At 72.2% G+C, this 56416-nt stretch carries 51 protein-coding genes and 3 pseudogenes (1 of these 54 cut by a window edge); 29 read left to right on the forward strand and 25 right to left on the reverse strand.

Going from position 1 to position 56416, the window contains the following annotated elements; genetic code table 11:
• Nucleotides 1–228: 228 nt before the first annotated feature.
• The 7 genes from OO52_RS26300 (at nt 229) to OO52_RS26325 (ending at nt 8097) form a co-directional block, all read left to right on the forward strand.
• Nucleotides 229–1701, forward strand: coding sequence for a dihydrolipoyl dehydrogenase family protein (locus OO52_RS26300; RefSeq protein ID WP_030646515.1), 1473 nt, complete (start codon nt 229–231; stop codon nt 1699–1701).
• Between the two features lie 56 nt (nt 1702–1757).
• Complete coding sequence (locus tag OO52_RS26305; protein WP_030646517.1) at nt 1758–2345, forward strand: TetR/AcrR family transcriptional regulator; 588 nt, start codon at nt 1758–1760, stop codon at nt 2343–2345.
• Between the two features lie 219 nt (nt 2346–2564).
• Complete coding sequence (locus OO52_RS26310) at nt 2565–3314, forward strand: SDR family oxidoreductase (RefSeq protein ID WP_030646519.1); 750 nt, start codon at nt 2565–2567, stop codon at nt 3312–3314.
• A 122-nt stretch (nt 3315–3436) separates the two neighbouring features.
• On the forward strand, nt 3437–3613 hold the full coding sequence (locus OO52_RS51020; RefSeq protein ID WP_158712568.1) for a hypothetical protein: 177 nt from the start codon (nt 3437–3439) through the stop codon (nt 3611–3613).
• Nucleotides 3614–4121: 508 nt separating this feature from the next.
• Nucleotides 4122–5159 (forward strand): hypothetical protein, encoded by a 1038-nt coding sequence (locus OO52_RS26315; RefSeq protein WP_051818559.1) that lies wholly within the window; start codon nt 4122–4124, stop codon nt 5157–5159.
• Between the two features lie 147 nt (nt 5160–5306).
• Nucleotides 5307–6245 (forward strand): pyridoxamine 5'-phosphate oxidase family protein, encoded by a 939-nt coding sequence (locus OO52_RS26320; RefSeq protein ID WP_030646523.1) that lies wholly within the window; start codon nt 5307–5309, stop codon nt 6243–6245.
• Nucleotides 6246–6333: 88 nt separating this feature from the next.
• A complete protein-coding gene (locus OO52_RS26325; protein WP_030646525.1) occupies nt 6334–8097 on the forward strand; it encodes an MOSC and FAD-binding oxidoreductase domain-containing protein in 1764 nt (587 codons plus the stop codon).
• Nucleotides 8098–8275: 178 nt separating this feature from the next.
• On the opposite strand, the pseudogene OO52_RS26330 reads toward OO52_RS26325, so the two are convergent.
• From OO52_RS26330 to OO52_RS26350, 5 genes and pseudogenes are all read right to left on the reverse strand, one after another.
• Nucleotides 8276–8725: pseudogene (locus OO52_RS26330) on the reverse strand (NAD(P)/FAD-dependent oxidoreductase); the annotation flags it as partial.
• A gap of 419 nt (nt 8726–9144) precedes the next feature.
• Nucleotides 9145–11394: a protein translocase subunit SecD gene (gene secD, locus OO52_RS26340; RefSeq protein WP_030646532.1), complete on the reverse strand. Its 2250-nt coding sequence runs from the start codon at nt 11392–11394 to the stop codon at nt 9145–9147.
• A gap of 94 nt (nt 11395–11488) precedes the next feature.
• Nucleotides 11489–11899 carry a hypothetical protein gene (locus OO52_RS51025; RefSeq protein WP_158712569.1) on the reverse strand — a complete coding sequence of 137 codons (411 nt, stop codon included), beginning with the start codon at nt 11897–11899 and terminating at the stop codon, nt 11489–11491.
• Between the two features lie 83 nt (nt 11900–11982).
• Nucleotides 11983–12684 carry a response regulator gene (locus OO52_RS26345; protein WP_030646534.1) on the reverse strand — a complete coding sequence of 234 codons (702 nt, stop codon included), beginning with the start codon at nt 12682–12684 and terminating at the stop codon, nt 11983–11985.
• A 2-nt stretch (nt 12685–12686) separates the two neighbouring features.
• Nucleotides 12687–13640 carry a sensor histidine kinase gene (locus OO52_RS26350; protein ID WP_030646536.1) on the reverse strand — a complete coding sequence of 318 codons (954 nt, stop codon included), beginning with the start codon at nt 13638–13640 and terminating at the stop codon, nt 12687–12689.
• Nucleotides 13641–13976: 336 nt separating this feature from the next.
• Here OO52_RS26350 and OO52_RS26355 point away from each other — a divergent pair, with 336 nt between their 5' ends.
• From OO52_RS26355 to OO52_RS26380, 6 genes are all read left to right on the forward strand, one after another.
• Complete coding sequence (locus tag OO52_RS26355; protein WP_030646538.1) at nt 13977–14288, forward strand: TraR/DksA C4-type zinc finger protein; 312 nt, start codon at nt 13977–13979, stop codon at nt 14286–14288.
• Between the two features lie 53 nt (nt 14289–14341).
• Nucleotides 14342–14713: a TraR/DksA family transcriptional regulator gene (locus tag OO52_RS26360; RefSeq protein WP_030646540.1), complete on the forward strand. Its 372-nt coding sequence runs from the start codon at nt 14342–14344 to the stop codon at nt 14711–14713.
• Entirely contained in the window at nt 14710–15534 is an 825-nt protein-coding gene (locus tag OO52_RS26365; protein WP_030646541.1) for a rod shape-determining protein, read from the forward strand. The genes OO52_RS26360 and OO52_RS26365 overlap by 4 nt, the downstream gene beginning before the upstream one ends.
• Before the next feature lie 140 nt (nt 15535–15674).
• Nucleotides 15675–16289 carry an Rv1733c family protein gene (locus OO52_RS26370; RefSeq protein WP_051818561.1) on the forward strand — a complete coding sequence of 205 codons (615 nt, stop codon included), beginning with the start codon at nt 15675–15677 and terminating at the stop codon, nt 16287–16289.
• 212 nt (nt 16290–16501) lie between these two features.
• Nucleotides 16502–17074, forward strand: a complete 573-nt coding sequence (locus OO52_RS26375; protein ID WP_234339771.1) for a hypothetical protein — start codon at nt 16502–16504, stop codon at nt 17072–17074.
• A gap of 129 nt (nt 17075–17203) precedes the next feature.
• Complete coding sequence (locus OO52_RS26380) at nt 17204–17416, forward strand: helix-turn-helix domain-containing protein (protein ID WP_078629823.1); 213 nt, start codon at nt 17204–17206, stop codon at nt 17414–17416.
• Nucleotides 17417–18143: 727 nt separating this feature from the next.
• Here the strand turns inward: OO52_RS26380 and OO52_RS26390 are convergent.
• The 5 genes from OO52_RS26390 to OO52_RS26410 form a co-directional block, all read right to left on the reverse strand.
• A complete protein-coding gene (locus OO52_RS26390) occupies nt 18144–18620 on the reverse strand; it encodes an MSMEG_6728 family protein (protein ID WP_030646549.1) in 477 nt (158 codons plus the stop codon).
• Between the two features lie 123 nt (nt 18621–18743).
• The gene (locus OO52_RS26395) at nt 18744–19196 is read right to left on the reverse strand and encodes a hypothetical protein (RefSeq protein WP_030646551.1); all 453 of its coding nucleotides are present in this window, start codon (nt 19194–19196) and stop codon (nt 18744–18746) included.
• 147 nt (nt 19197–19343) lie between these two features.
• Entirely contained in the window at nt 19344–20915 is a 1572-nt protein-coding gene (locus tag OO52_RS26400) for an FAD-dependent oxidoreductase (protein ID WP_199819968.1), read from the reverse strand.
• Complete coding sequence (locus OO52_RS26405; RefSeq protein WP_030646555.1) at nt 20912–21631, reverse strand: class I SAM-dependent methyltransferase; 720 nt, start codon at nt 21629–21631, stop codon at nt 20912–20914. The genes OO52_RS26400 and OO52_RS26405 overlap by 4 nt, the downstream gene beginning before the upstream one ends.
• A 31-nt stretch (nt 21632–21662) precedes the next feature.
• Nucleotides 21663–22850 (reverse strand): lycopene cyclase family protein, encoded by a 1188-nt coding sequence (locus tag OO52_RS26410; RefSeq protein WP_030646557.1) that lies wholly within the window; start codon nt 22848–22850, stop codon nt 21663–21665.
• A gap of 473 nt (nt 22851–23323) precedes the next feature.
• Between OO52_RS26410 and OO52_RS54675 the strand changes: the two genes are divergently transcribed.
• Genes OO52_RS54675 through OO52_RS26430 form a run of 4 tightly spaced genes read left to right on the forward strand, consistent with a single transcriptional unit; the run spans nt 23324 to nt 27292 of the window.
• Nucleotides 23324–23722: a polyprenyl synthetase family protein gene (locus OO52_RS54675; protein ID WP_420711428.1), complete on the forward strand. Its 399-nt coding sequence runs from the start codon at nt 23324–23326 to the stop codon at nt 23720–23722.
• Nucleotides 23719–25260 (forward strand): phytoene desaturase family protein, encoded by a 1542-nt coding sequence (gene crtI, locus OO52_RS26420; protein WP_030646561.1) that lies wholly within the window; start codon nt 23719–23721, stop codon nt 25258–25260. The genes OO52_RS54675 and crtI overlap by 4 nt, the downstream gene beginning before the upstream one ends.
• Nucleotides 25257–26279, forward strand: a complete 1023-nt coding sequence (locus OO52_RS26425; RefSeq protein WP_030646563.1) for a phytoene/squalene synthase family protein — start codon at nt 25257–25259, stop codon at nt 26277–26279. Before crtI ends, OO52_RS26425 begins: the two co-directional genes overlap by 4 nt.
• Nucleotides 26276–27292: a DUF5914 domain-containing protein gene (locus OO52_RS26430; protein ID WP_030646565.1), complete on the forward strand. Its 1017-nt coding sequence runs from the start codon at nt 26276–26278 to the stop codon at nt 27290–27292. Before OO52_RS26425 ends, OO52_RS26430 begins: the two co-directional genes overlap by 4 nt.
• A gap of 77 nt (nt 27293–27369) precedes the next feature.
• On the opposite strand, the gene OO52_RS52190 is transcribed toward OO52_RS26430, so the two are convergent.
• On the reverse strand, nt 27370–27609 hold the full coding sequence (locus OO52_RS52190) for a hypothetical protein (protein WP_158965127.1): 240 nt from the start codon (nt 27607–27609) through the stop codon (nt 27370–27372).
• A 117-nt stretch (nt 27610–27726) separates the two neighbouring features.
• Here OO52_RS52190 and OO52_RS26435 point away from each other — a divergent pair, with 117 nt between their 5' ends.
• Nucleotides 27727–28422, forward strand: coding sequence for a DNA alkylation repair protein (locus OO52_RS26435; protein WP_030646567.1), 696 nt, complete (start codon nt 27727–27729; stop codon nt 28420–28422).
• A gap of 223 nt (nt 28423–28645) precedes the next feature.
• Nucleotides 28646–29527 carry a TIGR03619 family F420-dependent LLM class oxidoreductase gene (locus OO52_RS26440; RefSeq protein WP_234339779.1) on the forward strand — a complete coding sequence of 294 codons (882 nt, stop codon included), beginning with the start codon at nt 28646–28648 and terminating at the stop codon, nt 29525–29527.
• 67 nt (nt 29528–29594) lie between these two features.
• Here OO52_RS26440 and OO52_RS26445 read toward each other — a convergent pair whose 3' ends face one another.
• Nucleotides 29595–29951 carry a hypothetical protein gene (locus OO52_RS26445; RefSeq protein ID WP_030646570.1) on the reverse strand — a complete coding sequence of 119 codons (357 nt, stop codon included), beginning with the start codon at nt 29949–29951 and terminating at the stop codon, nt 29595–29597.
• A 55-nt stretch (nt 29952–30006) separates the two neighbouring features.
• Here OO52_RS26445 and OO52_RS26450 point away from each other — a divergent pair, with 55 nt between their 5' ends.
• Complete coding sequence (locus OO52_RS26450; protein ID WP_030646572.1) at nt 30007–30639, forward strand: AAA family ATPase; 633 nt, start codon at nt 30007–30009, stop codon at nt 30637–30639.
• A gap of 443 nt (nt 30640–31082) precedes the next feature.
• On the forward strand, nt 31083–32267 hold the full coding sequence (locus OO52_RS26455; RefSeq protein ID WP_030646574.1) for a polyketide synthase: 1185 nt from the start codon (nt 31083–31085) through the stop codon (nt 32265–32267).
• 191 nt (nt 32268–32458) lie between these two features.
• Here OO52_RS26455 and OO52_RS26460 read toward each other — a convergent pair whose 3' ends face one another.
• The 3 genes from OO52_RS26460 to OO52_RS26470 form a co-directional block, all read right to left on the reverse strand.
• The gene (locus tag OO52_RS26460) at nt 32459–34621 is read right to left on the reverse strand and encodes an ATP-binding SpoIIE family protein phosphatase (RefSeq protein WP_030646576.1); all 2163 of its coding nucleotides are present in this window, start codon (nt 34619–34621) and stop codon (nt 32459–32461) included.
• Between the two features lie 255 nt (nt 34622–34876).
• Nucleotides 34877–35602, reverse strand: coding sequence for an SDR family NAD(P)-dependent oxidoreductase (locus tag OO52_RS26465; RefSeq protein WP_030646578.1), 726 nt, complete (start codon nt 35600–35602; stop codon nt 34877–34879).
• Nucleotides 35603–35776: 174 nt separating this feature from the next.
• The gene (locus OO52_RS26470) at nt 35777–36475 is read right to left on the reverse strand and encodes a VOC family protein (protein ID WP_030646580.1); all 699 of its coding nucleotides are present in this window, start codon (nt 36473–36475) and stop codon (nt 35777–35779) included.
• Between the two features lie 213 nt (nt 36476–36688).
• Here OO52_RS26470 and OO52_RS26475 point away from each other — a divergent pair, with 213 nt between their 5' ends.
• Nucleotides 36689–39163, forward strand: coding sequence for a SpoIIE family protein phosphatase (locus tag OO52_RS26475; protein WP_037629408.1), 2475 nt, complete (start codon nt 36689–36691; stop codon nt 39161–39163).
• 96 nt (nt 39164–39259) lie between these two features.
• Here the strand turns inward: OO52_RS26475 and OO52_RS26480 are convergent, their stop codons facing one another.
• The 3 genes from OO52_RS26480 to OO52_RS26490 form a co-directional block, all read right to left on the reverse strand.
• Entirely contained in the window at nt 39260–39997 is a 738-nt protein-coding gene (locus tag OO52_RS26480) for a flavodoxin family protein (RefSeq protein WP_030646583.1), read from the reverse strand.
• A gap of 211 nt (nt 39998–40208) precedes the next feature.
• On the reverse strand, nt 40209–40841 hold the full coding sequence (locus OO52_RS26485; RefSeq protein ID WP_030646584.1) for a response regulator: 633 nt from the start codon (nt 40839–40841) through the stop codon (nt 40209–40211).
• Nucleotides 40841–42112: a sensor histidine kinase gene (locus OO52_RS26490; protein WP_030646587.1), complete on the reverse strand. Its 1272-nt coding sequence runs from the start codon at nt 42110–42112 to the stop codon at nt 40841–40843. Before OO52_RS26490 ends, OO52_RS26485 begins: the two co-directional genes overlap by 1 nt.
• A gap of 206 nt (nt 42113–42318) precedes the next feature.
• Here OO52_RS26490 and OO52_RS26495 point away from each other — a divergent pair, with 206 nt between their 5' ends.
• Together OO52_RS26495 and OO52_RS26500 are read left to right on the forward strand one after the other, a co-directional pair.
• Nucleotides 42319–43038 carry an ABC transporter ATP-binding protein gene (locus OO52_RS26495; RefSeq protein ID WP_030646588.1) on the forward strand — a complete coding sequence of 240 codons (720 nt, stop codon included), beginning with the start codon at nt 42319–42321 and terminating at the stop codon, nt 43036–43038.
• Nucleotides 43032–45487 (forward strand): annotated as a pseudogene (locus OO52_RS26500) (FtsX-like permease family protein). Before OO52_RS26495 ends, OO52_RS26500 begins: the two are co-directional and overlap by 7 nt.
• Before the next feature lie 52 nt (nt 45488–45539).
• On the opposite strand, the gene OO52_RS26505 reads toward OO52_RS26500, so the two are convergent.
• Nucleotides 45540–46091: a YciI family protein gene (locus OO52_RS26505; protein WP_030646590.1), complete on the reverse strand. Its 552-nt coding sequence runs from the start codon at nt 46089–46091 to the stop codon at nt 45540–45542.
• A 292-nt stretch (nt 46092–46383) separates the two neighbouring features.
• A complete protein-coding gene (locus OO52_RS26510; protein WP_030646593.1) occupies nt 46384–47604 on the reverse strand; it encodes a membrane protein in 1221 nt (406 codons plus the stop codon).
• Between the two features lie 68 nt (nt 47605–47672).
• On the opposite strand from OO52_RS26510, the gene OO52_RS26515 reads away from it, so the two are divergent.
• From OO52_RS26515 to OO52_RS26530, 4 genes are all read left to right on the forward strand, one after another.
• Nucleotides 47673–48692 carry an ArsR/SmtB family transcription factor gene (locus OO52_RS26515; protein ID WP_030646595.1) on the forward strand — a complete coding sequence of 340 codons (1020 nt, stop codon included), beginning with the start codon at nt 47673–47675 and terminating at the stop codon, nt 48690–48692.
• A 52-nt stretch (nt 48693–48744) separates the two neighbouring features.
• Nucleotides 48745–49470 (forward strand): hypothetical protein, encoded by a 726-nt coding sequence (locus tag OO52_RS26520; protein WP_158712571.1) that lies wholly within the window; start codon nt 48745–48747, stop codon nt 49468–49470.
• Nucleotides 49471–50018: 548 nt separating this feature from the next.
• Nucleotides 50019–50786 carry a GNAT family N-acetyltransferase gene (locus tag OO52_RS26525; protein ID WP_030646598.1) on the forward strand — a complete coding sequence of 256 codons (768 nt, stop codon included), beginning with the start codon at nt 50019–50021 and terminating at the stop codon, nt 50784–50786.
• A gap of 145 nt (nt 50787–50931) precedes the next feature.
• Entirely contained in the window at nt 50932–51639 is a 708-nt protein-coding gene (locus OO52_RS26530; protein WP_037629410.1) for a hypothetical protein, read from the forward strand.
• A gap of 8 nt (nt 51640–51647) precedes the next feature.
• Here OO52_RS26530 and OO52_RS26535 read toward each other — a convergent pair whose 3' ends face one another.
• The 3 genes from OO52_RS26535 to OO52_RS26550 are packed head-to-tail and all read right to left on the reverse strand — an operon-like array spanning nt 51648 to nt 54314.
• The gene (locus tag OO52_RS26535; protein ID WP_234339781.1) at nt 51648–52814 is read right to left on the reverse strand and encodes an epoxide hydrolase family protein; all 1167 of its coding nucleotides are present in this window, start codon (nt 52812–52814) and stop codon (nt 51648–51650) included.
• Nucleotides 52780–53709 carry an MFS transporter gene (locus OO52_RS46165; RefSeq protein WP_051818563.1) on the reverse strand — a complete coding sequence of 310 codons (930 nt, stop codon included), beginning with the start codon at nt 53707–53709 and terminating at the stop codon, nt 52780–52782. The genes OO52_RS26535 and OO52_RS46165 overlap by 35 nt, the downstream gene beginning before the upstream one ends.
• The gene (locus tag OO52_RS26550; RefSeq protein ID WP_030646606.1) at nt 53706–54314 is read right to left on the reverse strand and encodes a TetR/AcrR family transcriptional regulator; all 609 of its coding nucleotides are present in this window, start codon (nt 54312–54314) and stop codon (nt 53706–53708) included. The genes OO52_RS46165 and OO52_RS26550 overlap by 4 nt, the downstream gene beginning before the upstream one ends.
• Nucleotides 54315–54591: 277 nt before the next feature.
• Between OO52_RS26550 and OO52_RS26555 the strand changes: the two genes are divergently transcribed.
• On the forward strand, nt 54592–55017 hold the full coding sequence (locus OO52_RS26555; protein ID WP_030646608.1) for a VOC family protein: 426 nt from the start codon (nt 54592–54594) through the stop codon (nt 55015–55017).
• A 362-nt stretch (nt 55018–55379) separates the two neighbouring features.
• Here OO52_RS26555 and OO52_RS26560 read toward each other — a convergent pair.
• Nucleotides 55380–55797 (reverse strand): annotated as a pseudogene (locus tag OO52_RS26560) (lipid II flippase MurJ); the annotation flags it as partial.
• 106 nt (nt 55798–55903) lie between these two features.
• A protein-coding gene (locus OO52_RS26565; RefSeq protein WP_030646612.1) for a LysE family translocator crosses the window boundary here: on the reverse strand, nt 55904–56416 show its 3' portion. Its footprint extends 108 nt past the window's final position; the window shows 513 of its 621 coding nt (coding positions 109–621); the start codon falls outside the window, past its right edge; it ends in the stop codon at nt 55904–55906.

Genomic DNA, 56416 nt, shown 5'->3' on the forward strand with positions numbered 1-56416 from the left:
GCGCTGGTCATGGTGGAGACGGCTCAGTCAGACCCGCGCTCGCATCAGCCACTACAAACGGCGAGGCCAAACCCCATAACTGTGATTGCAGTACTAGGCTGATTCCATGCTGCACGGCTCGCAGGAGCTGCCGACGCCTCACCGTCACGCGCCGCAGTCCCTACGGCAGCTGCTTCCACGGCAGAGCGTGTAGCGCCTTCTCAGTGGAAGGGCGATCGGATGGTACCCATGACGGCAGCGGTGGACCCGGATCGGTCGGAGTGGGATGTCATCGTCCTCGGCGGTGCCGCAGCCGGTGAGAACGCCGCGCAGTACGCGAGCCAGTTCTCCGGCCTGTCCTCGGTGCTCGTCGAGAACCACCTGGTCGGCGGCGAGTGCTCGTACTGGGCGTGCATGCCCAGCAAGGCCCTGCTCCGGCCGGTGGAGGTGGTCGACGCCGCCGCACATCTGCCCGGGGTGTCGGCGCGACTGGATCCCGCCGGCGTATTCGCCCGGCGCGACCGCGTGATCAACGGGCTGGACGACACGTCCCAGGTGACATGGGCCCTGAACACCGGGATCGACGTGGTGCGCGGCTATGGACGACTGGCTGGTGAGCGCACGGTCGTGGTGAGCCGGCCCGACGGTTCCGCCAGGACGCTGACGGCCAGGCACGCGGTGGTCGTCGACACCGGTTCCTGTCCGGCAGTGCCCGATGTTCCGGGCTTGCGTGCCGCGCTCCCCTGGACCTCACGCGATGTGACCACGATGAGTGAGGTGCCGCGCCGGGTGGTCATCCTCGGTGGCGGTGTGGTCGCGTGCGAGGCGGCCACCTGGCTGCACGGCCTGGGAGCCGAGGTGACGGTCGTCCATCGGGGTGAACGGCTGCTGGCCCGCAACGAGCCCTTCGCGGGGACGCTCGTAGGCGAGGAACTGCACAACGCGGGCGTCCGCCTGCGTCTCGGCCAGAGCATGTCCCAGGTGAAGCGGTCCGAGGCTCGTGACACCGGCGAAGGCCGCGTGCACGGCGGTGAGGTGAGCGTGACCCTGGACGACGGCACGACCATCGTGGCCGACGAGGTCGTCGTCGCCGCCGGCCGCACCCCGAACACCGACGACATCGGCCTGGAAACCGTCGGCCTGTCCGCGGGCGGGTTCCTCGACGTCGACGAACAGCAGGCCGTACGGGAAGCGGACGGCACCTGGCTCTACGCCATCGGCGATGTGTGCGGCCGTGCGCTCCTCACGCACATGGGCAAGTACCAGGCCCGTATCGCCGGTGAGGCCATCGCGGCACGGGCCACCGGCTCCGCCGACCTGCCGTCCGCGACCGCCGGCCACACCGGGTCACCCCAGGTCATCTTCACCACCCCGGAGGTCGGCAGCGCCGGCGTCACCGAGCAGCAGGCACGGGAGGCGGGCATCGACGTGGAGACCGTCGAGTACGACCTCGCCGCGCTGGCCGGGACGTACGTCATGCGCGCGGACTATCGCGGGCGGGCCAAGCTCGTGATCGACCGCGCCGACGACGTGGTGGTGGGAGCGACGTTCGTCGGCGCCGGCATCGCCGAGCTCGTGCACTCGGCGACCACGGCCATCGTGGGACGCGTTCCCGTGTCCACCCTGTGGCACGTGGTGCCCAGTTACCCCACGGCGAGTGAGATCTGGCTGCGTCTCCTGGAGACGCTGCGCGGGAACCGCCATGCGGCCCTCGGGGAATGAGACGCCCTGCGCACGCATTTTCGGACCGTTGAGTCAAGAAGCGGTACCATATCGTCATGGGTCGCCCTCGAAACTTCGACGAGAACCGGGTCCTGGAGTCCGTACGCGAGCAGTTCTGGAACAGCGGCTATGCCGCCACATCGGTGCAGGACCTGATGGGCGTCACGGGGCTGGGCAAGGGCAGCCTGTACGGCGCGTTCGGCGACAAGCGCCAGCTCTTCCTTCAGGTACTGGACAGCTACCGCGACGAGCAACTGGCCGGCGTCCGGTCGATCCTCACCGGTCCGGGCACGGCCATGGAGCGCCTGGCCCGCCTGCTGGAGGGCGCCGCCGAAGGGTTTGCGGAAGACCCGCAGCGGCGTGGCTGCTTCCTCGTCAACAGCACATCGGAACTGCACAGCCAGGACCCCGACGTCGCATCGCGGGCCAGGACGACGTACCAGGCCGTCGAAGATCTTCTGGTCGCCTGCGTGAGGGAAGCGCAGAACGAAGGGGCCGTGGACCCCGACGCCGACCCCCAGGAGCTCGGACGTCTGCTGCTTGCGGTCATGCAGGGCATCGAGTTCCTGGCCAAGACCCACATGGACGGCTCGGCCCTGCTGCAGATCGGCCGCGCCGCTCTCTCGCGACTGCCTCGCCCTTAGCGACGGCGACGCCGATCACATCAGACGCCTCACCGCTGATCCCACCTCACCCTGGTTTTTGACCGGTCGGTCCGTAACGGCTATATTGGACCGAGCGGACCATAACGTGGTCACCGCTCCCTCACCGGCCCTGGGCGAGACGGAAAGCCCGAGCGGCAGTCCGGTGACGAATCACCGGGCCTCCCGTTTCACCCTCGAACGAGTCACCAGGAGAGAACCATGGGACAGCTTGACGGCAAGACCGCGCTGGTCACCGGCGCGACCACCGGAATCGGCCTCGCCACGGCACGGCGCTTCGCGGCAGAGGGCGCTCACGTGTTCATCACGGGCCGCCGCCAGGAAGTGCTCGACGCCGCAGTGGCCGAGATCGGCGCGAACGCCACCGGCGTCCGCAGCGACGTCTCCGACCTCGCGGACCTCGACCGGCTCTACGCGGCCGTCGCCGCGCAGGGCCGCGGCATCGATGTGCTGTTCGCGAACGCCGGCGGCGGCGAGTTCGCCACTCTGGAACAGGTCACCGAGCAGCATTTCGACTCCACCTTCGACACCAACGTCAGGGGCACGCTGTTCACCGTTCAGAAGGCGCTCCCGCTGCTCAACGACGGTGCCTCGGTGATCCTCACCGGCTCGACCGCCGCCACCACGGGGACCGAGGCCTTCGGCGTGTACGCCGCCTCGAAAGCCGCCATCCGGTCCTTCGCCCGCACGTGGGCCAACGAGCTGAAGGGCCGTGCGATCAGGGTGAACACACTGGTGCCCGGCCCCATCGACACGCCTGGCATCACCGGCCTGGCTCCCGACACGGAGCAGGCGGGGCACCTCCGGAACTCCCTCGCGAGTCAGGTACCGCTCGGCCGCATGGGGCGCCCCGACGAGGCCGCCTCGGCGGCGCTCTTCCTGGCCTCCGACCAGAGCAGCTTCGTCACCGGCGCCGAACTGTTCGTCGACGGCGGCCTCAACCAGGTCTGAGTCGTCGGGTCATCGGCCGCCGGGCACCCGCGTCGAAGGCCCGACCGCGATCCGTGAACCGATCACAGGCCTGGCGAACATCCCCACAGGCGAAGCGTCCACGACAGGAGTAGAAACGGAGGATGAGGAAAAACAGCGAGACCCCGCAACGGATGGACGAGTGGGTCGACAGTGTTCAACGCCTCTCCGAAGAATCGGACGCCAAGAGCGCCAAGAACGTGGTCGCCGACATCTACAGGGCAGCGCAGGACGAGCTCGACGCGCAGCGGGCCCAGGCCGAGTTCGAACGCGAGGAGTGACCGCTGACGGCACTTGCCCGTCCGCTCGGACCTCGTAGGACCGCATGGGTTCCAGACGGTCGTACGTGACGTTGACACCCGGACCGTTCTCCCCGAGCAGGCCGCCGACCACGGCCATGCCGGTGGGATGGATGGCGGCGTCGTGCACGGCGACGGCACGCTCCGGGGACACCTTCCGCAGCCAGTCGATCAGTTCGGTGCGCCGACGGGGTCGATCACCAGCGTTCCGTCGCGGGTTCGCAACCGAACGCACGCGTGGCACTCAGCAACCGCCGGGGGCCGCCCCCGACCGTTCGGGAGCGGCCCCACCGGTCTTCAGTGGTCTGGCCGGCATGGCATCGGCCGAACGACCACCCGGCGCGGCCCCCCCGTCGTCCCCGGTCCGCGCGGCCACCGCGCGCTTCCGCGTCAGGGTCAAATGACCGATGTGGGCGTCTACGGCCCCGTGAAGGATCGGGAGCGTCGGACCTCGCAGCCGTCACGGCCCACCTCAGGGAGGAGTCAGCAGATGCACGCGGTACGACCACCTCAGCGTCTGGCGCCCAACATGTTCGGCATCCCTTTCGGCGTCTGCGGAGTGGCCCAGTGCTGGTCGACGGCCCATGCCTCGATCGCCGCACCGTCCTGGCCCGGCGACGCGCTGTGGGTGCTGGCCGCGCTCTCGTGGCTCGTCTGCCTGGTGGCCTACCTGATCAGCAACTTCCGCGCCGGTCGTCTGCGGACCGAACTGAAGGACCCCACGTACGCGCCGTTCACCTCGCTGATCGTGATCGTGCCGATGCTGCTGGGCGTCACGCTGGCCCAGCACCAACGAGGCGCCGGAGAATCCGTGTTCGTCGTGGCGCTGGTCCTCACGCTCGCCCTGGGCGGGTGGCTGACGGCCGAGTGGATCACCGCCGACCTGCGACTGTCGCAGTGGCACCCCGGCTACTTCCTGCCCACCGTGGCCGGTGGCCTGATCGCGGCGGCAGGCAGTGCGGCCCTGGGGTACGAGAGTCTGGCGCGGCTCATGCTCGGGTACGGCGTGACGTGCTGGCTCGTGCTCGGTTCCATCCTGTTGCTACGGCTGTTCACGCAGCCGGCGCTTCCGGCGCCGCTGGTTCCCACCATCGCCATCGAAGTGGCGCCGCCGGTCGTCGCCGGAGACGCCTGGTTCGAAATCAACGGGGAACGCCTCGACCCCGTCGCCCTGTTCCTCGCCGGCTACGCCGTTCTCATGGTCCTGGTGCAACTGCGGCTCGTCCCGGTCTACCGGCGTGTGCCGTTCGGCCCGGGATGGTGGTCGTTCTCCTTCTCCTACGCGGCCGCCTTCGCCCTCGCCATCCGCTGGCTGGACGTGGAACATGTCGTACACCAGCGCTTCTGGACGTATGCCCTGCTCACCATCGTCAGCGCCGGAGTGGCGGCACTGGCCGTACCCACCGTCCGGCGCCTCGCCGGGCGAACGTATTTCGCCCCCTCCCCCGGTCACCAGGACGCGCCCGCGTCCGGGCCGAAGGACACCGCCGGTTCCTTGCAGGACGCCGGTCGCCCGGCCGATGGGTAGGCCCCGCTCCCTCCCGGATCCAGGATCCTCCATGAAGACCAGGTCCAGCACCGAAGACGCCCCGGGCCGTTCGGGTCGCACGTACGAGGACGCCGCCCTCGGCGACGAGAACCAGGGGCGTGCCGCGAAGGCCGGTCGGCGGCTGCCATGACGGACGACCGGCGTACGCCGGCGAGCTATCACGAAGGAGAGCTCGCGGCTCAGAGCCGTGCCGGATTCCGAGCGCACGCTCAGCGGCTGCTCCCCATCGTCGGAGACGCTCTACCGCGCGGAGTCGGCGCCTTCCTGGCCGCTCAGCGCGTCCTGTTCGTCGGCGCGGCCGACCCGGAAGGCCGTGTGTGGGCCACCGCCTTGTACGGGGAGCCGGGATTCCTCCGTGCCCGCGACCCGGCCACGCTGGACATCGCGTCCCTGCCGGCCGCAGTCGACCCCCTCGCCGGCACCCTGTCCGCGCACGCCCGTGTGGGAACGCTCGTCATCGACTTCCCCCACCGACGCCGCCTGCGTGTCAACGGCCGGTCATCGCCTACGGAGCACGGCCTGGCGCTCGCCGTGGACCAGGCATACGGCAACTGCCCGCAGTACATCCAGAGCAGAACACCGCGGCAAGGCCGGCACGGCGCGACGACGGGGCGTCTCGTGTCCAGCGGGGAAGGCCTCGACGAGGGGCAGCGGCGAGTGGTCTGCGCAGCGGACACCTTCCTCGTCGCCTCCGTCTCCGCGTCCGGGGACGCCGACGTGTCGCACCGCGGCGGTGACCCGGGTTTCGTTCACGTCGCATCACCCACCCGTCTGAGCTGGCCGGACTACGCGGGCAACACCATGCTGATGACACTCGGCAATCTCACCGTGAACCCCGGGGCGGGTCTCCTCTTCGTCGACTGGACGTCCGGCACCTCGATGCACCTGACGGGCACGGCGACGATCGACTGGGATCCCGCGGTCGCCGCGAGGGTGCCGGGGGCGCAGCGGATCGTGGTCTTCGACATCTCCCGGACCGTCGTGATCGAGCACGCGGAGGCTCCGTCGTGGTCGGCACCGGAGTACTCCCGCTTCAATCCACCCGCGGCCGGGGGCGGCTCATGACGCGGGCGCGCCCCACGGTCGGCCACCGAGCGCCGGCCGAGCGTCGCAACGGCGGTGACGGCACACCGCAGGGAAGAGGAGACGACCCATGGCCACTTTGATCGCCGTGAACGTCGGAATGCCCCGAGAGGTCCCCTGGCACGGGGAAACCGTCCGCACCGGGGTGTGGAAGAAACCCGTGACCGGCCCCAGGATGGTGCGCCGGCTCAACGTGGAGGGCGACGGCCAAGGCGACCTGAACGGGCACGGCGGCGAGCAGCGGGCCGTGCTCGTCTACCAGCTGGACTCCTACCGCTACTGGCAGCAGCAACTGCGTCGCGACGACTTCGTCTACGGGCAGTTCGGGGAGAACTTCACGGTCGAGGGGATGTCCGACCAGGAGGTGTGCATCGGTGACCGCTACCGGATCGGTGGCGCGGTCTTCGAGGTGACCCAGCCCCGGGTGACGTGCTACCGGGTGGGGTTGCGGATGGACGAGCCCCGGATGGCCGCATTGCTCGTCTCCCATTCCCGGCCTGGCTTCTACATGCGCGTGATCACGGAGGGGGAAGTGGAGGCCGGCGACGACATCGTCAAGATCTCCACCGGCCCGGAGGCGATGACGGTCGCGGAGATGGACGCCCTGCTCTACCTGCCCGGCCATCCCCCCGGACAACTGCGGCGCGGGCTGCGCATCCCCGCGCTGAGTCCGGGCTGGAAAGACTCCCTCCAGGCCCTGCTGGACGGCGCCGCCGACGGTGCCGCAGGGAACAAGGGGCTGACCGCGGCCGCGGCGAATCCGCCACCGGCCTGGCCGGGGTTCCGTCCGCTGGAGATCACACGGATCGACGTGGAGAGCAGCAGCATCTTCTCCCTCACCCTCGCCCCCACCGACGGGCGCCCCCTTCCGACGCCCTTGCCCGGACAGTTCCTCACCGTGCGCCTGCGGCCGGAACCCGAGGGGCCGCCGATCATCCGCAGCTATTCGCTGTCGGGCCGTCCAGGCGCCCCGGCGTACCGGATCAGCGTGAAGGCGGAACCGCATGGGGCCGCCAGTTCCCACCTGCGTCGCGCACGCGTGGGAGACCGGCTCGACATCGCCGCGCCGCGCGGCACGTTCACCCTCGCCGACGGTGAGGCCCCCGTCCTGCTGTTGTCCGCCGGTGTGGGCGCCACCCCCGTACTGTCCATGCTGCACGCGCTGGCGCACGCGCGATCGGCCCGCCAGGTGTGGTGGCTGCACGGGGCTCGGAACGGGGACGACCACGCCTTCGCGCAGGAGGTGCGCACCCTGCTCAGGAGCCTGCCGGCCGGCCGCTGCCACGTGTCCTACAGCCGTCCACGCGAGGACGACCGGCTCGGGACCGACTACACGGCCACGGGTCGGCTCTCCGCCGAACAGCTCCGCGAACTCGACCTGCCCTCGGACGCCGAGGCCTACATCTGCGGGCCGGCCGCCTTCATGGACGACATGTCCCGGGCACTCGCCGACCTGGGGATCGGGCCCGCCCGTGTGCACACCGAGATCTTCGGGGCGCTGGCTGCCATCCGGCCCGGAGTGCTCCAGGCACCGGCCCGGGCGCCGCACCTTCCGCTCCGTTCCCAGGGCGACGGCACCGGCCCGACGGTCTCGTTCGCGCGGAGCGGGATCACCGTGCCGTGGGATCCGGGGTACGGCACGTTGCTGGAACTCGCCGAGGCCTGCGACGTCCCCGTGCAGTGGTCCTGCCGCACCGGCGTCTGCCACACCTGCGAGACCGCCCTGCTCCAGGGCCGTGTCGACTACGCGCCGGAACCCATAGACCGGCCCGCGGAGGGCAACGCACTCATCTGCTGTTCCCGGCCCCCCGTGGATCTCGTGCTGGACCTGTGAGACGTCACCGCGGCATCGGACGCGCTCGGTGTCACGGACTCACTCGGTGTCACGGACTCGCTCAGGCTCAGTGCACCAGTTCCGCCACGGCCGTGGCCTCCACGCGGGCCTCCTCGGGACTGACGCAGTCGTCCAAGGCAGCGAGGTAGCGTTCGGCGTCCAGGGCCGCGGCGCAACCGATGTCCTGGTCCCGGAAGAAGAAGCCGTCGCAGGTGGCACACCAGCTCACGCCGCGGCCGGACAGCCGCTTCTCGTTCCGCAACCCCAGTTCGCGGTAGCGGGAACCCATGGCCAGGATGACCGCCCTGGCGCGATGAAGGTTTCCGCCGGCGTCGACCACCTCTTTCGTGTCGCCCTCCAGGCGGACTTCCGCGACGTCGTCGGTGACGAACTCGGCGCCGAAGCGTTCGCCCTGGGCTCGCATCCTCTCCATGAGGTCCGGGCCCATGACCCCCTCATGGAAACCTGGGAAGTTCTCCACATCCGTCGTGTTCATCAACGCGCCCCCGGCCGAGACCGCCCCCTCGAACACGAGGGGCCTCAGCGAGGCCCTGGCCGTATAGACGGCGGCGGTACAGCCGGCTGGACCGGATCCGATGATGACGACGTCACGGGCGGTGTCCTTCACCTTGATCGCCTGCCTGAGCTCGGAGGATCAGGAAGCCTGCCGCACACAGGCGGGGTGCCGGCGGCGACCGGCTTCAGGCCTTGCCGGAAGGAAGATCGCCTGTGCGCGGCGAAGCGTACTCGTCATCATTCCCGGCCGGGCGCTTCATGGCATCGGTCGTTCGACGGAACTGCGAGCGCTACTGGTTGGGCATCGTCAACGCCGCGCCGGCCGGGACTGCCGCGCCGACCAGGATGCACTCGGCTCTCGGAAGGGAGCGACCCTGTTCATCGAGGATCCGGCGTCGAGAGGCCTGGCCGAAGGGCTCGTGGGCCGTTCGCAGGAGTTGGAACTGCTCCTCCCCCACGTCGACGAGGCGGCCGGCCAAGGGGGCGCGCTACTGGTGTCCGGAGAACCCGGGATCGGGAAGTCGGTGCTCCTCATCGGCGTGGGCGGGTCCGGCCGGCGCGCCGGTGGAGTTCCACGGCCATCGGAGCAGCGGTGAAGACGGACGAGTACGTGCCGATCGTGAGGCCGATGAGCAGGGCCAGGGCGAAGTCGGTGAGCGAGGACCCGCCGAGCACGGTGAGGGCGGCGAGGATGAAGGCGGCGCCCATGCCGGTGTTCACGGTGCGGGGCAGGGTCTGCAGGATCGCCTGGTTCGCGATGCCCGGCAGCGGTGCTCCGGAGGCCTTGCGGGCCAGTTCCCGCACGCGGTCGAACAGGACCACGGAGTCGTTCACCGAGTAGCCGATGACGGTGAGCAGTGCTGCCAGGAACACCCCGTCGACAGGCTTGCCGAGCCAGGCGAAGACGCCGACGAGTATCACCACGTCGTGGGCGAGGGCCGCGACCGCGGCGGTGCCGAACAGCAGGCGGAAGCGCGCCGCCAGATAGACGAGCTGCGCGCCCAGGGCGACGGCGAGCGCGATCAGGGCGCCGCGGCGCAGCTCCTGGCCGAGGCTGGGGCCGATCAGTTCGTCGCGGACCTTGTCCGCCCCGCCGGCGAGGTCGCGCAGGGTGCCGGTGACCTCGGCCTCCTCGGCGTCGGTCAGCCGCTCGGTGCGCACGGTCAGGCCGCTGTCGCCGGACGACTGCACCACGGCCCGGGGGAATCCGGCCTCCGCGAGCGCGGTGCGGGCACGGTCGGCATCGACGGGGGCGCTGGTGGCGTACTCGATGAGGCGGCCACCGGTGAACTCCACGCCGAGGTCGAGGCCCCGCACCGCGATGCCCGACGCGGCCAGGACGAGCACGGCGGCGGACGTGGCCAGCCAGCGGCGCGGGTGGCGCATGAGTTGTGGGTCGCGTCGGGTGAGACGGTCGCGGACGGCGCCCGTGGTCGCGATGCCGGTGAGGTGGGGGCGGCGGCGCAGGGCGGGGCGGCCGGCGGCGGACTCGGCGAGCACCCGGGTGATCACCAGCGCGCTGAACATGGAGGCGAGCACGCCGATGCCGAGGGTGACGCCGAAGCCCCGCACGGGCCCGGACGCGAGGAAGAACAGCAGGGCGGCGGCGATCAGTGTGGTGATGTTGGAGTCGGCGATCGCGCTCAGGGCGTTGCGGAACCCGGCCGCCAGCGCCGAGCGGGCACTGGGGCGGCGGTGGGCCGCGTACTCCTCGCGGGCCCGTTCGAAGACCAGCACATTGGCGTCCACGGCCATGCCGATCGCCAGGACGAAACCGGCCAGGCCCGGCAGGGTCAAGGTGGCGCCGAGCACGGCCAGAGCGGCGTAGGAGACCAAGCCGTAGCAGACCAGTGCGAGGGCGGCCAGCATCCCCATCAGCCGGTAGACGACGATGATGAACAGCGAGGTCAGCGCCGTGCCGATGGCCGCGGCCCAAGCGCTGGCCGTGATGGCCTGCGCGCCGAGGGTCGGGCCGACGGTGCGCTGCTCGACGGTCTCGACCGGCACGGGCAGGGCTCCGCCGTTGATGAGCAGGGACAGCTCGCGGGCTTCCTCGGGGCCGAAGGAGCCCGTGATCCGTGTGGCGCCGTCGCCGATGCCGGTCCGGCACGCGACGGACGGGTCGACCTGCGGTGAGGAGATGACCTTGCCGTCGAGGACGATGGCGACCCGCCGCGCCGGGTCGCCCGGCGGGTGGCAGGCGGCCTCGCCGGTCAGCCGGGCCCAGCCGTCCCGGCCGGCGCCCTCGAAGCCGACGGTGACGTGCCATCCGGCGCCGCCCTGCTCGTCGAAGCGGGCGGCGGCTTCTTGGACGTGCTCGCCGGTCAGGGCCGCGGCCCCGAGGCGCAAGGGCGTACCTGACTCATCGGGCAGGACGGACTCCCGGGGCCGCTTCGGCAGGGGCCGGGAGCCGTCGTCCGGGCTGTCAGCGGTGCCGAGCACCGGGTGGAAGGTGAGTTGCGCGGTACGGCCCAGGACGTCCGCGGCCTTCTTCGGGTCCTGCACCCCGGGCAGTTCGACGAGGATGCGGTCGTCGCCGGAGCGGACGAGGGTGGGTTCGGCGACGCCGAGCGCGTCGATGCGGCCGCGCAGCACCTCCAGGGTGCGGTCGGTGGCCGCGCGGTCGGCGTCGGTGGTGGCGGTGGACCGGGTCTGGAGCACGATCTGGGTGCCGCCCCGCAGGTCGAGTCCGAGGCGGACCGGCACGGTGACGGTGATGTACAGCGATACGGCGATCACGGCGAGGGCGAGCAACGCCCTCACCCGCAGGGAACGGGTCAACGGGGGCCTCCGGCAGGCACACCACGGCCACGGCGGCGGCCGGAACGGGCGCGGCCTTGGGCGAGGTGAGCGGTGAGCGGAAAAAAGGGGGGTGTCAGGTGCCGGAGGCCCCGGGCGGTGCCCGTCCACGGTCGGGGGGTGCGTGACAACCCGAGGAGGGGACGTGCCCGGTCGATTCCGTGAGCCCCGCGGGGCGGGGCGGGGTGACGGTCGTGCCCTGGGGGCAGGGTGCGGGGTGGCAGTGCGGAGCAGGAGGCTCGCGATGCGGATCCTGGCGCGATGCCGCCCGTGCGATGCGGACGAGGCCGCAGCCGTCGTCGGCGTGCGGGCCGGCGTCCGCGTAGTGGCCCGCCGCTGCCGCCGCCACGGCCGCTGAGCCGCCCGTGGTCGCGGGGCCGGCGAGGCCGACCGCGGCCAGCAGCATCACGACCACCCCCGCCAGTACGGCGACGGCAGAGCGCCTGGCGCTGCCTGAGCGGGGGGCGGTGCGCGCGGGGTGGTGCATGCCCCGTCCCCTCTCGTCGTGGTGTGCGGGCGCAGGTGTTCGGTACGGGAGCGGGCGGCTGCCGGCGGGGACCGGCCGGGGTATCAGGGTTCGATCAGGCCGACGCGGATGGCGTAGCGGGTGAGTTCCAGGCGGTCGCGCAGACCGAGCTTCTGCAGCAGATTGGCGCGGTGCCGCTGGACCGTCTTGATGCTGATGAACAGCAGCTCCGCGATCTCCTTCGACGAGTGCCCCTCGGCCACCAGCTTCAGGACCTCCTCCTCGCGGGGGGTGAGGATCTGATCGGGGGCCTCCTCGCCGTGCCGGGCCCGGTCCAGGTAGTTGCGGATCAGCGCGGTGACCGCGCCGGGATACAGGAACGGCTCGTCCCGCATCGCGGCCCGGCACGCGGCGACCAGGTCCCGGTCGGCGACCGACTTCAGCACGTACCCGCTGGCGCCGGCCTTCAGTGCCTGGAAGAAGTACTGCTCGTTGTCGTGCATGGTGAGCATCAGGATCCGCAGCCCCGGCTTGAGGACGGCCAGCTCCCGGGCGGCCTGCAAGCCGGTCATGCGTGGCATGGCGATGTCCAGCACGGCCAGGTCGACGTCATGGGTGCGGGCCAGCTCGACGGCTTCGGCGCCGTCGCCGGCCTCGGCGACCACTTCGAGGTCCGGTTCCTGGTCGAGGATGAGCCGCACACCACGGCGGACCAGTGCGTGGTCGTCGGCGAGCAGGATACGGATCGTGCTCCGGGAGGCCCTCCAGGCCGAGGTTTCCGTCGGGGCAGTCGTGGTGTCGGGCATCGTCAGGGCTGCTTCCTGGGAACGGACGCGGTGAGCTGGACCCGGGTGCCGGTACGGGGCGCCGGGGTGATCTCGAGGCTGCCCCCGATGAGCAGGGCCCGCTCGCGCATGCCACGGATGCCGGCGCCCTCGCGGGGGGCCTTGATACCGGAGCCGTCGTCGGTGACCGTCAGCACCACGCTGTCGTCGGCGTGGCGCAGGGCGACCGTGACCCGCTGGGCGTCCGCGTGGCGGGCGACGTTGGTCAGCGACTCCTGCGCGACGCGGTAGAGGACCAGTTCGGTCTCCGGCGCGAGGGCGGGCAGGTCGGCGTCGAAGTGGCGGCTGACCTGCAACCCGGTGTGGGTGGCGAAGTCCTCGGTGAGCGAGGTCAGCGCGCTGACCAGACCCAGGTCGTCCAGCACGCCGGGCCGCAGCCGGCGCACCAGGCGACGGATCTCGTCCAGGCTCTCCCGGGTGATCTCCTGCACCTCGTGCAGCTCTTCACGCAGTGCCGCCGGTGCGTCGTCCGCGGCCCGCTTGAGTCCCAGCAGGATCGCGGTCATGGTCTGGCCGACCTCGTCGTGCAACTCCTGGGCGATGCGGCGGCGTTCGGCCTCCTGGGCCAGCAGGGCACGGGCGCTGCTGGTGGCCCTCTCGTGTTCCAGCCGCTCCAGCATGGCGTTGAACGTGCGGATCACCTCGGCGACCTCGCCGCCTCCGGAAGCCGGCAGACGCTGGCCGGGGCGCAGCAGGTCCACGGTGGTCATCAGCTTCGTGAGCCGGTCGAGCGGGGCCAGGCCGAGCCGCAGCAGCGCCGCGTTGGCGACCAGCATCACGACCAGGCCGCCGACCAGGATGACCGCCTCGGTGAGCAGCACCGGCACGGAGACGGTCACCGGAGCCCACAGCAGCAGCCCGGTCGCCGTGCCCAGCACCACGGCGTTCAGGGCGAAGATCCGCCAGAACAAGGACACCGGCCCTCCGCCTCCCCTTCCGAAAGCTCGCTCCACCTCCACTGTCGGCCATCGCGCAGCCCCACCGCGTCCACGGTACCGGGGCGCTCGGGTGCGCCTGTGGCAAGCGTCTCCCGGCCCACGTGCACCGTCGATGGGGCCTGGACCCCATTTCCCGGGGCGCGCACCACCCATGGCCCGTCCGTATGGGTCCCTCGCCCCCGCGTAGATGGGGCCCGCGCCCGATAGGTGTTGGCCGCCGGCCCGGCCATGGTGGGAGGCACACGATCACCGCCGCGAGGAGCGTTCGGCTCTGCCGCGCCGCCGCGCCGTGCGCCGCCGAGAAAGGGACTGACCATGTCGCTCGATGTCACCCGGGCCGAACCCCATCCGGACGAGGCCCGACGGCACCTCGAACACGCTCGCGTCTCACGGCTGGCCCAGCTTCAAGCCCTCGACGAGACCAGGCAGACCACGGACGCGTACCTGGTGTCCGAGCAGAGGTCCGCCATGAAGCGGGTCCTGAGGGAGATCGAAGAAGCCTTCACCCGCATCGACGAGGGCACCTACGGCACCTGCCAGGACTGCGCCAAGCCCATTCCCGCGGAGCGACTGGAGATCCTCCCCTACACCCGCTACTGCGTCGCCTGCCAGCGCCGCGCCTCCTGACCACCGCCCGCGCCGACCTCCCGCCCTCTGCCCTCTGCCCTCGAAGGGGTGAAGTGGTGAACCACCAGACCATCGGCCAGAGCACGACACACCTGTCGGGCGAGGACCTCGCCGCACTGCGCCGGCACCTGCACGAGCAGCGCCTGTTCCGCCAGGAGCAACTGCTGCAGCTCTCCGGACCGGTCACCTCACGCGCGGAGGACCGGCTGCAACGGGCCGCCGCGCAGCTCGAGGTCCACGTCAAACTCGCCGCGTCCGCCCGCATGGTTCTCGCCGACGTCGAGGCCGCGCTGCGGCGCATGGACGACGGGACGTACGGCACCTGCCACCTGTGCCGACGCCCCATCGACCGGGAACGGCTGATGATCATTCCGCAGTGCCGCTACTGCGCCCGCTGCCAGCAGGTCGGAGAGGCGATCCCATGACCGGCATCGACACCCCCCGCACCACCGCTGCCCGGCACCGGCCCTGGCCGCTGTGCCGGCGCTGCTGCGGCATCGCTCTCGACATGGGCAGCGCCCGCACCCGCGCCTGGATCGCCGGCAAGGGTGTGGTCGTCGACGTACCCACCGTGACCTTCCCGGGCTCCGGCGCGGTCCACCCCATCCAGCGCGGCACCATCATCGACGCCCCCGAGTGCGCCCGCATGCTGCAACGGCTGCTCGCCCACCGCCTGCCCCGCTTCACCCACCCCATGGTCATCGTCACCGCTCCCGTCCTGGACGGCGTCGCCTACCGCGCCCAGGCCCGCGCCGCGGTCGACGTGCTGCTGCCGCGCAGCGTCCTGACCGTGCCCAGCGCCCGGGCCGTCGCCGTGGCGGCCGGCGCGGACATGTCCCGTCCGCTGATGGTGGTGGACATCGGCGCCCACCTCACCGAAGTGGTCCTGCTGGGCGACGGCGACGTCGCCGACGCGCGCCGCACCGCCCTGGGCACCAGCGATCTGGACGGTGGGACCACGCCCGAGGAGATCGCCGGGGCGGTGGACTCGATGCTGACCGCGATGCTCCGGCAGGACCGCACCTCGCTCACCGCCGACGCCTTGCACCGCGGCGTCCTGCTGGCCGGTGGAGGAGCCTTGCGCCCCGAGATCACCCACCGCCTCACCGAGCGACTGCACACGCCGCCGCGCATGGTCGCGGCCCCGCACACCGCGTCGGTTCGCGGTGCCGCCAGGCTTCTGCAAGCCGCCCACACCCACCCGTCCGCCTCCGGCCCCCTCCCGCGGGCTGCCCGCCCCCACTAGGCCGTGTCCCGCACGGCGGAAGCACGTGCCAAGCCCCGCGGTGCCGGGGCGACCCGAGAGGCACGGCCCGGGTCGCGTTCGCGTCCCCGGCACCCCGCGTCCGCCGCCGTCCGCCGCGTCCGCCGCCGAAAGGAGGACACATGCCCGGCCGCATACCCCCACCTCACGAGGAGTCGTCCCAGGTCATGCTCCGACGCCTGCGGCGCAACCCCCTGTGCCGCCGCAACGACCTGGTCCAGGCATGGCTCGCCCTCGGCCTGCTGCTGGCCGCGCTGGCAGCCACCCCCGTCGCCATGGTCCTCGTCGGCGACGCCGCCCACCGCCACTACAGCCGCACCGCCCAGCACCAGGCCGCCACCCGCCACCACACCACCGCCGTCCTCCTCGAGGACGCCCGGCGCCACCCCGAACCCGGCTCCGCCGAAGCCAGGAAAACCCGCTACCCGACCAAGGTCCGCTTCACCGACCCCGACGGGCACCCCCGCACCGCCACGGCCGATGTCCAACCCGCGCTGCCCAAGGGCAGCGCCGTCCGCGTCTGGGTCGGCACCGACGGGACGATCACCGACCCACCGCTGAGCCGCGGCGAGATCCGCAGCCGCGCCATGGGGTCGGCCATCCTCGCCGCCCTCGGCGTCCACGCCACCGCGGCCGCCGCCTACGGCGCCGCCGGCCGCATCATCCTGCGTCGCAACCTCGCCGCGTGGGACACCGCCTGGGCCCGGACAGCACCCCTGTGGACCACATCGCGATGACGCCGGGCCAAGCAGGCGGTCTCGCGCCGCCGTTGGACTCGGCGAGCCCCGCAGTAACGGGCACCTCCACGGCCACCCCCGCACCGTGTTCCGCCGGGACACGCTGGAGTGTGGTGTCGGCGCGTCAGAAGCCGCTTGTCCGCGGCGTCGACCCCGCCCAGAGAGCCGCCTGAGACGCGGGCGGCGGGCCGGCGTAGGTTCGGGTCCATGACATGCAGCCTGACATTCCCGCCGGTGAAACGGTGAGCGGCTGGTGGGCCCATCTCGACGAACGGACCCGTCGAGAGGTCGACGCGGAAGTGCTGCGGGACCGCCGTCTCCCCGCAGTCAGGTCCGTCTGGGCCGCCTTGCGCCCGTTGGGGCTGGGCTTGCACGAGGCGGAGCGGGTGGTCCATGCGCGATACGACGCTCTCGCCGACCAGGTGGAGCGCACGCCGTCCGACCCACTCGACGTCCCCTCACTCGCCGCCCGTGCCGCGGCGCTCCCGGGCCGTGTGGCTGCGATCGAGGCCCTGTGGGACGGCGACACGGTGCACGACTGGTTCGTGGTGCTGGTCGCGGTGCTGGAAGGTCCGGACGGGGAAGGCCACTTGGCGACCGTCCACCACCGCCCTGAGGGCTCCCTTCCGCGAGCGGCCGCCGCAGAGGCCGGCCGGGCGCTGGCCGATCACCTCGGCGTTCCGTTCCACTTCCCCTCCCCGAACGTCCCCGACGACCAGGCCCCGCGTTGGCGGGCAGTCGGGCGACCGGCAGGGGGGTCGAACAGGTCGTTGAAGCGGACATGATGTGCGACTGCGAGACACGCGCCGACAGGCTCCAGCAGCGCAGGTCCCGCAATCGCGCGGGGCGCCCGCATGGGTCGCGTCGACGCGGGAAACCGGTGATCACGTTCGACGATGCGGGAGGAGATCTCCGTGCACAAGGGCAAGTGGATAACAGGCAGCGCGCGCAAGGAGTTGGCCGAGGCCTTCACCAAGGAGTACCGCGAGGGGCGGTCGATCCGCGCCATAGCCGAGGCTCACGGTCGGTCGTACGGCTTCGTGCACCGCGTGCTCACCGAAACCGGCGTGCCCCTCAGGGCACGCGGAGGCGATGCCCGTACCGGCGCCGCCCCCTCGACGCGTTGACAGCCACGTCGGCAGCGACGTGCCGCTGCCGGCCAGGGCTCCGGGACGTCCGCAGACGGCGTGGCGCCGCGGCTTTCTCCGCCCGGCCGGACGAGGCTGGGCCATCGGTTTCCGGGTAGCCGAACCCCGTGGGGCGCCCAACGAGAGCAGGGCGCCCCTGGCGAAAGGAGTGTCATGTCAGGAGTCCTCCAACGGCTCAAGCAGTTCGCGAACAGTCCGCAGGGGCGGCGCACGATCGAACAAGTACGACGTACCGCGGCCGATCCACGCCGCCGGGCCCAGGCTCAGCGACTCTTCGGCAAGCTGCGTGGGCGCCGGTCGGCATCGGGAATGTGACCACCGGGCCGGCGGCCGTCCGCGAGTCGCCGCCCGGGCCGGTCACGGCCGGCAGGACGGCGGGCCGGACGCCGGTCAGAGACCGGCGCACGCGGGCCGGGCGGCCTTCGATTCCTTCTGCGCCTCGGGGTCGGAGAGGTCGGCTAAGCGGACCAGTTGGTTCTGCACCCGCCGCATGGCCTCGGCCAACGGCTTGACCTCCCGGTCATCCGCAGCCGCCGCGGCGGTCGAAGGCGGTGTCCCTCTTGGCGGGCGTCGTCGGGCGCACCGCTGTCGGCGGAGCCGTCGCCGCCGCTGAGCGCCCGGGCGGCGCCGACCCCGTCCGCGCCGGAACGAGCCCGGCGATGAGCGCGGCGGCCGAAGACGGGGCCAACCGGCCGGCGAGGCCCGGTCAGGCGGTCGGCCCTTCCCGGTCGGAGGACGGCCACACGTAGGGCAGGTCGTCCGGGACGCCGGGGAACACGGGCGCGTAGGTGTCCCGGTCCTTGCGGACGAGCGCGGACTGGTGGCTGCGGTGGAAGGCCTCGTCACCGAGCCACGGCGGGAGCTCTCCCGCGGCGGCGAGCGCGGGCTGATCGCGCACGTGTGCGCCCGGACGCCCCGCGGCGTAACCGGCGATCAGTGAGGCGGCACAGCTGTCCTGGTGCCCCTGTTCGCGCCACACCCGGCAGACTTCGAGGCCGTAGCGGACCAGGGCCTCCTCGTATCCGCTCCACATGCGCACGGCCGGGTGCCTGCGCCAGCCGTATCCGGGAACGGTCAGGCCGCGCAGGACCTGGAGGGCCTCGACCCGCTGCTTGCCCAGGCGGCGACGGTCCAGGACCAGGGCGGAGCGCCGGAAGTCGGCATCGGGCAGGAAGGTCTGCATGGTCGCCGTCCTGGAGCGGGTGCGGGAGTTCGGGTGTTGCCGGGTTGCTCAGCGGGGGTGCTGCCTCACCCCGTGGCCGGGCTGGCCACGGTGCTCGGCAGTCCCGGTCGGTGTGGGGCGCGGTCAGCCGTCGGCGGCCGGGGGGCGCGCCGCGTGGCCGGGGTGTCCGGCCGTGCGGCGGGCCTCCTTCATCTCCGCCTCGTACAGGTGGTCCCGGCCGTGGGCGAGCGCGTTCACCACACTGCGCTCCAGCTCCTGGAACGGCCGGTAGTAGGTCTCGTTGTAGGCCTCGATGATCTGGAACGTCCAGTGCCCGGGGATGACGTTGCGCCCCAGGATCTCGGCCTCGGCCTTCGCCGCCCACTCGGCGTGCCCGGCCTCGCGCAGCAGTCGTACCGCCCGTTCCAGTTCGAGGTCGGCCCCGCCGGTGAGCTGGTGGAAGCTGTACAGGTGGCCGCGGGCGCGCTCGGTGGTCTCCAGAGCCTTCGACAGCGATCCGAGGGCTTCGACGGTCAGGTCGTCGACCCCTTCGGGGCGGCGGTGCCGGTGGTCGGGGCCGTCCTGGTACTCGTTCATGGCACTCCCTGGGTGCTGTGGCGCCTTCGGTCCCCGCATCTCTTCCCGTCGCGCCGGGTGACCGGATGCGGCATCGGCCGGACGTGTGACGGGGCGTCGCGTCCGGTACGGCCGGGCGCTCCACCGTCACCGCCTCCGGACGGGCGTTCAGCGAATGCCGGAACGCCGGGCGGCGACGCCGGCCAGGCACCGCAGTACGGCGTTCCGGCCGCGCGGTGGAACCGTCCACAGGGTCGCTCCCCGCACTCCCCACAGCTCCAGCAGGGCGTTGGCGGCCAGGAAGCCGGTCGTCGCGGCCCGTTCCATCAGGGCCACGGGCAGGTCGGTGCGGACCAGGTCCCCGGCCACCACGAGACGGGGGTCCCGGGTGCGGACGGTCGGGCGGTCGCCGTAGCCGCCCACCGGGAACAGGGGGCAGTCGTCGCGCCATTCGTGGCGGGCGTCGACGATCGTGGCGCCGCGCGTCTCCGGATAGACGCGGTGCATCTGGTCGATCAGGCGCTTCTCCTCGACGTCCCGGGCGGCGTCGGCCGGTACCGCGTAGGCGTGCAGTTCCACCACGGACCCCCCGGTGCGCGCGGCCCAGTGGGCGGCCTCGTCCTCCCAGCGTTCCAGGACGCTGACGTTGTCCAGGGTCCCGAATCCGCCGGTGCCCAGGAATCCCGGTCGTCCGGGCGCCACGGGGCGGTCCAGCCACAGCCTGGTCACCAGGAACGGCGGGGCGTTGCGCAGCCGTGCGATCCGCTCGCGCCACGGGGCGTCGCCCAGCAGTTCCGAGCGGGCGACGAGGCGGCGCAGGCCGGCGGCGTCCAGGGCGAGCACCACGGTGTCGTGGTACCGCTCGTCCCGGTCCGAGACGACCTGAAATCCGCCGGTGGGTCTCGGCGTGATGTGTTCGACGGCCGTGGCGGTGCGCAACTCGGCGCCGTGCCGCCGCAGGTAACCGGCCAGTGGCTCCCACAGGGCGGCCGGGAAGGGCGAACGGGGGACGTCGAACAGCAGGCCCTCGGCCGAGCCGAGGAAGTAGATGTGGAACATCAGCGCCATCTCGGCCGCCGAGAGCTGCCGGGGGTCGGCGAAGAAGCTGCGGGAGAACACCTCGAAGGCGAGGTGCCGGGCGTTCCCGGGGAAGCGGACGGCGTCGAGGAACGCGTGGGCGCTGATGTGGTCGAGCCGGTCGTAGATGCCGGGGACGCGGACGTCGAGCAGCGGCAGGGCCGCGACCGGGTCCATCCGGCGCAGGTCCCGCACGGTGAAGGCGGGGCTGAGCGCGGCGAAACCGAGCGCGCTCCACGGCGGGGTGCGCGGGACGTGGCGGAAACCGTCGCGCATGCCGTCGGCGTGCAGCAGCGGGTAGTCGGGCAGACCGGTCAGTCGCCGCAGGCCGGGGTCGGTGCGGCGGAGCAGCCCGCGCAGGTTGTAGTACTGGCGGAAGAAGGCGTGGAAGCCTCGGCTCATGGTCACCGGGGTGCCGTCCCGCAGGAGGGTCGGCCAGCCCCCGGCGCGCCCGCCGAGGTACGGCTGCCGCTCGTACACCGTGACGGCCACCCCGCGCTCGGCGAGCGCCGTGGCGGCGGCGAGACCGGCGATGCCGCCGCCGACGACGGCGGCGGTGGGGCGGGCCCCGTCGACGCGCCGCCCGCCGGGGGACGCCGGCACCATCCGGGCCCGCCGGTCCCGGCCAGGACGGCCGCCGTTCCACGGCTCGGCCGCGGTCATCGCGCGCTCTCCGCGCGCCGGGCGACGAAGGTGTGGGTGATGCCGGTCTGCCAGCCCGGCAGGGGCAGCGCCCGGACGTGTTCGAAGCCGGCCGCGCGGACGCGGGCGGCGAAGCGGTCGGCGGTGTCGAACTCGACGACGCTGCGCCATAGATGGCGGTACAGCCCGCCGTCCCCGAGGACGCACGCCGCGGGTTGTACGAGGCCGCGGCACACCAGGCTCCACACCGCTCGGTCGACGCGGCGGCCGCTGAGGGTGTACTCGTGCACGCCGAGCCGGCCGCCGGGTACGAGCAGGTCCCGTACGGCGGTGAGGACGGCGTCGGGATCGGACACGTTGCGCAGCAGGTAGGCGGCGAAGACCGCGTCGAACGGGCCGGTCACCCCCGCCTCGGCCAGGCGTTCCACCGGTGCCCGCACGAAGGTCACCCCAGCCGCCCAGGGCTTGGCGGCGGCCCGCCGCAGCATGCCGGCGGAGGCGTCGACGGCGGTGATGTGCGCGGCCGGCAGGACGGCGCGGAGCGCCGCCGTGGAGGCGCCTGTGCCGCAGCCGAGGTCCAGCAGGCGCAGGCCCGCTCCGGGCCCCGGCAGGCCGAGCCGGCGTACCGAGCGCCGAAGGTGGGCGTGATAACCGGGGTTGGCGGCCACCAGGGCGTCGTAGCCGCGGGCGGCGTGGTCGAACGCGGCGGTGAGGTCCTCGTCGCGCAGCAGCGTCATGCGGTCTCCAGGTCGGTGGGGCGGAGGGTGATCAGCCGAACGGCCGGCGGGGCAGGAGGGGCAGTTCGAGCGCCGAGCGGAGCATCGGGCCGATCGGGGTGCGCAGGCCGATGGCGAGGTCCTCGCGCAGGCGGGTGCGTCCGTCGAGGAAGCGCAGGAGCCGGGGGGTGGGCACGTGGGCGAACAGGTCGCAGAACAACGCGGGGCCGTCGACCCGGCCGGTGGCCAGGGCCCGCAGAAGTACGGCGTCCATGGCGCGGGAACGGGCGGAGTGGGCGGAAGGTGGCACCGGCCGGCGGCCCCGGCGCAGGGCGGCGGCGACGGATCGCGTCTGGCGTTGCAGGCCGGCGAAGGTGTAGCCGGTGGACGGGCGGGTGGCGCCGCCGGCGGCGCCGATGCGGAAGACGGAGGCTCCGACCTGCCGGGGCATCGGCGCGTCCGTCATCGGGATGACGCCTGTCTCGGTGGACAGGACCTGCGTGTCGCCGAGGCGCAGCACGTCGTCGACGTAGTGCCGCACCGCCGCCTCGTAACCGCCGGCGGTGAGTGCCCGGGGTGAGAACTCCGTGTACTCGACGAGGGCCTCGTGCGGGCCGACGGGCAGGACGTAGCCGAACGAGAGGCCGTCGGCGGGCTGCGGGGTGCGGAAGTCCATGAGGTCGACGGTGCGGGGGTCGAACACCGGTCGTGCGGTGTGGACGAACCAGCCGTGGAAGTGCTGGAGCAGTGTGGTGCGGGCGGCGGGCAGGCTGCCGGGCGGCCGGGAGTCGAACACCCAGCGGGCGGTGAGCGCACGGGCCTCGCCGTCGGCGCTCCGCGCCAGGACGCGGGCTCCGCCCTCGACGTCCTCCACCGTCTCGACGGTGGCCTCCAGCCGCCGCACGTTCGGGCTGCGCGCCAGGTCCCGGCCGACCAGGTCCTCGAAGTCGTCGGACCGGATCATCTTGTACCGCAGCGGCGCGAGGTGGCCTTCGATCGGGTCGCCCGCCGGGCGCCGTACCCGCAGGTGCCGCCAGGAGGCCGTCAGCGCGCCGTCGAAACGCCCGTGGCCCGGCTCCCAGAAGCACCAGGTGCGGCGCGGTGCGCGCAGCGGGCCCGGCGGCGCGTCCACCAGGACGACGGACGGCGTCCGCAACCCCCGCGCGTGCCCCGCCAGACGGTGGGCCAGGGACAGGCCGGCGGCTCCGCCACCCAGAACGGCCACCTCCGCCTCGAACACGACGGCTCCTTCCGTGCTGTGCGTGCACGTGCCTTGCGTCTCTTCCCGCCGACGTGCCCGGACGGACGCGGGTCACCCGGATGCGGCACGCGGGGGTCACGGCGGGCCGGCGATGTGGAAGGCATCGCCGCAGACGGCCGGCCGCGCCGCGGCCGGTGCCGCTGGCACGCCCGGTACACGCGGCGAAGACGTGGTGACGGATCGCTCGGCACCACGACGAGAGGAACAGGATGCGCCCCACACAGGCGAAGGAACACCATGCGGTCGCGCCGCCGCCCGCCCCGCGCCCGGTGCTCCCGTCGGGATCCCCCGTCCGGGTGCGACGGGACGACGGAACCGGCGAGACCCGGGGCGAGGCCCACGGCGCGCTCGGCAGGGGCACGGGTGAGGCGGCCAGGGCCCAGGCGGACGTACCCGCCGTCGGCCGGGTGCCCGACCAATTCCCGGCCGGTCGCGTCGCCCGCGCCCAGGCCATGGACGCCCTGTTCGCCGGGGAACCAGCCGGGCGGGCCGCGCGGTTCACCCGGTCGGGGGGCAGACGCACGCGTTCGCCACTTCCGTGGTGGACGGTGCATGCTTGCGCCGGCACCGGCCGGACGCAGGTCGCCGCGGCTGTGCGGACCGGCTCCGCGGTCGGACTGCTGCGGACCCGCGCCCCGGGACACGACGACGTGATGGACGGCTCGGCACCGCGCCGCGGCCGTCCGGCTCTCCACGCCGGCCTGTGCACGCCCGGGCATGCATGCTCCAGGTCGTCGCGCAGCCGGAAGGCCACGCCGACGCGCCGTCCAGCGCGGCACAGCGCGCGGGTCGTGGCGTCGTCGGCACCCTCGCCCCTGGCACGCTCCGGCGCGCGGAAGACCGCCCGATGAGGCGCACGCTGCCCGGACGCACCGACCACGTCGTCGTCGTGGGAGCCGGCCTTGCCGGGCTGTCGGCCGCACTGCACCTGCTGGGCGCCGGGCGACGCGTCACGCTCGTCGAGCGGGACGCCCTGCCCGGCGGCCGGGCTGGACGCCTCGCCCTCGGCGGTTACCGGGTCGACACAGGTCCCACCGTGCTGACCATGCCCCACCTCGCCGACGAGGCGTTCGCGGCCGTCGGCGACAGCCTGCACCGCAGGGTGGAACTGATTCCGCTGCACCCGGCCTACCGGGCCCGCTTCGCCGACGGCAGCACGCTCGACGTGCACACCGACGCCGACGCGATGACGGCGGAGGTGGAGCGCTTCGCCGGCCCCGGGGAAGCGGCCGGGTACCGGCGGCTGCGCGACTGGCTGGGCAAGCTGCACCGGGCGCAGATGCGCCGTTTCATCGACGCCAACTTCGACTCCCCGCTCGACCTGCTGAACACCGACCTGGCCCGGCTGGCCGCGCTCGGCGGCTTCGGCCGGCTGGACGCCCGGATCGGGCGTTTCCTGAAGGACGAACGGCTGCGCCGGGTCTTCTCCTTCCAGGCGCTGTACGCGGGCGTGCCGCCCGCCCGCGCCCTGGCCGCGTACGCGGTCATCGCCTACATGGACACCGTCGCGGGCGTGTACTTCCCCCGGGGCGGCATGCACGCCCTGCCGCGGGCCATGGCGGACGCCGCCGCCGAGGCGGGCGCCGACCTGCGGTACGGGCAGCGGGTGACCCGTCTGGAACGCTCGGGCGGGCGCGTCACCGCCGTCGTCACGGACCAGGACCGCATCCCCTGCGACGCCGTCGTCCTCACCCCGGACCTCCCGGTCGCCTACCGGCTCCTAGGCCGTTCCCCCCGGCGTCCGCTGCGCCTGCGGCACTCGCCGTCCGCCGTGGTGCTGCACGTCGGAACCGTCCGTACGTGGCCGCAGCTGGCGCACCACACGCTGTTCTTCGGCTCGGCCTGGCACACCACGTTCACCGAACTCACCCGCACCGGCAGGCTGATGAGCGATCCCTCCCTGCTCGTGACCCGGCCCACCGCCACCGATCCGCGGCTCGCACCGCCGGGCCGCCATCTGCACTACGTCCTCGCGCCCTGCCCCAACACGGACATCGGGCCGGACGCCGCCGCGTGGGGCGAACTCGGCCCCCGCTACCGGCAGACGCTGCTGCGGGAGCTGGAGCGGCGTGGTCTGGACGGCATCGAGGGCAGCGTCGAGGAGGAGTGTCTCGTCACCCCGGCCGACTGGCGGGCCGCGGGCCACGCCGCGGGGACGCCCTTCTCGGCCGCCCACACCTTCGCCCAGACAGGGCCGTTCCGGCCGCGAAACCTGGTGCGGGGCACCGAGAACGCCGTACTCGCCGGCTGCGGCACGACGCCGGGCGTCGGCGTGCCGACCGTGCTGCTGTCCGGGAAACTCGCCGCCGCCCGGATCACCGGCCTACCGCGTCCCGCGTCCACCCGGCCCCCCGCCCTGCCCGCGCGAGCGAAGGAGACCCTCACATGACGGACCGCGAACTGAACGCGGCGGGGATCGGCGATCCGGTGCTGCGCGAGGCGTACCGGCACTGCCGCGCCCTCAACGCGCGGCACGGCAGGACGTACTTCCTCGCCACCCGGCTGCTGCCCCTCGAACGCAGGTCCGCCGTGCACGCTCTGTACGGCTTCGCCCGCTGGGCCGACGACATCGTCGACTCCTTCGGCACCGGCGCGGACCACCGGCGGCGCGCGGTCGCCCTGACGGAACTCCGGCGGAGCCTGGAGCACGGACTGCGGAACGGGCACAGCCACGAGCCGGTGGTCCTGGCGCTCGCCGACACCGCGCACCGGTACGGCATCGATCACACGCTGTTCCACGACTTCATGTCCGCGATGAGCGCCGACCTCACGGTGACCGACTACGCCACGTACGCCGACCTGCGGGGCTACATGCACGGCTCGGCCGCGGTGATCGGACTGCAGATGCTGCCGGTGCTGGGCACCGTGGTGCCGCGCGAGGAGGCCGCGCCGTACGCGGCGGCACTGGGCGTCGCCTTCCAGCTCAGCAACTTCCTCCGGGACGTGGGCGAGGACCTGGACCGCGGCCGCGTCTATCTGCCCGCCGATCTGCTGGCGGGCCACGGAGTGGACCGGGACCTGCTGCGGTGGAGCAGGGACACCGGCCGGCCCGAGCCTCGCATCACGGCCGCGCTGCGCGAGTTCGAGGCGCTGACGCGGGGTGTCTACCGGGAGGCGCTCCCCGGCCTCGGCATGCTGGACCCGGTCTCCCGTCCCTGTATCCGCACCGCGTTCGTCCTGTACGGCGGCATCCTGGACGCGGTCGCCCAGGACGGTTACTCGGTGCTGCACCGCCGCGCGGTGGTCCCGCGCCGGCGCCGCGCGGCGGTCGCCGCCGACGGCCTCGTACGGGCGGTCACCGCGCGGCTGCGCGCCCGGTCTCCCTTCCGGCCGGGCGCGGCACCGCGTCCGCTGCCCGCCCCGGCGCTCGGCGCATCGGGCCCACCGGCCGCGCGGGAGCTCGTGTGAACGCCGTCCCGCCCGGCCGACGCGGTCGTCTTCCGCTGTCGCTGCGCCGGCGCCCGGTGCCGTGGGAGCGTCAGCGGCCGACCTGGCACGATGCCAGACCGGGCGTGATCGCTGAGGCGTTGAAACGGGCCCGGGCCCGGCCGTCCGGCAACTGGTACGTCGTCGGTGCGTCGGACGGTCTCCGCGAGGACCGTCCGCTCGCGGGGACCGTGGCGGGTCAGGAGGTGGTCGTGTGGCGCGGCCCCGACGGCCGTCCGGTGGGCGGGCCCGGTGCCTGCCCCCATCTCGGGGCACCGTTGCGGGACAGTCCCGTTCGCTGCGGCACCCTGAGGTGCCACTGGCACGGGCTGGCCCTGGACGGCACCCCGTACGCGGGCTGGACTCCGCTGCCGGTGCACGACGACGGCGTGCTGCTGTGGGTCCGACTGGATGCCGTCGGCGGTGAGACCCCGTCGGAGGCACCGGTCCTCGTGCGGCGGCCCGAGCGGGCACGCGCGCTCACAGCCGTCTTTACGGGGGCCGGAGTCTGCGAAGCCGAGGATGTCGTGGCCAACCGGCTGGACCCGTGGCACGGCGCGTGGTTGCACCCGTACTCGTTCGTCGACCTCACGGTGGTGGGATCACCCGACGGCTCCGGGAGCGACACCGAGGACGGCTTCACCGTCGACGTCTCCTTCAAGGTGGCGGGGCGCCTGGTCGTACCCGTCCGCGCCGTGTTCACCGCTCCAGGACCACGCACGGTCGTCATGCGCGTCACCGAAGGAGAGGGCACGGGTTCCGTCGTCGAGACCCATGCCACGCCCCTCGGTCCCGACCGGCTGGGCCGGCCGCGGACCGCGGTGACGGAGGCGGTGGTGGCCGCGTCCGACCGGCTGGGCTTCGCCGTGGCCCGCCGCGCGGCGCCACTGCTGCGACCGTTGGTGCGCGCGGCCTCGGGACGCCTGTGGCGCGACGACCTCGCCTACGCCGAGCGGCGCTGGCAACTCCGCTCCACGGGACGCTTCCCCGGCTGAGCGCCGCCCTCGACGCGACGTGCGGTCACCGATCCGTGCGAGGGCAACAAGGGAAACTGGTGAGCCCCGCCTCCGCGTCAGCTCCGTCGGGATCGTGTCGCCGCGACGGCCCGCGCCCGGTCGAACGTCGCCACCGGATCGCGGTGCTGCGTCCAGGGCTCCGCACCGCACCACCGGCCGATCCGCTGGAACTGTTCCAACGCGGCGTCGTAGCGTCGCGCTTCGACCAGACGGTGCGCCAACAGATGGCGCAGCCGTGGCAGGCGCTCGTCGTGGTCGGGAACCTGGTCGAGTGACCGCGCGACTCTCTCCAGCATGTACTTGGCCGCAGGAGACGACGGGAGCGCGGCATGGCCGGGCCGCCGCCCGAGCTCCTCCAGGGCGAGCAGGTACAGACCGGCAAGTACGGGCGTCCTGCGCTAGCGTCCGCGGTCATGACGATCGTTTCGCTCAGGGAATTACGGGCCGAGTTGCGGGATCTGGCGGAGCCGGCTGTGCGGGCGCAGCAGGAGCGGGTGCTGAGCCCCGCGGAGGACGACGAACTGCTCGGCGTACGCGTGCCGGTGCTGCGCAAGCTGGCGCGTGCCTACCGCGACCTGTCCCCCGACGACGTGGACGCACTGCTGCGCAGCCGTGTCCACGAGGAGCGCTTCGCCGGGCTGCTGGTGCTGGCCGAGCAGGTGCGCACGGCGCGCGGCGCGGACCGCAAGGCGCTGGTCGACTTCTATCTGGCGCGCACCGACCGCGTGGACAACTGGGACCTGGTCGACGGTTCCGCGCACGTCGTGCTCGGACCGTGGCTGCTGGAGGGAGATCTGCGGGTCCTGGACGAACTGGCCGCGTCGTCGTGGCTGTGGGACCGCCGGATCGCCGTACTCGCCACGCTGGCACTGATCCGCGAGGGACGCTTCGAGCCGACGTTCCGCCTGGTGCTGACGTTGCGCCGGGACCCGGAACCTCTCATCCACAAGGCACTCGGCTGGATGCTGCGGGAGATCGGCCGTCGGGACGAGCCGCTGATGGTGGCCTTCCTCGACCGGCATCTCGACGAGCTGCCGCGCGTCACCGTGCGCTATGCGACGGAGCGGCTCGCGCCGGCCGAGCGGGCACGGTTCGTGAAGGGGCGATAGGGCCCGCGACAGGGCCGGGGCGAAGCCCGCAGGCGGACCGGACCGGCTGTCCCCTTGACGGGGCTGGAAGTGGCCCCCTTCCGACAGCGGTCCGGCTTACCGGGGGCGTGCGGGCTGGCCTCGCAGACGGGATGAAGCAGGGGTGGCCGGGGAGTTGGGTGTGTTGACGGGGCGGTCGAATGACCGCCGTGCCGCCACCGGACAGCTAGCGAAAGGCGAGCCCATGCCCCTGCGTCTCGGCGTCTCCCTTCAACCGCGCTGGCCGCTCGACGACGGAACCGGTGCGCTCCATGCGGCACGCCGCGCCGAAGACCTGGGCTTCGATCACGTCGCGGTCGGCAACCGCCTCCTGGACAGCGGTTTCGGCCTCGACACGGACCCGTTTGTTCTGCTCTCGGCCGTAGCAGGGGCGACGACGCGTCTACGGCTGCTGACGTCCGTGCTGGTCGCGCCGTACTACCCGGCGCTCGTGCTCGCCAACCAGGCAGCGACCTTGGACGTCATATCCGGTGGCCGTCTGGTCTTGGGCGTCGGCGCCGGCTGGAACCCTGACGAGTTCGCCGCCGTCGGCGTACCCGCTCGTGAACGCGGTGCACGCACGGACGACCACCTCGCCGCCGCCAAGGCCCTGTGGACCCAGCGCCCGGCGGACTTCGACGGTCCGTTCACGACACTGCGTCAGGCGCGCCTGGGAGTCCCTCCGGTCACCGCCGGCGGTCCGCCGGTGTGGGTCGGCGGCCACAGCGACGCCGCCCTGCGCCGCGTGCTGCGGTTCGGCGACGGCTGGTACGGCACCGGGGCGGACGCCGCGGAGGTCACCGACGTCCGGCGCCGCCTGCGTGACCTCGCCGGCGCCGAGCACGCCGACCGCCTGACCCTCGCTTCGGCCGCGTTCCTTGCTCCACCCGGCGTACCGGCGGCTGTACCGCCACCGGGACTCCCACTCGGCGGCACCGCGCCCACCCCAGCGAGCGTCGCCGACGACCTGGGGCGGCTCGCCGAGGCGGGGCTGACCTTCTGCACTCTGTGGCTGCCTGTCGTGGCCGAGCATGTCGAGGAAGCCATGGAGTGGGTCGCGGCCGAGGTGGCACCGCAACTCGTGTGACGCCGTGCGGGGTGAAGGGTGGCCACGAGCACGGCTCGGCCTCGTTCGGCTCCGCCCGGCGGCGGCCTCATGACCTGAGCCGCCGCTCCTGGGGGTCGAAGCAGATGAGGCCCATCGACGCGGCGACGTGCGCGGCGTAGGCGGAGGCTTCCTCCGCCATGCTGTAGCGCATGGGGAAGTAGATCAGCGGCCCGCGGGCTTCGCCGATCAGTGGGCCGGTCGACCAGGGCGAGATGTCGTGCTCGTCTTGTGTGATGTCCGGCCAGCGGTCCAGAAGCGCGGCAACGTAGCGCGTTATCCGCTCGGTCGGGGGGTGACTCTCGTCGCTGTCGATGTAGCGGTCGTACAGGTCGCTGAAGCAGCGGCCCGCTGCCGCGTCGTCCTCTGGGCGGTCGCCTTCCCAGACGGCAAGGTCATAACTCATGGGCGAAGGCTGACACAGACCACTGACAACCGCCCCGGCCCCGTAGGGTCCAGGCATGCTCCTGTGGATCAACGGTCCGTTCGGCGTCGGCAAGACGCAGACCGCCTACGAACTCCGACGTCGGCTTGCCGGCAGTGTCGTCTGCGATCCCGAACACGTCGGCTTCGGTCTGCACCGGATGATGCCCCCGTCCTCGCGCGGAGACTTCCAGGACCTCGTTGCCTGGCGGCAGGGGGTGTTCGAAGTACTGGATCACGTCCTGAACAAGCACGTCGGGACGGTGATCGTGCCCATGACGGTGGTGGAGCCCGCGTACTTCCGCGAGACAGTCGGCCGGCTGCGCGAGCACGGCCACGACGTACGGCACTTCGCACTGCTGGCCGAGCGCGAGACCGTGCTGCGCCGGCTGCGCGAGCGCGGCTTCGGACACGTTGTCCAGTTCGTCGCGGGCAAGAACGCGCCCTTGCGCCGGGAGAGCTTCGCCCTGTCCAAGCTCGACCTTTGTCTGGAGCGCCTGCGTGCGGAGGAGTTCGCGGACCAGGTGTGGACCGACCACCTGACGGTGCCTGAGGTTGCCGAGCACATCGCCGCTGCCGTCGGCCTGGCACTCGCCCCGAACAGAGACGGAGCGCTGCGGGGCCGTGTACGGCGGGCCTGGACAGGGATCAAGCACATTCGGTTCGACTGAGTGCCTGCTCTCCTCGATCCAGGACTGCCCGATCTGTCCGATATCACAGTAAATGCCCCAGTTTAGATATCCCAGAGTACTTGCCGGTGAGACACACCCCGGTCTTGACCCTCACGCGCCCGTGCGCCCAGGCATTTTCGCCCCCGCCCCGGCGGCTGTAACCAGATCCCCCGCCTGACGGTAAGTCAGGTAAGAACCGAGGAAGCGCTCCGAGGCTCCGGTTCAGCGATGTGTGCCGTGTCACGCACACCAGATGCCGCCTAAGTTGTCTGCATCACAGCGGAAATGTCCATTTGGCGTCCATGCTCGAAACGGATACCGACTCCCGAAGTGGAGCTTATCGGCATCCTCTTGGGCGCTTACTTCCAAAGTGACCCATGCCACAACACTCGTGACATTCCCCTGTTCGACCTGTTCCCCCTCTTCCGCCGGGAAGGTGCCCCATGGCCGCTTACCTCTGTCCTCCTGCCGTGATACACGGCGAGCACACCGTGAAGACCAGCCAGATCGTGGCGGAAGTGCGCGACCGGCACCCACACGCGGCGTGGGCGCCGCGGATCGACGGCATCGCAGCCAGTACCGGCATCGAGACCCGCGGCTGGATGCTGCCGCTCGAGACCGCCGTCGCGCCCGGCAACGGCGGCGGCCTGCGGACCGTCGGCGTCGGGCCTGCCCAAGAGGCGCTGGCACGGGACGGGTTCAGCCAGGAGGACGTGGACCGCGTGATCGCCGCGCTGGAGGCGATACCCACGCCGCAGACCGTCCAGGAGCGCACCGGGCCGGCCTGGGAGGCCGTGCAGTCCTACGGGGAGCGTGCCGCGCGCGGGGCCCTGCAGACAGCCGGGCTGGACGTCTCTGACATCGACTGTCTGATCACCAGTCACTCCACCACCCCGGCGCTGCCGGGTCTGGACATAGCCCTGGCCAACAAGCTTGCGCTCCGCGACGACGTGATGCTGCTGCCGGCCACGCAGTGGGCCTGTATCGCGGGAACCCGCTCACTGGCGCTGGCCGCGGATCTCGTGGCCGCGGACCCCGACCGCGTGGTCCTGGTCGTCATCTCGGAGGCGCTGAGCACGACCTACCAGCCCGCGGACGACACCCTGGAGTCCCTGATCGTCCGGTTGCTGTTCGCGGACACCGCGGTCGCCGCGGTCGTCACGGGCCGCCCCAGGCGCGAGTCGGTGCTGCGGCTGGACGCAGCCTGGCATCACACCCTGCCCGGCACGCAGGACCTGCACCGCCTGGAGACCCGGGCGGACGGCACCCACTTCGTGATGGACCGGCGCGGGCCGCGCGCCGTACAGGAGACGGTCACCGCGATGTGGGAGTGGCTGCGCGTCCGGTACCAGGACCACCCCGACGCCTGGCACCCCGACGTACTGCTCGCTCATCCCGGCGGGACCCGGGTGCTGGAGTACATGGAGCAGACGATGCCCGAGGCGTGGCCGTCGGGGCTGCTGGACTACAGCCGGGACAGCTACACCACCGGCAACCGCGGAGGCGCCGCCGTGTTCGACATCCTGCGGCGGGCGCATGACGCCGGGCAGAAGCCGGGCAGTCGTGCCGTCCTGTACGCGGCGGCACCGGGCCTCACCGCCACCGCCTTGGACGGCGAGTGGCTGTAGGACGGGGCCGCGCCACTCGTACCAGTACCAGGGCGCACCACGCGGTACTGGTATGACGCCGCGCCACCGGTACCAGTACGACACCGCTGCCACCAGTGCCAGTACGACACCTCAACCCCATCCGTACTGGCACGAGGCACCGGCGCCGGTACCCGCGCACGGGCCGCCCGCGTCTGTGAGGCGTAGCCGCGTCACCTCGCGACTTTCGCCCAGACCACCTTGCCGGTGTCCGTCCACCGCACCCCCCACCGGGTGGTGAGCCGGTGCGCGACGTGCAGGCCACGACCGGCGTCGTCGAGCAGGCCGCCCCGCCTCAGACGTGGCCTGCCGCTGCCGGTGTCGCCCACCTCGCACAGCAGGCCGTGACCGGACCTGATCAGCCGCACCGTGATGGGGCCGGTGGCGAAGCGCACGGCGTTCGTGACCAGCTCGCTGACCAGCAGCACCACGTTCTCCCGGGTGTCGTCCCTCGTGCGCCACTGCCGCAGCAGCACGGAGACCTGCGCACGGGCACGGGCGGGCGCGTCGTCGCGGGCGGGCAGCCGCCAGGTCGCGGTGTCCCCTTTGCGGTAGCCGATCATCCGTGCGAGCAGCAGGGTCACGTCGTCGCGCTGGCGCGTGGGTGCCAGGGCGGAGACGACGTGCCGTGCGGCGTGCTGGAGGGTGTCCCAGGGGTGCACCGTGGACACGGCGTCCGCCAGCCTGCCGATGCCCTCGTCGATCGACACGGCCGGGTCCTCCACCAGTCCGTCGGTGTAGAGGGCGAGCAGGGAGCCCGGGGGTGCGCCGAACGTGTGCACGTCGAACGGTTCCCGCAGAGCGAACTCCGCACCGAGGCCGGGGTGGGGCCGGACCTCGAGCGGACCCGCGTGCCCGTCAGGGGAGACCAGGACCGGCGGGAGGTGGCCGGCGCTGGACAGTGTCACGCGCTGGCTGACCGGGTCGTAGAGGGCGATGCAGCAGGTCGAGCCGAGGGCGCTGTAGCCGGCCGTCAGTCCGGAATCGGCGTCGTCCAGCAGCGACACGGTCTCGTCCAGGTGCTCCAGCACCTCGTCCGGCGCGAGCCCCGCGGACAGCAGCGCGCGGGCCTCCATGCTGAGCTGGCCCATGGTTGCCGCGGCTCCCAGACCGTGCCCGACGACGTCACCGACCACCAGCGCGGTGCGGCCGTCCGGCAGCGGGAAGCTGTTCACCCAGTCACCGCCGACGCCCGCGCTGTCGGGGGTGGCGGGCTGGTAGACGCTCGCTATCTCGATCGTGTCGCCGCCGGTCCGGGGCAGGAGCCGGCGTTGCAGGGCCAGCACCTGCGTGTGCTCGCGCTGGTGCTGACGCGCCAGGTCGACGTGGTGGGCGGTCCTGGCCACCAGTTCCTGCAGGTCGAGCAGCTCGCTGTCGCGGAACGGGCAGTCCGCCCGCCGCCAGACCTCCGCCACGCCCAGTACGACGGGCGGCGCGCCGTCCAGGACCAGCGGTATGCACGCCACGCCCGCCGACCGGTCACCGGGCACGAGGGCCCGCACGACCCGTGGGCTGCCGAGTACCCGCTCGACCGCCTCCCGGTCGGGTATGACGATCGTCTGGGGGGCATCGTCCCGCAGTACCGCCTGCGCCAGCAGGCGGCTCGCGTCGCTGGGCAGATCCTCGCCCGGAGTCACGTAGCCCTCGGGCCACGCCCGGTCCGGCACCAGAGCCGCCCGCCGGAGCCGGATGCGCCCCTTGGCCTTGCCGGTGACTCCCTCGCCCGTCCACACGGCGAAGTCGAGGTCGACGGCGGCCACGTCTCCCCATGCCAACAGGGACTCCGCCAGCGACTGCGCGGTCTCGCCGATGTCCAGTGAGGTGCCGATCGCGGTCTCGGCGGCGTAGAGGTGCAGCCTCCTGGCCATCGCGATCAGGGAGACGGTCAGGCCCTCCTCAGGCGCCGCGGCGGGCAGGATGCTCATCGAGACGACCAGCTCCGACCCGTCGCCGCGCCGCAGGCGCTGAATGCGGGCCACGTGCGCCTCACCCGTCTCCACGACCTGCCGCAACCGCCGGGTGACCGTCGGTACGTCCCCGGGGGGCAGGAGATCGACGAACGGCCTCCCCACCACGGCGTCCAGGCCGCCGAACACCGGTGCGTCCAGATTGCAGCGGGTGATGATCAGATCCCTGTCCAGGTTGACCGCGCCGAGAATCTGCTCCTGACGGCGCGCTGCCGGGTCCTCCGGTACCCGCCGGTGCCTGGTGCGGTCGCCCTGCGCGTCGGCGCGACCGGCGTCGGCTGCCGCTCCGCCGCGCGGGATGTAGCGCCCCAGGGCCCTGCTGACCAGCTCGAACGCCGAAGAGGACGATGGGGAGGGTGTGGAGTCCATGCAGCTCTCTCAGCAATCCCCGGCGCAGCGCCGGGGCCGTACTCGGACCCGTGCGACGGGGGCCCCGAGATCCCTGACCGCACACCTCATTGAATAACAGCAGGGGTCGCTTCGCCCACACCAGCGAATCGTGGGGTGACCGCGGACAGTGAGGGATGCGGGGGCGGGCAGAGCCGTGCGCACCCTGCCGGAGGCCCTCGCATGCGCTGCCGTGCCGGGTGACCGGGCCGAAGGCGGGGAGGCTTCGCCGCTCGGTCAGAGAGCGGTGCCCGTCTCCTGTGCCAGTGCCTGGAGCAGACGGTCCTGGAACGTCTCGTCGTGGACCGAGCGGTGCGGCTCCTGCCGTTGGCGGTGGTACCAGTACCCGCCTGTGGTCAGTGCCTCGGGGTCGTCGCCGGAGGCGAGCCACTCCTGCGTCCGATGGCCGAGTTCGAGGTCGTCCGGTGCGTTCGGTCCGCCCATCTTCGTCGGTACCCAGCCCGGGTCCACGGCGTTGCTGAGCACGTCGGGGCGCAGGCGGGCCACCGCGGCCGCGAGCGTCGTGACGAACAGCTTGCTGTCGGCGTACGACCCCGCGCTCCGCCCCCGCCAGTCGACCCCGTCGAGCACGGGCCGCCCGCCGAAGTGCGAGCCGCTGCTGAGGTACACCAGGCGCCGCGGGCCGCGGAGCAGGGCCGTGAGCAGGTACGGGGCGATGATGTTGACCGGCATGACGGCCGGTCCGCTCCAGACGCCGGCGTTGTGGATGACGGCGCCGAGCGGATCCGCGTCGTTCAGCTCAGCGGCGATGCGCCGTACGGCGTCACGGTCCGTGAAGTCGCCGACCACGAGGTGCGCCCCACGGTCGACCAACGGGTCGAGGGCCGCCGCGCGCTCCTGGTCGCGGGCGTGCACCACGACCTCGTGTCCGGCGGACAGCAGCGAATCGGCCGCGGCGCGTCCCAGGCCGTCCGCGGAACCGGTCACCAGGATCCGGCTCACGGTCGCACCCCCTGTCGTACGCGGGATGTCCGGGAGGACGCCACCGCCGGGGGTGTCAGGGCCGCATCGGCACCGTGCAGGACCGTTCCTCGCACAGGGGTGCCTCCTTCCGTCTGGACCGGCCCCGGGCTCGTCCAGGTGCCGGGTGCGTGATCGCGGACTGCTTGTGTGGCGTTACCGCCGAGTGGGTTCCGGGCCGATCCAGCCGGCGGTCCCGACGCAGGCTTCGTTGCCTTCCGGGTCGGCCAGCACCCAGTGCGACGGAGCATGGGCGTCGCTCACCAACCGGCCGCCTGCGGCAAGGGCTGCCGCTATGCGCGCTTCGGCCCGGTCATAGGGCACCCAGACGTCGACGTGCACCCGGTTGCGCTGGGGACGTGGTGTGTCCATCCGCTGGAAGTAGAAGGGCGCCCCGCGGCGGTGCGGGTCGATCAAGTCCTCCGGACTGTTCGCTCGATCGGTGTAGCCGAGCAGCGCACGCCAGAACCGCACCACATCCGGCCCCGCGAGGGCATCGATGGTGACCTGGACGGTCTGAACGGCGGACGGGTCTGCCGGGATTCCGAGCGTGCGTGCCAACGCCGAGATGCGCCGGGCCAGTTCGACGTCGCGTTCGCTCAGCCCGTAGAAGTCGTCGGTGAGCGTGATGAGTCGCACGGTCACGCCGTCGTACCGCACATCGATGTCGGGGTGCCCGGCATCGACGTCGGGCAGTTCGCTGATCGCCTGCACGAGTCTCGCGCCGACCGTCAACGACCCGGCGCGGAAATACGCACAGGCTCCCTCACCCAGGACACGCCAGTCCTCCAGGCCCACGGTCTCGTGAAACCGCTGCGGCGGGACACGCTCGATCTTGCCCTCGACGTACGTCATGCGATCAACATAGCGGGCGGTACTGACAACGCCCCCGCGCACCGAGCCCGGGCCGCCAGGGCGGACACGTACGCGCGGTGAAGAGCCCGCACGGCGACCCTTGCGGGTGAAGGGGCTGTGCTTCAGGGAGAGGGATGCCGGCCCTGGCGGGCGAGCCGGCGGGAACGCCAGGCTGCGGACGCGTCCGCGCGCTGACCTGCGCACACTGGATGTATGCGCGGGTTGACGGCCGGCGGGGCGGCCGAGCGTGAGGACGTGCTCGCGGCCGCCGTGGTGGAGGCCGTGGAGGGAACGAGCGCGTATGCCGGCAGCGTCTTCCTGCGCTCCCGCGACCGCCGGTCGATCGTGCTCGCCGCGACGTGCGGGGTGCCGCCGTCTCTGCTGGGTGGCTGGCGCCTCATCGCGGCGGGCAGTCCGATTCCGGTCGCTGTGGCGTACACGTCCGGGCGTACGGTCCATCTCGCGAGCGCCGAGGAGACGATGCGGTTCTACCCACAGCTCGCGGTGGCTCTGCCGTATGCCTTCGGCTCCTGCTCGGTGCCGGTGCGCGCGAGTGACGGGGCGCTTTTCGGGGCGTTGGCGATCGTGTGGCCGGCCGCACCGGGCAGCGAGGGGCTGTCCAAGGCCCAGCGGCGCCACCTGCGGAGCGTCGCCGGTCGGCTCGGTGACGCTCTGGCCGAACTGCACGCCCGTACCGGCGTGCCCGTGGAGTGGGAACCGGGGACGGCGGCCGTCGAGACCCCCGCCCACTCGGCCGCGGCCGTGCAGGTGGGTTTGTTCGACTGGGACCTCGGCTCCGGCATCCTCAGCGCCGACGACACGTTCTGCGCGGTCTTCGGTCTCGATCCCGGCGCTTTCGACGGACGCCCCGAAACATTGGCGACGCGCCTGCACCCCGGTGATCGTGCCGCCTTCCGGGCCTGCGCGCGCGAGGCAGTGGGCCAGGGCCGGATCGCCGCGCGGCGCCTGCGCGTACGGGAGGGCGGTGACGGCGGTGAAAGACACCGCACGGTGCAGCTCTGGGGCCGTGTGCCGGAAGCCGACGACGCTCGCGCTCGCACGCACCTGGTCGGCGCCGTCCTGGACGCCCGGGCGGGCGGTGCGGCCGTCGCAGCGGTCGAACGGCTGCCGGACGGGCTGTTCTCCCTCGCTCCCGACGGACGTGTCACCTACGTCAACCGCGGTGCCCTGCACCTGCTGGACATCTCCGCCGACGAGGTGCTCGGCCAGTGCCTGTGGGACGTGCTGCCGTGGCTGTCCGATCCCAGCGTCGAGTACCGGCACCGCTCCGCGATGATCTCGCAGGCGCTGTCCTCCTTCCTGGTGAGCCGGCCGCCCGACCAGTGGCTCGCCTTCTCCCTCCACCCGCAGCCCGACGGGGTGACCTGCCGGGTGACTCCCACCACCCGGCCCCCGTCCGGCGAAGCGGCTTGCGCTCCCCCACCGGCGTCCGCACCCGCTACCGCGCCGGCACGCCTGGGCGCGATGTACCACGTCCTGCAGCTCAGCTGCGCGCTGACCGAGGCGGTCACCACGCGCCAGGTCTGCGAAGTCGTCTCCGACCAGCTCCTGCCGGCGTTCGGTGGCCAGCAGATGGCGATCTATGTCGTCCGCAACAAAGCGATGCGCCTTCTGCACCACACCGGCCACCACGAGACGTTCCTCGACTGGCTCCAGGGCGTTCCCCTGCACGCCCGCCTGCCGGGAACGGAGACCCTCACCTCCGGCGCCCCCCTCTTCATCGAGTCCCAGAAGGACCTCGTCCGGGGCTATCCGGGCATCCCCACCGGACAAGTGAGCTCTTGGGCGTATCTGCCCCTGCTCGCCTCCGGCCGCCCGGTCGGCACCTGCGTCCTCGGCTTCGACGCCCCCCATCACTTCACCGAAAAGGACCGCGGCGTCCTGACCGCGCTCGCCGGTCTGATAGCCCAGGCTCTGGAACGGGCACGGCTGTACGACTCGGAGTTCGCCGTCGCGCACGGTTTGCAGCAGGCGCTCCTGCCACACCGCCTGCCCAAGGTGCCCGGCATCCGGACCGTGGCACGGTACCTGCCCGCCACCAGCGGTATGGACATCGGCGGTGACTGGTACGACGTCATCCCCACCGACAGCGGGGTCTGCCTCGTCATCGGTGACGTGGAGGGGCACAGCATCGCCGCCGCAGCCACCATGGCCCAGCTGCGCAGTGCGGTACGCGCGTTCGTGGCCGCCGGCCACGCTCCCGGCGACGTCATGTCAGGCGTCAACCGCACCCTCATCGACCTCGACAGCGACCTGCTGGCCAGTTGCTGCTACGTCCACCTCGAGACCGGCCGCGACCACGCCGACGCGGTCACCGCCGGCCACCCCGCCCCTTTGCTCCGCCTTCCCGACGGCACCACGAACGCGCTCGACCTCGACGTCGGAACACTGCTCGGCGTGGACCACAGCAGCACCTACGTTCCCACCGGTATCGCTCTCCCGGTCGGATCCGTCCTCGCCCTCTACACCGACGGCCTCGTGGAGAAACCCGGAACCGACATCGGTACGGGAATCGACCGCCTGCGCGTATCGCTGGCCCACGCCCGCGCGGACTCACTGGACGAACTCGCCGACCGGCTGCTGCACCACGCCCGCGGATCCTCCTACCGGGCCGACGACATCGCCCTGCTGCTCACCGAACACGGCTCCGCCCCGATGGCGACATGACGAGTGGTTGCCGGGTGTCGCCCCCTGGGTGGTGCACGGCCACCCGCTCGTCCACTGCCGGGAGGCCGGTGCCGGTCTCCGAGCGTGCGGCCTGACCTACCGGTGCTCGGGATTCTCGTAGTCGTGACGGCAGCCCGCGTCCCAGGCGGTGCGCTGGTTGCCGTAGGCGGGGATGCCACCCAGGTCCTTCAGCGCCCGCGCCAGGTGCAGCAGGTTCCAGGTCATGAAGGTGGTGTTGCGGTTGGTGAAGTCGTTCTGCGGTCCGCCCGAGCCAGGGTCGAGGTAGGAGGGTCCGGGCCCTGCCTCACCGATCCATCCGGCGTCGGCCTGCGGCGGGATGGTGTACCCCAGGTGCTGGAGACTGTAGAGGACGTTCATGGCGCAGTGCTTGACGCCGTCCTCGTTGCCGGTGATGAGGCAGCCGCCGACGCGGCCGTAGTACGCGTACTGACCGGCTTCGTTCAGCAGGCTGGAGCAGGCGTAGAGCCGCTCGATCACCTGCTTCATCACAGAGCTGTTGTCCCCCAGCCAGATCGGTCCGGCCAGCACGAGGATGTCGGCGCCCATGACCTGCCGGTACAGGTCCGGCCAGGCGTCCGTCTCCCAGCCGTGCTCCCTCATGTCGGGCCACACGCCGGTGGCGATGTCGAGGTCCACCGCCCGGACGACGTCGACACGCACGCCCTGCGCGCGCATGATGCCGGTGCTCCGGTCGACCAGCCCCTGGGTGTTGCTCGTCTCCGGCGAGCGTTTGAGGGTGCAGTTGATCACCAGGGCCCGCAGGTCGTCGTACCGGGCCGGAGGTGTCTCGGTGGAGGGCGACGAAGCGGTCATACGGTCCTCCCAGAATCCTGCCGCCACCCCTGCGCGGCGGCGCGCCCACATCCAGACCAAGCCTGTGGGCCGCCCCCGGCAGGCGCCACCACAGCGCCTCCGAATGGCCGGGCACCCCGCGCACCCGGACGCGGGAGGTTCCCCGGCGTTCAGGGGTTGCCGTGGTCGCGGGCACACGCGGCGTCTCTCGCCGCTCCACAGCCCTGCCGGGTCAGGCCCGCAGGTAGGTGAGGACGGCCAGGACCCTGCGGTGGGTCGCGTCCGTCGGGGGCAGGTCCAGCTTGGTGAGGATGTTGCCGATGTGCTTGCCGACCGCTGCTTCGGAAACCACCAGTTCCTTGGCGATCGCGCCGTTGGACCTGCCCTCGGCGATCAGTGCCAGCACCTCGCGTTCGCGCGGGGTGAGCTGTTCCAGCGGATCGCGGCGGCGGCGCAGCAACTGGCGTACCACCTCGGGGTCGACCACGGTCCCGCCGTCCGCCACCTTGCGCAGCGCACCGACGAACTCCTCGACCTGGCCGACCCGGTCCTTGAGCAGGTAACCGACGCCTGATCCGTCGCCGGAGTCCAGGAGTTCGGCGGCGTACGTCCGTTGCACGTACTGACTGAGGACCAGGACCGGGAGGGTGGGGTTCTTCTCGCGCAGCCGCACGGCCGCGTGCAGGCCCTCGTCCTGGAAACCGGGCGGCATGCGTACGTCCGTCACCACGATGTCGGGGGCCTGCTCCTCGACCGCGGCGATCAGTGCCCGCGCGTCCCCGACGGCCGCCACCACCTCGTGGCCGCAGCGGTCGAGCAGGCCGACGAGCCCCTCCCGCAGCAGCACGCTGTCTTCGGCCAGCACTACGCGGAGCGATCGCCCGCCTTGGTCAACTCGCAAGGAAACTCCACACGCAACAGAGTCGGTCCACCCGGCGGACTGGTCAGGGCAAGTCTGCCATCCAGGACCGACACCCGGTCCGCGAGACCGGTGAGGCCGCTGCCCTCCGAGGGGTCCGCGCCGCCGCGGCCGTCGTCGCGCACCTGGAGGAACAGGCGTCCATGGCGATGGCCGCCGCTCACTCGCGCCCGGGCGGCGCGGCTGTGTTTGGCGACGTTGGCCAGTGCCTCGCAGACCACGAAGTACGCGGCGGACTCGACCGCCTGGCTCGGCCGGCCCGGCAGCTCGAGATCGACGTCGACGGGGACCACGCAGCGGTCGGCGGCGTCGGCGACCGCTGCCTGGAGGCCGTAGTCCGTGAGGACCTTGGGGTGGATGCCGTGGATGAGCTCGCGCAGCTCCGCGAGCGCCCTGCCCGCCTCCTCGTGGGCCCTGGTGAGTTGGTCGGCGAGCGGGCCGGGCGGGGCGTCGAGGCGGGCCAGCCCGAGGGCCATCGTCAGGGCCACGAGGCGCTGTTGGGCGCCGTCGTGCAGGTCGCGCTCGATACGGCGCCGCTCGGCCTCGAAGGCATCCACCAACCGGGCGCGGGAGCGGGCCAGTTCGAGCACCTTGGCGCCGAGCTCCCCCTCGCGGGAGGCGATCAGCAGCCGGGTCAGCTCGGCGCGGGCTCCCGCCACGACGCCGAGCGCGTAAGCACCCAGGCCCACCAGGAGCAGGCCCAGTACGGCGGTGCCGAAAGCGGCCGGCCATGTGGTGACCGTCCACTGCTTGAGCACCTTCGCCTCGTGGCCGTCGCCGACCGTGGTCATCAGGAGCGGGGTGGCGACCATGGACAGCGGGAAGAGCAGGGCGACCGTGATCGCCAGCGCGTCGACGGGCCACAGCAGCCCGGCGAACAGCAGCGCGTAGCCGAGCTCCCGCCAGGTCGCCTGTTCGCGCAGCCGGGTGGTCAGCCACGCCCGCAGTCCCGGCGCGGCCGGCACCCGGTGCCGGCCGGACACCGGGGTGGGGTCGATCAGGCGCAGCCTGAGCCGCTCCACCGCGGCCACCGGGATCCCGCCGAGGGCGACCACGACGAGCAGGGGCAGCCCCACCAGGACGACGGCGAGCACACCGCAGACCGCCGCCACCACGACGATCCCCACCAGGGTGGCGACACCGGTCACCGCACCGGTGAGGAGGTACGCGGCGCAGCGCCAGGGCCCGGCCGACAGCAGGAAACCCGGCCGGGACATGGCCTGCCACACGTTTCGAGGGTGCATGTGCACGACCGTAGGTGGCCCGCACCGGTCGGCGCCATCGGTCCAGTGTCCGTGCCTGGGGTAGGCCTGGCCCTACCTCAGGTCTCGTTCCCGCCGTACTGCGTCACGACGGGAGTCCGCGGTTTCGTGGAGGCACCAACGAGCCAAGGAGCGAATGCTGGTGGGGGAACACATGGGAAGTGACGCGGTCCGTGATCCGGCGGTACGGTGCGGGCGGTACGTCCGTCACCGCCCTCGACGAGGTGTCACTCGCCTTCCCGAGGGGGACCTTCACCGCCGTCATGGGCCCGTCCGGGTCCGGCAAGTCGACCCTGCTGCAGTGCGCCGCCGGCCTGGACCGGCCCACGTCGGGCTCGGTCACCGTGGGCGGCACCGAGCTGACCAGGCTGAGCGAGACCGAGCTGACCCTGCTGCGCCGCGAGCGCATCGGCTTCGTGTTCCAGGCGTTCAACCTGCTGCCCTCGCTGACCGCCGAACAGAACGTGGCCCTGCCGCTACGGCTGGCCCGCCGCCGCCCGAAGAAGGCCGAAGTCCGCGAGGTGCTCCGACAGGTCGGACTCGGCGACCGGGCGCGGCACCGGCCGGCGGAGATGTCCGGCGGCCAGCAGCAGCGGGTCGCCCTGGCCCGCGCCCTGATCACCCGCCCCGACGTCCTGTTCGGCGACGAGCCGACCGGCGCGCTCGACTCGCGGACCGGCCGGGAGGTGCTGACCCTGCTGCGCGGCATGGTGGACCGGGACGGGCAGACGGTCATCATGGTCACCCACGACCCCGTCGCCGCCTCCCACGCCGACCGCGTCGTCTTCCTCGTCGACGGCCGTGTCAACGGCGAGTTGATCGGCGCCCGTGCCGAGGACGTCGCGGCGCGCATGACCAGGCTCGAGGCGGCGCCGTGCTGAGCACCACGCTGCGCACCCTGCGCACCCGCTGGGTCACCTTCGTCGGCACTTTCGTCGCCCTCTCCCTGGGCGTTGCGCTGATCGCCGTCATGGGTCTGGCCCTGGCCTCCTCGCTGGACGCACCCGCCCGGGGACCGGAGCGGTTCGCCGCCGCGCCGGTCGTCGTCAAGGGCCAGGACACACTCGAGGTGCCCACCTCGATCGGCGACCGAACCCAGAGGCTCGCGCAGCCGCGTGCCGTGCCCCACGACGTGGTCACGAAGCTGCGCGGCCTCGGGACCGTCGTCGAGGACCGGTCGTTCGCCGTGCGGGCCGAGGGCGCCCCGCCGACCTGGTGGGTCACCCTTGGTCCACCGCGGCCTTCGCGCCGTACGAACTCGACGCGGGGCGCGCGCCCGAGGCGGCGGACGAGGTCGCCGTCAGCGGTGACTGGGCCCGTCCGGGCACCCGGGTACGGACCGACGCCGGCACGGTGCGCGTCGTCGGCACCGTGGCCGGGCGCGGTTTCGAGAACGCCGTGTTCTACACCGACGCCCGCGCCGCCGAACTGTCGCCGCGCAGCCTCCAGCTCGTGGTCGACGCCGACGCGGCGGCCGTGCGCGAGGCGGTGCGCGGCAGCGAGGGCGTCCAGGTCCTCACCGGTCGCGCGCGCCGGTACGCCGACGCCGATCCCGACCGGGACGGCGAGGCCCTCACCGCGATGACCGCCATGTTCGGCACGGCCGGCGGCGTCAGCGGGTTCGTGTCGGTGTTCGTGGTGGCCTCGACCTTCGCGTTCGCGGTGGTCCAGCGGCGCCGCGAGTTCGGGCTGCTGCGCACCGCCGGGGCGACCCCGGGACAGATCCGCCGCATGGTCGTCTCCGAGGCGCTCGTGGTCGGTGCGCTCGCCTCGGCCGCCGGATGTGTGCTCGGCTCCTACGGGGCTCCGACGCTCGCCGCGTGGGCGGTCGACGAGAGCCTCGCACCCCGCTGGTTCACCATCGGGGACTACACGTGGCCTTACCATCTGGCGTTCTGGACGGGCCTGTTGGTGGCCCTGTGCGGCGTGCTGGCCGCGTCCTGGCGGGCGGGGCGCACCGGTCCCACCGAGGCGCTGCGCGAGGCGTCCGTCGACACCGGGGCGATGACATGGGGCCGCCGGCTGTCCGGCACGGCCCTGCTGGTCACCGCCGCGGTGACGCTGGCTCTCACCCTGGCGACGGACCCGGGCGACCTGCTGCAGCGCAAGACCTATGTGAGCCGGCCGATGCTGCTGATCAGCGCGGTGGCGCTGCTCGCGCCGGTGCTGGTGCGGCCACTGAGCCGGCTGATCGCCTGGCTGCCGGCCCAACTGCCCGGCGCGGGCGGGATGCTGGTGCGCGAGAACGCCGCGGCCGGGGTGCGCCGCACCGCCGCCGTCGCGGCTCCCGTGCTGGTCACGATCGCACTGGCCGGCTCGCTGCTGGGCGCCGCCGCGACCCTGAAGGAGGCGAAGGCCACCGAGGCGCGCGAGCGGACGGCGGCAGATTTCGTGGTCACCCCGGCGGGCGGCGCCGGCTTCGACGAGGCGACGCTGCGGCGGCTCCGGGCCGTGTCCGGTGCCGAGGTCTCGGCGAGTTCGTCGAGCGCCGTGTACGTCCTGGAGGACGGCGTGGCGCTCATCAGATCCGACGCCAGGGCCGCCGAGCCGGTACCGCTCGCGGCGACGGCCCGGCTGCCGCTCACCGCGGGGAGGGTGAGCGATCTGGACGACGGCTCGATCATCGTCAACGAGGAGTGGCAGAGGCACACCGTGGGCGAGCGGGTGGACGTGTGGCTCGGCGACGGCACGAGAAGGTCCCTGAGGATCGCCGCGGTCATGCCCATCGGCACCGGCGACAACGGCGTCTACGTCACCCCCCGCAACGCCCCGACGGCGCCCGTCGACCGGGTCGACGTACGCCTCGCGGACGGTGCCGACGCGGCCGCCGTGGCCGCCGGCCTGCGTCAGGCGGTGCGGGCGTCGAGCGGGACGGTCCTCACCGGGGACGCCTGGGTGCGGGCGACGTCCCCCGAGACCGACCGGACGACCCGGATGGGCTTCTTCCTGGTCCTCGGGATCGCCCTCCTCTACACCGTCATCTCGCTGGCCAACACGATGGTCATGACGACCTCCGACCGGGTCCGCGAGCTGGCTGTGCTGCGGCTCGCCGGCGCCACCAGGTGGCAGGTGCTGCTGCTGGTGGGCGCCGAGGCGCTGATGGTGGTCATGGTCGGCGGACTGCTGGGCGCACTGGTCGCCGGTCTCAACCTGGTGGGCATGTGGAGCGCGCTCGGTCTGCTCTCGGTGCGGACGTCCATCGAGATCCCGTGGGACACGCTCGCGGCGGTCCTGGGTGCCTGCGCGGTGCTCGCCGTGATCTCGGCGGTCGTACCGGCGGGCCTCTCCATGCGCCGCGGGGCGGTGGAGTCGGCGGGCGTGCACGACTGACGTCCGAGCGAGCCCGGGCCGGTCCTCGACGTCGGCGCCTCGACCGGCCCGGCTAGGAAGGGCGCCCGCCGAACTGCCAGTTGTGCACCTCGATGTCGTCGTACCGGTCCCGGGTCAGGATGGTGCGTGCCGTGTCCGGGTCCGGCGCCCGGACCAACGCCGCCGTTCCCAGCCAGGTGTCGCCGTCGTCGGACAGCAGCGGCCCGTAGGCGATCAGCCCGTCCCGGTCGGAGGGGACCGCGAGGTCGGCGGCTTGCCCGGCGCCGAGGCCGAGCACCAGGTACCGGTTGCCGCCGGCCCGGCCGCCGGGGAAGTCCCACATGGTGCGCCCCAGCGTGTTGCGCCACCGTCGCAGCAGCACGTCCCGGTAGACGCCGGCCTGGTGGTTCGGCTCGTCGAAGGCGAACGCGCGGGCAGCGGCGGGATCGGGCAGGTCGACGATGTGCACGCTGCCGGTGGGTGTGTTGCCGTCGGCGGCCAGGGTCGGACCCCGGGCGATCACCTCCTTGGCGTATCGGTCCATGTAGGACCAATGCTCTTCCCGTAGTTCACGGCGCAGGGGCAGGGAGCCGGGCCGGTCGCGGTGGTAGCAGAAGAACTCCATGCCCAAGGATCTCTTCGCGAAGGTGACCGGGTCGAGCGGGTTTACGGTGACGGCTGGCCGTTGGCCTGCGGCTGGGCCAGGCCCTGTCGCTTGGATCATCCCGGCGGGGGTCCGGCACGCACGTCTGCCGCGTTGTCGTCGGTTGCCAACTCCCCCGCGCTCGGCTGCGCTCGCGCGGGGACCCCCATCGCGTTGTCGCCCTCCTCCGCCTTGCGGCTGCACGCACCAGACCCCGCTCGGCTCGGCTCGAGGGCACCGCTCCTCGTAGCCGGCCTGGTCCAAACGACAGGGCTTAGTCCGTGGCGGCGGGTTCCGGCGCGACGCCCGGACGCGCACCGGGGGCGGCCGACTGTCGCCGCCCGTGCCTGTCCAGCGCCGCGAGTATCAGGGTCACGGTGACCGAGGCGGCTGCCATCAGCGTCATCGCCGTGGCCGGGGAGGTCAGTTGGGCCAGCGTGCCCGCGAGGGCGGCGCCGACGCCCTGCAGGGCGGCCATGCCGGTGGTGTGCAGGCCGAGGGCCTGGCCCGCGAGGTCGTCGGGTGTGAGGGCCATCAGGCGTTCCTGCAGGACCAGGCTCGCGGCGAAGCCGACCGAAGCGACGGTGACGGCCACGGCCGACAGGGCCACTCCCGGCCGTAGCACGAAGAACAGGTAGGGAGCCGCCAGCAGCAGGCGCAGCGGGATCGCGAGACGGGGGCGCACCGCGGGCGGTACCAGGCGGCCCACCGCCATGTCACCCAGGAACATGCCCAGGGCCCCGAACGCGTACAGCGTGCCGGCGGCTCCGGGGGCGTAGGAGACGTACAGCGAATCGCTCCCGACCACCAGGCCGTTGGGGACCCACAGGCCCAGGTACGTCAGGCGGCGGGGGCGCGAGGACCACAGGAGGGCATTGCTGCGCCAGGTCGCCGAGACGGACGGGCGGCCCGAGGAACGTGGCGGGCGGAGGGTGAGACCCAGGCGGGTGACGAGGGCCGACGTCAGGTACAGCGCTGCCGCGAGGAGCAGACAGGTGCGCGGGGACAGCAGCGCCAGCAGTGCGCCGCCCGTCGCGAATCCGGCCATCTGCGTCAGGCCCCAGAGCATGTTGAAGACCGAACGGCCCAGGACGTAGCCGTCCTTGGACAGGATCTCGTTCAGCAGTCCCCCGCGCACTCCCCCGCCCAGCGAGGCGACCAGCCCCTGCGCGAGTACGACGGCGAAGACCGCCCAGACCGGCAGGCCGGGCAGCGCCAGCACCACCGTGGCGGCCGCGAAGGCGAGGGCGAGGCCGGACAGGATCGCACGCGCGGGCAGGCGGTCGGCGCCCGAGAGCAGGAGGGCGGCCCCCAGCAACTGCGCCAGTTGCGGGCCGAACATGCTCACCGCCGACAGGAGTGGGGAGCCGGTGGCCCGGAAGACGAGCGTGCCGAGGGCCAGGCCGCCGATCGTCTGGGCCGCGGCGAAGGCGGCGAAGGAGAGCAGGAACGGGGTGAACTCCGGGGTGCGGAACAAGGCTCGGTAGCTGCGCATGCGTCGCAGTCTCGGAGCAACAGCGGGGCCGTGTTCAATGTTTCGACGACAGACGAAAGGTCGTACCCATGGGCTTGTGGCAGATCGGCACCGACACGCTGGCCCGCAGCCGGTTCGTGCTCTCGCCCTTCGCCGAGACCTTCGCGAGCCTGAAACTGCTGCACGCGGGAACCGGCTCCCATCCGTGTGAGGAGGCCTGGCTGCGCGCGCACCTGCCCGGCTACCGCGCGCGCCTCGCGGCCGACCCGGTGGCCGCGCACCTCGTGCGGGCGGCACTCGGCACGTCGTGGATCGCCGACTTCTTCTGCCCCACCTCATGCGTCGGCGAGAGCTTCGAGGAGACCGTGGCCCGGGTGCGGGCGGCCGGGGCCGACCAGGCGCGGGCCGACCTACGGGTGTCCCTGCGCGGCCCGCTCCCCGCCGCCCTGGAGCGCGACGACCTGCCCGAGCGGGCGACCGCGCTGCTGACCACCGTCTGGGAGGAGACCGTACGGCCGTACTGGGACCGCCGGCGACGCGTCCTGGAGGCCGACATGGTCGCGCGAACCGCGCGGGTGCACCAGGGCGGCTGGGCGGCCGTGCTGGACTCGCTGCGGCCGGGGATGCGGTGGCTCGGGGAGAGCCGGTTCCAGGTCAACCTGAACGCGTATCCGCCTCGGGAGGTGGCCGCCGGTGCCGAGCTGCTGTTCATGCCGGTGACGCCGGGGGCCGGGTGGGTGTCGTGGAAGGGACGGGAGCGGTACGCCGTCGTCTACCCGTGTCTCGGCGTACTCGCCGAGGACCACGACCGGCGGCCCGTACCGGCCGGGCTCGGGGCGCTCATCGGGACCGCGAGGGCCGGATTGCTGACGCTGCTCGGCACCCCCATGAGCACGACCCAGCTGGTCGCCGTGACCGGGCAGGCGCTGGGGTCGGTGGGTGGGCATCTGCGGGTGCTGCTGGACGCGGGTCTCGTGGAGCGACGCCGTGCCGGACGGTCGGTGCTGTACGTCCGGACGGCGGCCGGGGAGGTACTCATGGAGGCGTCGGGAACCAGTACCGGTCACCGGGAGCCGGGACCGGATGATCCACTAGGGTCTGTCCGATGAGTCAGGAACAGGTGCGTCCACCTCGGCTGCCATCGGGCGCTTCAATGCCCAGGTGGTGAACTGGACGCAGATGCACGACTGCTACGGGGATGTCGATCGCGTTCCTGCGCTTCTGGAGCGGGTGGAGCTCGAGGACAACGCCGAAGCATGGGAGGAACTGGGATACCGGCTGGTCCTCGAACACGACCTCGTCTTCCCCGCCGGCTTTGCCGCCCTGCCGCGCCTGGTGCGTCTCGCCTCAAGTAACGCACGGGCGCGTGGACTGGCCGGGGCGATCCTGCGACGGGCGGCAGGACACCACGGCTGCGACGATCTGCTGGCGGACTGCGCCGACGCGATCATGGAGTTCCGGAAGCTGCTGGACCGGCACCTGCGATCACGGCCGGTCGACTACCTCGCGACCTTCCTCGATCTGCTTGCGGCCAAGGAGGCATACCACTGGAGTGCCGTAATAGGGGACTTCACGGACGACTTCTACCACCTGGCCTGCCCCCACTGCGCCGTGGAAGTGACGATTGCCATCGGGGATCACGGGCGCTATTCAGCGATCCGGGACTGGCACCTGGGCGACGTTGACCGTCGCGGCCTGCGGCCGGCGTCCGCCGGGGAACTTTCCGGCACCGGTCGGTGGATGCACGAGACTGCCGTCCGCGACGGGCACGAGGTACCGGCCGATGGATTCGCCCATCTCTTCGGCAAGGCCGAATGCCCGAACTGCGCCAGCGTGTTCAACATCGCGGACGAGTACACATCCGCCAACCGCCCCGTCCTGCGATAAGAGTGATCTGCGCCAGACGAAGACAGTGGTGAGCAAGGCCGCAAAGGCAACGAGCAGGATCCGACGGTGGCCGCAACTCGCAGCGAGTCACCCATGTGGTCGCAGGGCTCCTTGTCGTGGTCCGTGTGCTGCATGACATAGAACGGTGAGGGGCGCGATTGGTTCCGCCCTGCTTTCAGACCCGGACGACAGCACCTTGCCACCCACCAGGCCGGGGGGCATTCCCGCTTGCTCTCCTGCTTACCGCCGTGGGAGCCTCCTTCCAGCTTTCCGGCACGCACCCACTCACGGCGAAGGACTGAAGCCAATTGATCACGGCGCCCCGCAGCGGCCGCCGTCGGCACTGACCGTCTCCCTCGGGGGCAGCGGTCACCGGTGTCACATCCGTCTCCTCACGGCGGCCCAACGACGCGGTGGTGAAGACCACCGCCCCACCTCCCTGCTCGGAGGTGCCCCGGCTGCGGCCGGTACGACAGCTCGCGCGCTGTCATCGATCCGCCCGCGCGGCGGCAGCGCGCTCCGCCTGTAGCTCCAGTGAGGACACCACCGTGGACATCACCGTCCAGAGCTTTGCCGTCGCCAACCTGCGCCGCCGCCCCGCAGCGCTCGAGATCGGCGGTTTCGTCGCGGGATTCGACCCGACGACGACCAGTCCCTACATCAACTACGCGACCCCGGTGCCCGGCACCCGTCCCACCGACCGAGACGTCAGCGTGCTGATCGAGGCGTTTCGCGAGCGCGGGCTCAAACCACGGTTGGAGTTCGCCCCGCAGGCCGCACCAGCAGTGGAAGCGGCAGTGCGCCGGGCGGGGTTCGCCACGGAGGCTGTGCACGAATACATGGTCTGCACGCCCGCCACGCTGATGCCGCGGCCGACCGGCAACCGGACAACTGCCGGGCTCAGCGTGGAGATCCCGCGCACGGATGAGGACTACGCGGCGATCGACGCGGCCCTGTCCGAGGCGTTCGCCGGTGACTTCGCTCCCTCTCCCGAAGGCGCCGCCCGACTACGGCGCACTCAGGAGAACGGCGGTGCGGTCCGGTTCGTCCGGGCCCCCGATGGCGGATGCGCCGGCGCGGCCTCCTGCTCCGCGCCGGCCGTGGGCACGTCGGAGTTGGCGGGTGTGGGGACCCGCCCGGCCTTTCGTGGCCGCTCAGTTGCCGCCTCGGTCACGTGGGCACTGACCCAGGCCATGTTCTCTCGAGGAGCAGGATCGGTCTGGCTGGAGTACGCGGGCGAAGGATCCCGCCGCGTGTACGAACGCGTCGGCTACCGGCCCCAAGGCACTCGTCTGTACATGAGCCTCGAAGGATGAGGCGCCCGGTGGTGACGGTCATGCCGTCACCACCGCTCTGTGCCTGCTGGACAGGCACGCGCTCGCCCACAAGCGCCCTGAGCCTCTCTGAGCGACCTGACGTAGCACCCGGCGCGGTGGCCGGCAGCGGTGCGAGGATGCTGTCGTGCTGGATGCGATCGATGCGGTGGACTGGGGTGCCGTACCGGGCCACCCCGACTGGTACGAACCGGCTCGTGCCGCCGAGGGCCTGCGGGCCCTGGCCGATGCGGCGAACCTGGTGGAGGCGGCGGAGGCCGGCTCGCTGCTCGGTGGCGGCGGAATCGTCCACGGCCACAGTGCGGCGGTGTTTCCGGCGGCCGCGGTCGCGACCCCCTTCCTCCTGGAGATAGCTCAGCGGGGCCACCCGGCGGCGCGCGCCGCCGCGTTGGGACTGATCGACGAGGCCTTGTCGTCCTATCCCCACGCCGAGTACACGCGGGTGACGACGCCCTACGGCACAGCGGTCCCGATCTGCTGCGCCATCGCCGACCATCTGCGATCCCGCACGGCTCTCCTCGCGAGACTGGGCAAGCGAGGCAGGGCACTGCTTGCCGATGCGGCCGAGCACTGGCGCTTCGAGATCCGGGAGTGCGTCGCCGACGGCACTGACACGGCGGCCTTCGGAACCCTGGTCGGCCGCTTCCCGGGCGGTGTACAGGCGGTGGAACTGCACCTCGGCGGGGAGATCGCCGTACTGGACGAGGTTGCCCTCGAATACCCCCCTGTGCAGGGCTCTCTCGAAGCGTGCCTACGGGTGAGGGGACGGCGTCCGGGCGAACTGCCGCCCGGCGCCGTGCTGTTTTCCGAGGCGTGCGGTGAACGCGTGCACTGAAGAGTCCGTCACGCCTCCCGTCGTGGAGCCGGAGGCGAGGGGGAACGGTGGTCACGGAAGAACTCGGTGATGTCGTGGGCCAGCAGGTCGGGTTCCTCGTGGGCGGCGAAGTGTCCGCCGCGGGGCATGCGGGTGTAGCGCGTGAGGTTGTAGGTGCGCTCGGCCCAGCTCCGTGGCGGCTGACTCAGGTCGGCGGGGAACAGGGCCAGGGCGGTGGGGACGTCCACCCGCCGCACCCGCCGGGTCAGGTTGTGCGCGTACTCGTAGTAGGGCCGGAACGACGTGGCGATCGTGCCCGTGAACCAGTAGAGGGACGCCTGCGTGAGCACGAAGTCGTCGCTGAAGCGCGAGGACAGGTCACCCCCGCAGTCGCTCCACGCGCGGTACTTCTCCGTGATCCAGGCCAGCACGCCGGCGGGTGAGTCGGTCAGGGCGGGGGCGAGGGTGAGGGGGCGTGTGGCCTGCTGGTGCATGTAGCCGCCTTCCTGTTCCTGCCAGGCCGCGACGGAGGCGAGGTAGGTCTCTTCCTCGGGGGTGAGTCCGGCCGGGTCGTGGTCGGCCGGGGGCGCGGCGGCGAGCAAATGGATGGCGACGACCGCCTCGGGGTGGGCCTCGGCGAGCCGTGAGGTGATGCCGGCGCCCAGGTCTCCGCCGTGTGCCGCGTAGCGACGGAAGCCGAGTTGGTCGTGCATCAACCGGTGCCAGAGGTCGTGGGTCTGTTCGGCCCCGGTGAGCGTCGGCCGCTGCGGTGAGAAGGCGAAGCCTGGCAGCGAGGGGACGATCACGGTGAAGGCGTCCTCGGCCTTCCCTCCGTACCGGGAGGGAGTGGCCAATCGCTCGGCGAGCGCGGTGAGTTCCAGGACGGAGCTGGGCCAGCCGTGGGTGAGCACGATGGGCAGCGCGTCCGGGTGTTCGCCGTCGTAGCGGAGGTAGTGCACGGGCGTGCCGTCGAGGTCGACGAGGTGGGAGGGCAGAGCGTTGATGGCGGCCTCGTGGGTCCGCCAGTCGTAGCCGGAGGCCCAGTGGGTGACGAGGCGTCGGAGTTCCGCGAGGTCGGTGCCGGCCTCCCAGGCGCTGACCGGCCAGGGCTCCGGCCATCTTGTGGCGCGCAGCCTGGCGCGGAGGTCGTCCAGTTCGGCGTCACTGACCTTGATCATGGGTGTATCGGTCGGCACGGTGCTCTCCTCGGTGTGCTGGGTGTTCCGGCCGGGCGGGGCCGGCGTCGACGGCTTCTTCGCGCGCGGCTTCTTCGTGCGCGGGTTCTTCGTGCGCGGGCGGCGGGGCTGCGCGGGCGGCGCCCGCCAGAGGGATGGCTGCGGCCATGAGGGCGGCGACGACCAGCAGAGCCGGTGCGAGGGCGGTCCGGTCGGCGAGGAATCCGATCAGCGGCGGGCCGCAGACGAAGCCGCAGTATCCGATCGAGGTGATCACTCCGACCCGGACGGCGGCTCTGGCGGGATTATCGGAACCGGCGCTCAGACCGACGGGGAATCCGAGTGCCGCGCCCGCTCCCCGCAGCAGCGCGCCGGCGAATCCCGTCCACAGACCGGGTCCGAAGGCGAACAGGACGACCCCGGAGGCTGCCGAACCGGCCGCCGCGCGCAGGGCGCCGGGCCGGCCCAAGCGGTCGACGATCTGCGGCCCGAGCCAGCGGCCCAGCGTGACCGCCGCGAGGAACGCGGCATAGGCGAGGGTGCCGACGGAGGCCGCGGTGTGGTGGCGGTCGATGACGGCGAGGCTGATCCAGTTGCTCCCCGCCCCTTCCGCCAGGGCGAAGGCCAGTGCGACGAGACCGACGCCGATGAGCACAGCCACCGCGGTGACGGCCCGCCGGGGCCCGACGCGTGCGACGACGGTCCCTGCCAGGGGCAGTGCGGCGACACCGCCGACCGCGATCAGCAGCAGGAGAAGGCCCACCGATGCGGCGTCCAGGTCCATTCGCTCGCGGATCTGCGGCAGCCGGGACACCCACGTCGCTCCGGCCAGGCCCAGGGCGGCGAAGACCAGGTACGTCGACCGTACGGCCATCCGGGTCTCACGCGAGTACGGGCCGCCGGCCGGTGTGTTCACGCCCCCGGTCCTATGACCGGGCCGAGGGTCTGCGCGATGGCAGCCCGTGTCTCCTCGCGAGGGTCCCGATCCGTCGACAGCAGCGCATGCATGATCATGCCCTCCAGCAGCGCGTCCAGGCGTGCGGCGGTCTCCGGTCCGGTGAAGCGGGCCAGTACGGCCCGGCCGGCCTTGGTCCACTCGTGTGTCAGCGCGCGCAGAGCGGGGTCGCGCAGCGCGGCCAGATGCAGCTCGAAGCCGAGGACTGCACTGCGGTGCCGGGACGGTCCTCCCTGGACGACGTCCACCAGGACGTCGATCAGGTCCTCGCGCGTCGCCACTTCGGCGAAGAGGGCTTCGTACTCGGCGGTCCGCTGTTCGACGTACCAGGTGAACGCCTGAGTCCGCAGTTCGGTCAGGCTCGCGAAGTGGTAGGTGACCGAGCCCAACGGTACGTCCGCACTGGAGGCCACTTTGCGGTGCGTGATACCGGCGACCCCGTCCGCGACGAGTACGTCCAACGCGGCGTCCAGGATCCGCCTCCTGCGCTGCGGATCGTGGCGCCGCGCGCGTCGTTCCCCGCGGCCTGCCGTCTCTTGCCCGTCGGGGGTTCCCATCCCATCCATAAGAACAAAAGTACACTACGTAAAGAACAATTGTTCTTATGGACCCGCTCGACGGGCCGACAGCACTAATCGGGATCTTGCGTTGCCGTGACGGACGGTGAGGCATTAGGGTCGCTCACGTGACTGCCGGGTCGGCCATGGGCCATACACGAGTGAGGCACCCGGCCTCGGCTTGAGCACGAGGCGGGCAAGAGCCCCGCCGCTCCTCCGCGTCTTCCCTCCAGCGCCCACACGTGGCGCCAAACAGCGGACCCAAGACCCGGAGACACACTCACACATGCCACATGATCAGCAGCGCAGGCCCGAACTCGCCTCGCCGGCCACCGTCCAGCTGAACCACACCGCCGTTTACGCCACAGACCGTCGACTGTCGGCCGAATTCATCGCCGCGATCCTGGGTCTGAAGGTGGGCGCCCCCTTCGGGCCGTTCCTACCCGTCGACCTGGGCAACGGCGTCACACTCGACTACTACGAGAAGCGCGACGAGCCGATCCAGTCGCAGCACTACGCGTTCCTCGTGCCCGACGATCAATTCAGCACCATGATCGCCCGCTTGGAGACGGTCGGTGTCACCTATTACGCCGATCCCAGCCACACCGAGCCCGGCCAGATCAACCGTCTCTTCGGCGGACGTGGCGCCTACTTCTCCGACCCGGACGGCCACAACATGGAGATCATGACTCGGCCGTACGTCCGCCCGTAGGAGGCCGTCTAGCGGCGCCGAGCCCTGACTCACGCGCCCCGCGTCCCCTGCCGGCGCTGCCCCTGACGCCCCGATGCGCCGGGGGCAGTGCTTGCTCGCTCCGAGTAAACATCGGGAGCGGGCAGCCGCCGCCAGACGTGGGAATCGATGAAGGGCCGCGGCCACCTCCCGTTGACTTGCGTCGGCCCGCCCCCCGTGCATCGTGACTCACGTACAGGACGGGCGGCTCAGGCGGAGCCGCTCGCGCATCTGGCTGGCATCACGGGGCGCGGTGACCGCTCCCCCCGTGGAGGGGAATCGGCAGATGAGCTCGGTGGCGCCACCAACGCGGCGACGCCCACGCCCTGCTCTGCGGCCCATGTCCACTATCTGCGGCGCCGCCCATACTGCCAGCGCAGTCCCCACGCCCAGCACGCACACCACGAGCGTGACCAGACGCTGCTCGTAGGCCCGACCGCCATCGGAGTTCGACGCACGGGCCCGCACCAGCTGCGGCACCAGCACGGCGTTGAGCGCACCACCGATCAGCAGCGTGTACAGGCTCGTCGGCACCGTGTTCGCCGTGTTGTACGTACTGGCCAGCAGGCCGGTTCCGAGCGCTGCGGCCTGCAGCACCTGGCGGATCAGCCCTGTCGCCCGGGACACCACCGTGCCACCGGCCATGAGTAAGGACGAACGAGCCAGCCCGTCCTCGTCCTTCTCGCGTCGGGCAGCATGCCGCCCCCTCGTCTGCTGCTCCTGCGGCATGGTCTGCGCCGCGGAGCTCGTCCCCTCCACCATGCCGTCAACCTATGTCCTCACGGTTCCACGGCCCGAATGTGCCTCCGTCACCACGCCGCGCGGGCTGGAGCGCTCATCGTCGTACGCACCGGTCGGGGGGTGCCGGTCAGCCGGAAGCGGTGGCGACCGCGAGGCCGAGGCCTATGAGCGCGACGCCCGTGGTCCGCCCGAGCGCACGGCGGAGCCGCGGCTTCTGGAGGACGGGCCCGGCCTTGGACAGCAGGAGCACGTAGCTGCTCAGCCACGCGAGGGTGAGCGTGGTGTGGAGGAGCACGAGGAGCTTCATGCCCCAGGAGGCGGGCAGCTGAGGCGGGGCCAGCGTCGGGAGCAGCCCGGTGTAGAAGACGGCGATCTTCGGGTTGAGGACGTTGCCGGCCAGGCCGGTCCGCCAGGGGCTCCCGGCGGCGGCAGGACCGGCATCCGTTCGGCCGGCCGGTGCCGAACGGCGGTGCTGCCACAGCGTCTGCGCGCCCAGGAACACCAGGTAGCCGGCGCCGAGGAGCTTGACGGCCAGGTAGGCCGCGGGCGAGGCGGCGAGCACGGCCGCGAGCCCCGCCACGGTCAGCGCACCCCACAGCAGCAGCCCGGTCGCGACCCCGCCCACGGTACGCAGCCCGTC

Source organism: Streptomyces flaveolus (assembly GCF_000716535.1).
GTDB classification, from domain to species: Bacteria; Actinomycetota; Actinomycetes; order Streptomycetales; family Streptomycetaceae; genus Streptomyces; species Streptomyces flaveolus_A.

Bases quoted from the DNA above. Each gene is read 5' to 3' on its own strand.
- OO52_RS26300 (WP_030646515.1), top strand. From the start codon at position 229: ATGACGGCAGCGGTGGACCCGGATCGGTCGGAGTGGGATGTCATCGTC.
- OO52_RS26305 (WP_030646517.1), top strand. From the start codon at position 1,758: ATGGGTCGCCCTCGAAACTTCGACGAGAACCGGGTCCTGGAGTCCGTA.
- OO52_RS26310 (WP_030646519.1), top strand. From the start codon at position 2,565: ATGGGACAGCTTGACGGCAAGACCGCGCTGGTCACCGGCGCGACCACC.
- OO52_RS51020 (WP_158712568.1), top strand. From the start codon at position 3,437: ATGAGGAAAAACAGCGAGACCCCGCAACGGATGGACGAGTGGGTCGAC.
- OO52_RS26315 (WP_051818559.1), top strand. From the start codon at position 4,122: ATGCACGCGGTACGACCACCTCAGCGTCTGGCGCCCAACATGTTCGGC.
- OO52_RS26320 (WP_030646523.1), top strand. From the start codon at position 5,307: ATGACGGACGACCGGCGTACGCCGGCGAGCTATCACGAAGGAGAGCTC.
- OO52_RS26325 (WP_030646525.1), top strand. From the start codon at position 6,334: ATGGCCACTTTGATCGCCGTGAACGTCGGAATGCCCCGAGAGGTCCCC.
- OO52_RS51025 (WP_158712569.1), bottom strand. From the start codon at position 11,899: ATGCACCACCCCGCGCGCACCGCCCCCCGCTCAGGCAGCGCCAGGCGC.
- OO52_RS26345 (WP_030646534.1), bottom strand. From the start codon at position 12,684: ATGCCCGACACCACGACTGCCCCGACGGAAACCTCGGCCTGGAGGGCC.
- OO52_RS26355 (WP_030646538.1), top strand. From the start codon at position 13,977: ATGTCGCTCGATGTCACCCGGGCCGAACCCCATCCGGACGAGGCCCGA.
- OO52_RS26365 (WP_030646541.1), top strand. From the start codon at position 14,710: ATGACCGGCATCGACACCCCCCGCACCACCGCTGCCCGGCACCGGCCC.
- OO52_RS26370 (WP_051818561.1), top strand. From the start codon at position 15,675: ATGCCCGGCCGCATACCCCCACCTCACGAGGAGTCGTCCCAGGTCATG.
- OO52_RS26375 (WP_234339771.1), top strand. From the start codon at position 16,502: ATGCAGCCTGACATTCCCGCCGGTGAAACGGTGAGCGGCTGGTGGGCC.
- OO52_RS26390 (WP_030646549.1), bottom strand. From the start codon at position 18,620: ATGCAGACCTTCCTGCCCGATGCCGACTTCCGGCGCTCCGCCCTGGTC.
- OO52_RS26395 (WP_030646551.1), bottom strand. From the start codon at position 19,196: ATGAACGAGTACCAGGACGGCCCCGACCACCGGCACCGCCGCCCCGAA.
- OO52_RS26400 (WP_199819968.1), bottom strand. From the start codon at position 20,915: ATGACCGCGGCCGAGCCGTGGAACGGCGGCCGTCCTGGCCGGGACCGG.
- OO52_RS26405 (WP_030646555.1), bottom strand. From the start codon at position 21,631: ATGACGCTGCTGCGCGACGAGGACCTCACCGCCGCGTTCGACCACGCC.
- OO52_RS54675 (WP_420711428.1), top strand. From the start codon at position 23,324: ATGGACGCCCTGTTCGCCGGGGAACCAGCCGGGCGGGCCGCGCGGTTC.
- crtI (WP_030646561.1), top strand. From the start codon at position 23,719: ATGAGGCGCACGCTGCCCGGACGCACCGACCACGTCGTCGTCGTGGGA.
- OO52_RS26425 (WP_030646563.1), top strand. From the start codon at position 25,257: ATGACGGACCGCGAACTGAACGCGGCGGGGATCGGCGATCCGGTGCTG.
- OO52_RS52190 (WP_158965127.1), bottom strand. From the start codon at position 27,609: ATGCTGGAGAGAGTCGCGCGGTCACTCGACCAGGTTCCCGACCACGAC.
- OO52_RS26435 (WP_030646567.1), top strand. From the start codon at position 27,727: ATGACGATCGTTTCGCTCAGGGAATTACGGGCCGAGTTGCGGGATCTG.
- OO52_RS26440 (WP_234339779.1), top strand. From the start codon at position 28,646: ATGCCCCTGCGTCTCGGCGTCTCCCTTCAACCGCGCTGGCCGCTCGAC.
- OO52_RS26445 (WP_030646570.1), bottom strand. From the start codon at position 29,951: ATGAGTTATGACCTTGCCGTCTGGGAAGGCGACCGCCCAGAGGACGAC.
- OO52_RS26450 (WP_030646572.1), top strand. From the start codon at position 30,007: ATGCTCCTGTGGATCAACGGTCCGTTCGGCGTCGGCAAGACGCAGACC.
- OO52_RS26455 (WP_030646574.1), top strand. From the start codon at position 31,083: ATGGCCGCTTACCTCTGTCCTCCTGCCGTGATACACGGCGAGCACACC.
- OO52_RS26460 (WP_030646576.1), bottom strand. From the start codon at position 34,621: ATGGACTCCACACCCTCCCCATCGTCCTCTTCGGCGTTCGAGCTGGTC.
- OO52_RS26470 (WP_030646580.1), bottom strand. From the start codon at position 36,475: ATGACGTACGTCGAGGGCAAGATCGAGCGTGTCCCGCCGCAGCGGTTT.
- OO52_RS26475 (WP_037629408.1), top strand. From the start codon at position 36,689: ATGCGCGGGTTGACGGCCGGCGGGGCGGCCGAGCGTGAGGACGTGCTC.
- OO52_RS26480 (WP_030646583.1), bottom strand. From the start codon at position 39,997: ATGACCGCTTCGTCGCCCTCCACCGAGACACCTCCGGCCCGGTACGAC.
- OO52_RS26490 (WP_030646587.1), bottom strand. From the start codon at position 42,112: ATGTCCCGGCCGGGTTTCCTGCTGTCGGCCGGGCCCTGGCGCTGCGCC.
- OO52_RS26505 (WP_030646590.1), bottom strand. From the start codon at position 46,091: ATGGAGTTCTTCTGCTACCACCGCGACCGGCCCGGCTCCCTGCCCCTG.
- OO52_RS26510 (WP_030646593.1), bottom strand. From the start codon at position 47,604: ATGCGCAGCTACCGAGCCTTGTTCCGCACCCCGGAGTTCACCCCGTTC.
- OO52_RS26515 (WP_030646595.1), top strand. From the start codon at position 47,673: ATGGGCTTGTGGCAGATCGGCACCGACACGCTGGCCCGCAGCCGGTTC.
- OO52_RS26550 (WP_030646606.1), bottom strand. From the start codon at position 54,314: ATGGATGGGATGGGAACCCCCGACGGGCAAGAGACGGCAGGCCGCGGG.
- OO52_RS26555 (WP_030646608.1), top strand. From the start codon at position 54,592: ATGCCACATGATCAGCAGCGCAGGCCCGAACTCGCCTCGCCGGCCACC.